This is a genomic window from Shewanella waksmanii, assembly GCF_043643685.1.
Taxonomy (GTDB): Bacteria; Pseudomonadota; Gammaproteobacteria; order Enterobacterales; family Shewanellaceae; genus Shewanella; species Shewanella waksmanii_A.
This window is the reverse complement of sequence record NZ_JBHZSN010000003.1, coordinates 173,014-230,684: the sequence shown is the minus strand read 5'-3', so window position 1 is coordinate 230,684 and position 57,671 is coordinate 173,014. Positions and strand designations below refer to the sequence as shown.

At 46.3% G+C, this 57,671-nt stretch carries 43 protein-coding genes (2 of these 43 only partly in view); 21 read left to right on the top strand and 22 right to left on the bottom strand.

Annotation, left to right across the window (positions count from 1 at the left end; all coding sequences use genetic code 11):
• Both ACHUFW_RS06065 and ACHUFW_RS06060 read left to right on the top strand, forming a co-directional pair.
• A protein-coding gene (locus tag ACHUFW_RS06065) for an ATP-binding protein (RefSeq protein WP_394201446.1) crosses the window boundary here: on the top strand, positions 1 to 1,078 show its 3' portion. 167 nt of this gene lie to the left of the window's left edge; 1,078 of the gene's 1,245 nt are visible here — the last part of the coding sequence; the start codon falls outside the window, past its left edge; its stop codon occupies positions 1,076 to 1,078.
• Positions 1,066 to 1,608 carry a response regulator transcription factor gene (locus ACHUFW_RS06060; protein ID WP_394201444.1) on the top strand — a complete coding sequence of 181 codons (543 nt, stop codon included), beginning with the start codon at positions 1,066 to 1,068 and terminating at the stop codon, positions 1,606 to 1,608. Before ACHUFW_RS06065 ends, ACHUFW_RS06060 begins: the two co-directional genes overlap by 13 nt.
• Before the next feature lie 294 nt (positions 1,609 to 1,902).
• On the opposite strand, the gene ACHUFW_RS06055 is transcribed toward ACHUFW_RS06060, so the two are convergent.
• Positions 1,903 to 3,048: a putative sulfate/molybdate transporter gene (locus tag ACHUFW_RS06055; protein ID WP_394201442.1), complete on the bottom strand. Its 1,146-nt coding sequence runs from the start codon at positions 3,046 to 3,048 to the stop codon at positions 1,903 to 1,905.
• A 294-nt stretch (positions 3,049 to 3,342) separates the two neighbouring features.
• A complete protein-coding gene (locus ACHUFW_RS06050; protein ID WP_394201441.1) occupies positions 3,343 to 4,062 on the bottom strand; it encodes an SDR family oxidoreductase in 720 nt (239 codons plus the stop codon).
• A 116-nt stretch (positions 4,063 to 4,178) separates the two neighbouring features.
• Here ACHUFW_RS06050 and ACHUFW_RS06045 point away from each other — a divergent pair, with 116 nt between their 5' ends.
• Together ACHUFW_RS06045 and traF are read left to right on the top strand one after the other, a co-directional pair.
• Positions 4,179 to 5,078 carry a LysR family transcriptional regulator gene (locus ACHUFW_RS06045; protein ID WP_394201439.1) on the top strand — a complete coding sequence of 300 codons (900 nt, stop codon included), beginning with the start codon at positions 4,179 to 4,181 and terminating at the stop codon, positions 5,076 to 5,078.
• Positions 5,079 to 5,233: 155 nt separating this feature from the next.
• Positions 5,234 to 6,370 carry a conjugal transfer protein TraF gene (traF, locus tag ACHUFW_RS06040; protein ID WP_394201437.1) on the top strand — a complete coding sequence of 379 codons (1,137 nt, stop codon included), beginning with the start codon at positions 5,234 to 5,236 and terminating at the stop codon, positions 6,368 to 6,370.
• Positions 6,371 to 6,425: 55 nt separating this feature from the next.
• On the opposite strand, the gene ACHUFW_RS06035 is transcribed toward traF, so the two are convergent.
• Positions 6,426 to 7,166 (bottom strand): sulfite exporter TauE/SafE family protein, encoded by a 741-nt coding sequence (locus tag ACHUFW_RS06035; RefSeq protein WP_394201716.1) that lies wholly within the window; start codon positions 7,164 to 7,166, stop codon positions 6,426 to 6,428.
• 72 nt (positions 7,167 to 7,238) lie between these two features.
• Positions 7,239 to 7,553: a met regulon transcriptional regulator MetJ gene (gene metJ / locus ACHUFW_RS06030; protein ID WP_028773715.1), complete on the bottom strand. Its 315-nt coding sequence runs from the start codon at positions 7,551 to 7,553 to the stop codon at positions 7,239 to 7,241.
• Between the two features lie 212 nt (positions 7,554 to 7,765).
• Between metJ and metB the strand changes: the two genes are divergently transcribed.
• The 5 genes from metB (at position 7,766) to ACHUFW_RS06005 (ending at position 13,678) form a co-directional block, all read left to right on the top strand.
• Positions 7,766 to 8,932, top strand: coding sequence for a cystathionine gamma-synthase (metB, locus tag ACHUFW_RS06025; RefSeq protein WP_394201435.1), 1,167 nt, complete (start codon positions 7,766 to 7,768; stop codon positions 8,930 to 8,932).
• A gap of 21 nt (positions 8,933 to 8,953) precedes the next feature.
• Entirely contained in the window at positions 8,954 to 11,347 is a 2,394-nt protein-coding gene (locus ACHUFW_RS06020) for a bifunctional aspartate kinase/homoserine dehydrogenase II (protein WP_394201433.1), read from the top strand.
• A gap of 213 nt (positions 11,348 to 11,560) precedes the next feature.
• A complete protein-coding gene (gene metF / locus ACHUFW_RS06015) occupies positions 11,561 to 12,448 on the top strand; it encodes a methylenetetrahydrofolate reductase (RefSeq protein ID WP_394201432.1) in 888 nt (295 codons plus the stop codon).
• A 230-nt stretch (positions 12,449 to 12,678) separates the two neighbouring features.
• The gene (locus ACHUFW_RS06010) at positions 12,679 to 12,888 is read left to right on the top strand and encodes a cysteine-rich CWC family protein (RefSeq protein ID WP_394201430.1); all 210 of its coding nucleotides are present in this window, start codon (positions 12,679 to 12,681) and stop codon (positions 12,886 to 12,888) included.
• A 349-nt stretch (positions 12,889 to 13,237) separates the two neighbouring features.
• A complete protein-coding gene (locus tag ACHUFW_RS06005; RefSeq protein ID WP_394201428.1) occupies positions 13,238 to 13,678 on the top strand; it encodes a lipoprotein in 441 nt (146 codons plus the stop codon).
• A gap of 129 nt (positions 13,679 to 13,807) precedes the next feature.
• Here the strand turns inward: ACHUFW_RS06005 and ACHUFW_RS06000 are convergent, their stop codons facing one another.
• Positions 13,808 to 14,206, bottom strand: a complete 399-nt coding sequence (locus tag ACHUFW_RS06000) for a hypothetical protein (RefSeq protein WP_394201426.1) — start codon at positions 14,204 to 14,206, stop codon at positions 13,808 to 13,810.
• Positions 14,207 to 14,373: 167 nt separating this feature from the next.
• Between ACHUFW_RS06000 and ACHUFW_RS05995 the strand changes: the two genes are divergently transcribed.
• Positions 14,374 to 15,516, top strand: coding sequence for an NAD(P)/FAD-dependent oxidoreductase (locus tag ACHUFW_RS05995; protein ID WP_394201425.1), 1,143 nt, complete (start codon positions 14,374 to 14,376; stop codon positions 15,514 to 15,516).
• On the opposite strand, the gene ACHUFW_RS05990 is transcribed toward ACHUFW_RS05995, so the two are convergent.
• The 3 genes from ACHUFW_RS05990 to ACHUFW_RS05980 all read right to left on the bottom strand — a co-directional run bounded on the left by ACHUFW_RS05990 (position 15,502) and on the right by ACHUFW_RS05980 (position 19,824).
• The gene (locus tag ACHUFW_RS05990) at positions 15,502 to 16,398 is read right to left on the bottom strand and encodes a hypothetical protein (RefSeq protein WP_394201424.1); all 897 of its coding nucleotides are present in this window, start codon (positions 16,396 to 16,398) and stop codon (positions 15,502 to 15,504) included. The two genes, ACHUFW_RS05995 and ACHUFW_RS05990, sit on opposite strands and share 15 nt — an antisense overlap.
• A gap of 313 nt (positions 16,399 to 16,711) precedes the next feature.
• Positions 16,712 to 18,505 (bottom strand): DEAD/DEAH box helicase, encoded by a 1,794-nt coding sequence (locus tag ACHUFW_RS05985; protein ID WP_394201423.1) that lies wholly within the window; start codon positions 18,503 to 18,505, stop codon positions 16,712 to 16,714.
• 242 nt (positions 18,506 to 18,747) lie between these two features.
• Positions 18,748 to 19,824, bottom strand: coding sequence for a M28 family peptidase (locus ACHUFW_RS05980; protein ID WP_394201421.1), 1,077 nt, complete (start codon positions 19,822 to 19,824; stop codon positions 18,748 to 18,750).
• 527 nt (positions 19,825 to 20,351) lie between these two features.
• On the opposite strand from ACHUFW_RS05980, the gene ACHUFW_RS05975 reads away from it, so the two are divergent.
• The 6 genes from ACHUFW_RS05975 (at position 20,352) to ACHUFW_RS05950 (ending at position 26,679) form a co-directional block, all read left to right on the top strand.
• The gene (locus tag ACHUFW_RS05975) at positions 20,352 to 21,554 is read left to right on the top strand and encodes a hypothetical protein (protein WP_394201419.1); all 1,203 of its coding nucleotides are present in this window, start codon (positions 20,352 to 20,354) and stop codon (positions 21,552 to 21,554) included.
• Entirely contained in the window at positions 21,551 to 22,402 is an 852-nt protein-coding gene (locus ACHUFW_RS05970) for a hypothetical protein (protein ID WP_394201418.1), read from the top strand. The genes ACHUFW_RS05975 and ACHUFW_RS05970 overlap by 4 nt, the downstream gene beginning before the upstream one ends.
• Before the next feature lie 1,112 nt (positions 22,403 to 23,514).
• Positions 23,515 to 24,492, top strand: a complete 978-nt coding sequence (locus tag ACHUFW_RS05965; protein WP_394201417.1) for a transposase — start codon at positions 23,515 to 23,517, stop codon at positions 24,490 to 24,492.
• 919 nt (positions 24,493 to 25,411) lie between these two features.
• Entirely contained in the window at positions 25,412 to 25,852 is a 441-nt protein-coding gene (locus ACHUFW_RS05960) for a hypothetical protein (protein WP_394201415.1), read from the top strand.
• A gap of 178 nt (positions 25,853 to 26,030) precedes the next feature.
• Entirely contained in the window at positions 26,031 to 26,315 is a 285-nt protein-coding gene (locus ACHUFW_RS05955) for a hypothetical protein (RefSeq protein ID WP_394201413.1), read from the top strand.
• 79 nt (positions 26,316 to 26,394) lie between these two features.
• The gene (locus ACHUFW_RS05950; RefSeq protein WP_394201411.1) at positions 26,395 to 26,679 is read left to right on the top strand and encodes a hypothetical protein; all 285 of its coding nucleotides are present in this window, start codon (positions 26,395 to 26,397) and stop codon (positions 26,677 to 26,679) included.
• Between the two features lie 853 nt (positions 26,680 to 27,532).
• On the opposite strand, the gene uvrA is transcribed toward ACHUFW_RS05950, so the two are convergent.
• Positions 27,533 to 30,358, bottom strand: coding sequence for an excinuclease ABC subunit UvrA (uvrA, locus tag ACHUFW_RS05945; protein ID WP_394201409.1), 2,826 nt, complete (start codon positions 30,356 to 30,358; stop codon positions 27,533 to 27,535).
• Positions 30,359 to 30,560: 202 nt separating this feature from the next.
• On the opposite strand from uvrA, the gene ACHUFW_RS05940 reads away from it, so the two are divergent.
• Both ACHUFW_RS05940 and ACHUFW_RS05935 read left to right on the top strand, forming a co-directional pair.
• Positions 30,561 to 31,928, top strand: a complete 1,368-nt coding sequence (locus ACHUFW_RS05940) for an MFS transporter (protein WP_394201408.1) — start codon at positions 30,561 to 30,563, stop codon at positions 31,926 to 31,928.
• Between the two features lie 64 nt (positions 31,929 to 31,992).
• The gene (locus ACHUFW_RS05935) at positions 31,993 to 32,685 is read left to right on the top strand and encodes a single-stranded DNA-binding protein (RefSeq protein WP_394201407.1); all 693 of its coding nucleotides are present in this window, start codon (positions 31,993 to 31,995) and stop codon (positions 32,683 to 32,685) included.
• Positions 32,686 to 32,738: 53 nt separating this feature from the next.
• Here ACHUFW_RS05935 and ACHUFW_RS05930 read toward each other — a convergent pair whose 3' ends face one another.
• The 3 genes from ACHUFW_RS05930 to ACHUFW_RS05920 form a co-directional block, all read right to left on the bottom strand.
• Entirely contained in the window at positions 32,739 to 33,995 is a 1,257-nt protein-coding gene (locus ACHUFW_RS05930; protein WP_394201405.1) for a BamA/TamA family outer membrane protein, read from the bottom strand.
• A gap of 269 nt (positions 33,996 to 34,264) precedes the next feature.
• A complete protein-coding gene (locus ACHUFW_RS05925; protein ID WP_394201403.1) occupies positions 34,265 to 35,626 on the bottom strand; it encodes a patatin-like phospholipase family protein in 1,362 nt (453 codons plus the stop codon).
• Between the two features lie 211 nt (positions 35,627 to 35,837).
• Entirely contained in the window at positions 35,838 to 36,794 is a 957-nt protein-coding gene (locus ACHUFW_RS05920; RefSeq protein WP_394201402.1) for a leucine-rich repeat domain-containing protein, read from the bottom strand.
• A gap of 374 nt (positions 36,795 to 37,168) precedes the next feature.
• Here ACHUFW_RS05920 and ACHUFW_RS05915 point away from each other — a divergent pair, with 374 nt between their 5' ends.
• Positions 37,169 to 39,028, top strand: coding sequence for a multiheme c-type cytochrome (locus ACHUFW_RS05915; protein ID WP_394201400.1), 1,860 nt, complete (start codon positions 37,169 to 37,171; stop codon positions 39,026 to 39,028).
• Between the two features lie 321 nt (positions 39,029 to 39,349).
• Here ACHUFW_RS05915 and ACHUFW_RS05910 read toward each other — a convergent pair whose 3' ends face one another.
• Together ACHUFW_RS05910 and ACHUFW_RS05905 are read right to left on the bottom strand one after the other, a co-directional pair.
• Positions 39,350 to 39,901, bottom strand: coding sequence for a DUF2059 domain-containing protein (locus tag ACHUFW_RS05910; RefSeq protein WP_394201399.1), 552 nt, complete (start codon positions 39,899 to 39,901; stop codon positions 39,350 to 39,352).
• 67 nt (positions 39,902 to 39,968) lie between these two features.
• A complete protein-coding gene (locus ACHUFW_RS05905) occupies positions 39,969 to 43,004 on the bottom strand; it encodes a M9 family metallopeptidase (RefSeq protein ID WP_394201398.1) in 3,036 nt (1,011 codons plus the stop codon).
• 383 nt (positions 43,005 to 43,387) lie between these two features.
• Between ACHUFW_RS05905 and ACHUFW_RS05900 the strand changes: the two genes are divergently transcribed.
• Entirely contained in the window at positions 43,388 to 44,395 is a 1,008-nt protein-coding gene (locus tag ACHUFW_RS05900; RefSeq protein ID WP_394201397.1) for an NAD(P)H-quinone oxidoreductase, read from the top strand.
• Between the two features lie 376 nt (positions 44,396 to 44,771).
• Entirely contained in the window at positions 44,772 to 45,191 is a 420-nt protein-coding gene (locus tag ACHUFW_RS05895) for a hypothetical protein (protein ID WP_394201396.1), read from the top strand.
• Between the two features lie 136 nt (positions 45,192 to 45,327).
• On the opposite strand, the gene ACHUFW_RS05890 is transcribed toward ACHUFW_RS05895, so the two are convergent.
• The 8 genes from ACHUFW_RS05890 to ACHUFW_RS05855 all read right to left on the bottom strand — a co-directional run.
• Positions 45,328 to 46,362, bottom strand: a complete 1,035-nt coding sequence (locus ACHUFW_RS05890) for an aldose epimerase family protein (RefSeq protein WP_394201395.1) — start codon at positions 46,360 to 46,362, stop codon at positions 45,328 to 45,330.
• 297 nt (positions 46,363 to 46,659) lie between these two features.
• Entirely contained in the window at positions 46,660 to 47,826 is a 1,167-nt protein-coding gene (galK, locus tag ACHUFW_RS05885) for a galactokinase (RefSeq protein WP_394201392.1), read from the bottom strand.
• 144 nt (positions 47,827 to 47,970) lie between these two features.
• Positions 47,971 to 49,008 (bottom strand): UDP-glucose--hexose-1-phosphate uridylyltransferase, encoded by a 1,038-nt coding sequence (locus ACHUFW_RS05880; RefSeq protein ID WP_394201390.1) that lies wholly within the window; start codon positions 49,006 to 49,008, stop codon positions 47,971 to 47,973.
• An 8-nt stretch (positions 49,009 to 49,016) separates the two neighbouring features.
• Positions 49,017 to 50,441 (bottom strand): solute:sodium symporter family transporter, encoded by a 1,425-nt coding sequence (locus ACHUFW_RS05875; protein WP_394201389.1) that lies wholly within the window; start codon positions 50,439 to 50,441, stop codon positions 49,017 to 49,019.
• A gap of 14 nt (positions 50,442 to 50,455) precedes the next feature.
• Positions 50,456 to 53,668, bottom strand: coding sequence for a glycoside hydrolase family 2 TIM barrel-domain containing protein (locus ACHUFW_RS05870; protein ID WP_394201387.1), 3,213 nt, complete (start codon positions 53,666 to 53,668; stop codon positions 50,456 to 50,458).
• Positions 53,669 to 53,693: 25 nt separating this feature from the next.
• Positions 53,694 to 54,653 carry a TolB family protein gene (locus ACHUFW_RS05865; protein ID WP_394201386.1) on the bottom strand — a complete coding sequence of 320 codons (960 nt, stop codon included), beginning with the start codon at positions 54,651 to 54,653 and terminating at the stop codon, positions 53,694 to 53,696.
• A gap of 114 nt (positions 54,654 to 54,767) precedes the next feature.
• Positions 54,768 to 56,405: a cation:proton antiporter domain-containing protein gene (locus ACHUFW_RS05860; RefSeq protein ID WP_394201385.1), complete on the bottom strand. Its 1,638-nt coding sequence runs from the start codon at positions 56,403 to 56,405 to the stop codon at positions 54,768 to 54,770.
• A 182-nt stretch (positions 56,406 to 56,587) separates the two neighbouring features.
• Positions 56,588 to 57,671, bottom strand: the 3' portion of a protein-coding gene (locus ACHUFW_RS05855) for a protein-disulfide reductase DsbD (RefSeq protein WP_394201384.1). It continues 716 nt past the right edge of the window; 1,084 of the gene's 1,800 nt are visible here — the last part of the coding sequence; its start codon lies off the right edge, out of view — the gene reads right to left on this strand; the stop codon is at positions 56,588 to 56,590.

The following is a 57,671-nucleotide window of genomic DNA, read 5'->3' as shown; positions in this document are numbered from 1 at the left end:
CGTAGTGATTTGGCATCGTGACAGGTTACTCAGTAGTGACAAGCGTTTATTTTTCGCCTTGGCGATTGATAGTTGTTTTTGGATCAGCTGGCTGTATTTCTCTGGTGGTGCCACCAATGCGTTTATTTCGCTGTTATTAATGCCCATTGCGATTTCAGCGATTCTATTACCTTATTGGGCTCCTTGGACTTTGGCTGCGATATCAACGCTTGCGTACTCGGTTATGGTGTTTTCTATTCCAGAATCGAGCATGCATCACCATGGTATGGACATGGGATCCCATTATTTGGGGATGTGGTTCAACTTTGTGATCTCCTCGCTAGTGTTGACGACGACAGTGGCATACATTGCTAAACGAATGCGCCGCCAAGATGCTGAGCTTGCTTACATGCGAGAAGCTCAGCTGCGACAAGAGAAGCTGCTGGCATTAGGTACGGCCTCAGCGCAAATGGCACATCAATTGGCGACTCCTTTAGCGAGTTTACGCCTGTTAATTGATGAGCTTAGTGATGACTTGCCCAAAGATGATCCTATGTTAGCTGATATGAATGCTGCCCTAGGTGTTTGTGAAAAGACCCTTGCTGATTTGCGTCAGGCAACCGAGTCTATTAGGCAAAGTGAGCCGCAACTCCAAGCGGTTGAAGCCTTGACTGAACAGTTGCGAGAGCAGGTTGCGTTATTGATGCCGCAGGTGCAATTGCAGTTAACGTCAGTGCCGCAATCCTTAGGCTTACAGTTGAGCAGTGATGCCAGCTTGTTACCAGCACTACTGTCATTAATTGAAAATGGTGCCCGTGCGAGTTTTGAAAAGCAGGGGCAATATCGGGTCGAAGTTGAATTGAGTCATGATGATTTAACCCAGCAACTTCTGGTCGTGGTCAAAGACTTTGGTGCGGGTATTCCTAAGGGCCTATTAAATCAACTCGGCCATAATATTGTCGAAAAGCCCAAGGGGATGGGGATTGCATTAATGCTCAGTCATTCTAGTTTTGAACGTCTTGGCGGGCGATTGTTATTGAGCAGTCATCAACAAGGTGGCACATTGGCACAAGTGGAGTTGCCGGTATGGGAAAATTGAGCCAAAAACTATTGATCATTGAGGATGATGTCGCCCTAGCCGGGGTGCTGGCACGGCGTATGGGCAAACATGGTTTTGAGTGTCAGTGTAGCCATGATGCGAGCCAAGGCTTGTTGTTGGCACGCCAATTTAAGCCTTCGCATATTTTGCTGGATATGAAACTCGCCCAAGATAATGGCTTAGCGATGATAGCACCACTGCGTCAGTTGTTGCCCGATGTGGTCATGGTGTTATTGACCGGATACGCCAGTATTGCCACAGCTGTTGAAGCTATCAGACTTGGGGCTGACAACTATTTAGCTAAGCCGGCCGATACGCAGACATTGCTCAATGCATTGAACGTGCGTCCCAATGAGCTAGCTGACGTTGAGCTAGATGATGCGCCATTGAGTCCAAAACGTTTAGAGTGGGAACATATTCAACAGGTGTTGACTGCCAATGGCGGTAATGTCTCTGCCACGGCTAGGCAATTAGGCATGCACCGCCGCACTTTGCAACGTAAATTGTTGAAAAAACCAGTTCATGAATAAGCTGGTTTATGACTAGGCCGGTTGATGACTAAGCCCGTTGATCAGTAGCGAAATACGATTAAAGTATGTGGCTTGAAAAGAATCCCCGAACGCTATCTTAGAGGAGAGTAGAACAATTCGGGGTGGGTAATTTGCAGTGGTGAAGTTCCCATAAATGTTAAAGATTTGGCTTGTGGCAGATTGTTGCAATCAAATATGGCGCTGGCAAAGAAAAAAACCGCAACTGCGACACCTTGTCGCAGTTGCGGTTTTGCATTTAGCCTCTAGATAAGGCATTAAATCTAAACGAGTGGGCTAAGATTTAAGATCTGAAATGGTGAGCCATTGGCGACGACCCATTTCTAGGACAACTCCCACAGCCAACCCAGCAGCCGTATTGACTAGCAAACACACAGCTGCTGTTGAAAAAATCACCAGAATACAGAATGGTCTGCCATCAATAAATCGTCGCGACCACGCAAGCTGGGAGCCTGCAATAGTGAGTAGGCTACCTAACACTGCAAGTGGGATAAGCGACAGCATGCCTGCGATGCCGGGTCCCCAAGCCAATGCAATCAATATGCAGCTACTGCCAAAAATGGCGGGTGCTATCCAAGTTCGCGCGCCGAAATGATGCTGTACAGCTAGGCCGCCAGCCCCATGGCACATAGCCGTGGCACCGAAGGGGGCCAGCAGTAAGTTTGCCCATCCAGACGTTTTAGCTAACTGTTTTGGTGCGAGTCGGTCACCATCTTCAGGGAACTTATCTTTTGCCATGGCCGAGGTGGCAATAACGGCATTGGTTAAGGTTAATGCCAGTTGAGGCAGTACAAGTAGCCCTGCTGCAGATGTCCATTCATCTAGTGTTGGCCAGCCAATGGTCCATTGGGTTTCAACTATTGGCGTAAAGCTGTCAGCGGCGCCAGTATGGTATTGCCACAACATTCCTGCGCCAAGTACAGCAGGCATAGCTAAGTAGCGTAGTGGTAAAAAACGGCTGAGAAAGATCACCGCTAGGGCGATGAGGCCGATGCTCCAAGTGTTACTCATCATTAGCCCGCCCATCCAGATGAGCTGCAAACCAATGGCAAGCTGGATCCCGATACTGACAGCCGGCGATAACTGTTTAGCCATCCAAGTAATGGCGCCAGAATAGGCGAGTACCAATAAAATAATGCCCATTAAGATGCCACTGGCTTGCAGCATACCAGGTGTTAAGCCTTGAGCAATCACTAAAGCCGCAATGACTTTCATTGGCTGGACAGGAATGGGGCGCCGATAATATATCGCAATAAATAGCGCAAACAGCCCAAAACCCATAAATATGCCTTGGGGCGAAAACTGATTTAATGCAATTAAGCTAAGAACTAAAGGTAGGAAGGTGCCGAGGTCTGCAAAAGCCCCGCTAAATTCACCACTTAAACGATCACAACGATTTAAAAAAGAGTACTTACATGTCATATAACTTGCCGTGGAAAAACAACAGCTAGATAACAGCAAGAAAGATGCCAGAATCAATACCTTACTGTTTCAAGGGGTATTGGCGCGAATTGTGGCTGTGACTGGGGGGCAGAGTGAGACAAGATGACGCACTTGCCCAACAAGGTGGGACAAGGAGTCTAATACCAATCGGCATAAAGATGTGATCACTTTCTTATGCCGATTAGTATAATATTGGCGATAGCTAATGCAGTGCTTATCTAAATTGTTTTCTAGACGAAGGCGGCGCCATAATGCTTGGCTTATACAACTGACTTAGGGTTGTTGGCGTGTTGCAGCTAAGACAATTTCACGAACACAAACATGTTGTGGCTGCTCGAAGGCAAACAGTGCAGCATCAGCAATGGTTTCTGGTGCGATAACGCCGCCCATTTCTTGCTTCCAATCCTCGTAACCTACTTTGATATCGTCATTGGTTGTATGGCTAAGCAGTTCTGTTTCTACAGCACCTGGTGCGATGGTGATCATACGTACATCATCCATGGCAACCTCTTCACGAATATTTTCTGTTAACGCATGCACGGCAAACTTAGTTGCACAGTAGGCTGCGTGGTTCGGGAAAGTTTTACGCCCAGCAATCGAGCTAACGTTAATAATGGTGCCGGTTTTACGTTGCTTCATATCCGCTAGCACGGCATGAATACCGTTTAGCACGCCCATGACGTTGATGTTGAGCATACGTGACCATTCAGCTGGATCTTGTTGGTCAGCTTGTCCAAGTAGCATAACGCCTGCGTTGTTGATTAGGCAGCCAACTGGGCCGAATTTTGCCACAGCTTGGGCAATCGCTTCGCTAATGGCCGCGCCATCGGTGACATCAACACTGATGGTCATGCAGTTATCTAATGCCAACGCTTGCATAGGTTCAAGGCGACGAGCAAGTAATAGTAATGGGTGGCCTTTTGCACTGAAGGCTTTTGCCATTGCTGCACCAATACCCGATGAAGCACCTGTAATTACGATTAATGGTTTCATTGTTGTCTCACTTGTTGACTGTATTTCAATGCAGACAAGATTATAGAAAAGATTATTGTTGATATATGGGGTTATAGGAATATGATTGTTTACACATGATTACAAATAGGTGTGTTATGGCGATTGAACTGTCGTTAATTCAAACGTTTTTAGTGATTGCTGATAGTGGTAGTTTTACTCAGGCCGCTGAGGTGCTCAATTGTTCCCGCTCTCATTTATCTAAGCAATTAAACAAGTTAGAGAAGAGTATGGGGGTCAGCTTAATTATGCGCACGACTCGTGCACAACGGCTGACTGAGCAGGGACAGTTGTTTTATCAAGAGTGTCGCCAAGCATTGAATATCATTGATGCAGCCTGTGCTCAGGCGATGGATATTACCAATACACCTAAAGGGCAAATCAAGATTAACTCGGTGGGGGGATTTATTGGCGAAGACATTGTTGCGCCTTTAGTGAGCGAATTTGTTAAGCGCTATCCAGATATTGAAGTCGAGCTCGACTTTAGCAGCCAGCGAGTGGATTTATTATTAGATCAGTTTGATTTTGTGTTTCGTATGGGGAGCTTGCCAGACTCGAATTTGATCGCAAGAAAACTGCTGACCCTTAACAATGAAACCTTGGCCTCTCCGGATTACCTAGCACAACGCGGTAGTTTGCAGCATCCGCGAGAGTTAAAACAGCATTATTGCATCACCGGCAGTATTGATCATTGGCACTATCAGCATAGAGATAATTCAGAGCTGCATGCGGAGGTGGCGATCTCCGGCGGTTTTAAGTGTAAAAATGGCCGAGCGATGATCGCCAGTGCACTAGCGGGCAACGGTATCGTAAGGCTGCCGACACTCTATTGCCCTGAGGAGCTGGCAAACCGGCGACTCGTGCCAGTATTTAGCGATTGGAAAGTCGCTGATACACCGGTTTACTTGGTCTATCACAAAGACCCGCACCGGGCATTACGCTTTAATATGTTTGCTAATTTTGTCGTTGAAGAGTTCAGTCATTACGTGAAAAACTAGTCAGATAAACTGCTGCTGATATTGGCTGCAACCTTAGAAAAATATTTTTGTTAAATGGTGAAAAATTTCTGCCGATTGGCGTTTGTTGAACTATCTTTAAGTTCGGTGCGTAGAAATAGCATCACACAACAAAAATAATATAAGGGCAGAATGAAATGAAACGACTTCATCTTTGTTTTGGCATGGCGTTTATCCTGACAACTTCAGCTAATTTGCAAGCTGAAGACAGCCCCTATATTAATCAACTATCGATTCAAGAAGCGAATCAAGAAGCGAATCAAACAGCCTATCAAAGACTGAGCCAAATCGCTGATGCAAATGCTACTTTTTCTGTGGTGGGCACCAACTGGTCTGTGGTGCTGATTCAAGATAATGCGTCTTACAGTTATCCTAGTGAAGCCTTGCAAAGCAGTCATGTTGGTCAGCAAAAAATACCCGCTTTTTACACCGCTGAGCAGTCGGTTAATTGGGCGCCCGCTAACTGGTCGCCGGTTGAGCGTGTTGCAAATGGCTATGCTGTAAATGACTATGTTGCAAAAGAGCGGGCTGCAAATGGCTATGTTGCAAAAGAGCGGCCTGCAAATGAACAGCTACCAATGGCGAGTTTTACTGGCAATCAAATCGGTATGGAACATGAGCACATGCTGCTAGAAACCCCGCCTATTGCCGAAGTTGAATCAATGGATTATGGCGTGTCGATGCTGATGCCGCTTTCGATTGTGGATATGCCGATCGCAGTGCAGATTAAACCCAAGTTGCAAACCTTTTATACCGCCCATATGGCCGACAATGTGCTGCTTCAACAAGGCAGTGAGCCACAACAGATGGCTACTGAGCAATCGGCAACTAACCTTGATATTGGCGTGGCGCTGCAGCCGTTACCCGGTTTAGTGTTAGGAGTAAGTGGCAGTAATTTAATTGCACAAGATATCGATGTGTATAGTCTCAATGGTGCTGGTAGTTATGATTTTCAGCTAACCCCAATATACAATGCCGCAGTGGCATACCAATGGCGCTCAATCAGTCTAATTTCTGATATCGAGTTGAATGCTAATCAGGGGTTTGAAGAGATTGAAGATAGTCAGTATGTCCGCTTTGCTGGTGCGTTAAAAGCAACTGATTGGTTGTCGGTGAGTTTAGGCTATAGTCATGATATCTTGGCCCATCAAGCCGATATTTATACCATAGGTACTGGCATGTCATTTGGCCCTAGCTTTAGTGTTGATTTTACGGGCTTAGTTGGCGGTGATGAGGCGCTAGGTGGGGTATTGAAAACCTCTTATCACTTTTAACACTCCCCTTTACCCCTTTACCTCTTTTCACTCATCACTGCATCAGTGTAGTGCTTTAGCTGCTGAGTTCAATGCTGGACTTTATGATCAGAATCAATGCGCTGACAAAACACAGTAGCAATGTCATGCTACGGGTTTTTTGTTTATCAATATGGCCAACAATTCTATTAGCAACTAAATAGCCGAGCATCACCGAGGGTAACAACAACACTGACACGCTTAAGTGCGCCCTGGTCAATAATCCTGTCACCGCTAAGATGGTTAATGCAATCATCGAGCTAAAAATGAAAAAGGCTGACAGCGCTGCGCGAAATTGCTTGGCATCTTTGCCTGCGAGCAAAATGGCCATTGGTGGACCGCCAATCGCCGCAATATTGCCAAACACTCCAGATAACACGCCAGCGGCAAATAGGCTTTGCTTATTAATGGCGAGATTGAATTTCATTACACTGAGCAAAACCGCCATCAAAACAATGGCTGCAATGGCTAGTCCGAGGATCGGTTGCGGGGCAAAAACCAGCAAAGCTGCGCCAAGAAAACCGCCAGGGATTCGACCTAATAGCGCGTATTGCAAACCATTAAACTCAAGGGAAGCACGTTCGCGCATCAGGGTAAGTAGTGAAATCGCAAACCCCATGACAATAACGGGTGCTGGCACTAACTGTGGGTCAACCAGATAAAGTAACGGCGAGGCCACTACAGCTAACCCAAATCCAATTAAGCTTTGGGTTAGTGCGCCGGCAAAAATGATCACAGAGGCCAAAATTAATGTGTGTGGATCGATAACGTCGAACATCATTTACCCCTATGAAAAACAAAGGGATCGCACAGCGATCCCCTACAACAACTTTAGGTCACGTCAGCGAGGTTATTCGAGTTCTTCCCACTCGATACCCATTTCATCCATTAAGCGCTTCACTTCAGCAGGCATGCTGTCAGGCTTATCTTTAGACAAGTCTTCATCGTTTGGTAATGGTTGGCCAGTGTATGCGTGCAAAAATGCTTCACATAGCAGCTCACTATTGGTGGCATGGCGAAGGTTATTAACTTGGCGGCGAGTACGTTCGTCAGTTAATACTTTTAGTACCTTTAGCGGAATTGAAACAGTGATTTTCTTTACCTGTTCATTTTTTTTGCCATGCTCGGCATAAGGGCTAATATAATCGCCATTCCATTCAGTCATCGACTCACCTGTAAATTCTCAAATTCGGGGCAGATTTTATACCCTTACAAAATACAGTCAAATTATTGCCTCTTATTTTTACTAATTGCAAATAGATTTCTACATGTTTGGACGTCTAAATGGCTAAAATTGGTTGACTGAGGGGAAGGGCTTAGGTACATTTAGACGTCCAGACATCCTTACGTGTCTATATTGATTTTTAGGAGTAGAGAATGACAGAGCGTAAATTGGCCACCGCAGCAGTTCGTCGAGGTATTGAATCTGATACTCAACACGGAGCCGTTGTTCCTCCTATTTATCTTTCTACTAACTACTCTTTTGATGGTCATAAAAATCCTCGTGACTTTGACTATAGCCGATCGGGTAACCCAACTCGCTGTATTTTAGGTGATGCAATAGCTGAACTAGAAAAGGGCGCCACGGGTGTGGTCACTTGCACTGGTATGGCGGCGATTACGTTAGTCACGAGTTTATTAGGCCCCGACGACTTGTTGGTTGTTCCTCACGATTGCTACGGCGGTAGCTACCGTTTGTTTACCAATCTTGCCAACAAAGGAGCATTTAAGCTGATTGTTGTCGATCAAACCGACGAGGCGGCTTTAGCTGAAGCGATTGCTAACAAGCCGAAAATGGTCTGGTTGGAAACGCCATCAAATCCACTTTTGCGTGTTGTTGATATTGAGAAAATCGCCCAGGCTAGCCACGACGTGGGTGCTCAAGTTGTTGTCGACAATACCTTCCTTTCCCCCATCTTACAGCAGCCACTATTGTTAGGTGCTGATATTGTGATTCATTCTACGACTAAATATATCAACGGCCACAGTGACGTTGTTGGTGGTGCCGTGGTTGCAAAAGATGCTGAGGTGGGTGAGTTATTACATTGGTGGTCCAATACCCTTGGATTAACCGGCTCAGCATTTGATAGTTATTTAACTTTGCGCGGTATTCGAACCCTTGCTGTGCGCATTCGTGAGCATCAAGCCAATGCAGAAAGAGTATTGGATGTGCTTACTCAGCACGGTGCAGTAGATAAAGTGTATTACCCAGGCCTTAAGGATCACCCAGGTCACGACATTGCCGCTAAACAGCAAGCAGGTTTCGGTGCCATGTTGAGTTTTGAATTAAAAGGTGGAGAAACACAACTTGTTGCCTTCCTAAATGCGTTAAACTACTTCTCAGTTGCTGAAAGTCTTGGTGGTGTGGAAAGTTTAGTTGCTGTTCCTGCCACCATGACCCATCGCGCTATGGATGCGCAGGCACGTGCTGAAGCAGGCGTGCACGATACCTTGATTCGTTTATCGGTAGGTATCGAAGATGGTGAAGATTTAGTAGCTGATATTCGTGCAGCGTTAGACGCCGCAGTCGCGGCTGGTTGTTAAGCAGGTTTTTAGGAGTAACTAATGACACGATGTCATTTACACAAATTTGGTGGTTCTAGCTTAGCTGATGCCGACTGCTATCGCCGTGTTGCCCATATCTTGCTGACCCACGGTCATAGTGATGACTTAATCGTGGTGTCCGCTGCTGGAAAAAGCACTAACTTCCTCTATAAGTTATTGGCGTTAAGAGAAAACGGTGAGTTGTGGCAAGAGGAGCTGCAGGTGCTAATGAGCTACCAGCAAAACCTGATTGAGCAACTGCTATCTAATGAACAAGCTCGCAGCTTACGTGAACGCCTATCGACTGATAAATCACAGTTGATTAGCCTGCTATCACTGGAGCAATTGACTGAATACCAAAGTAATCAAGTCGTGAGCTTTGGCGAGCGTTGGTCATCATGCCTGTTGGCTGCGTTGTTACGTGAGTCTGGTGTTGCCGCTGTTGATGTGGATGCCCGCACGCTATTAGTCGCCGATGAAGCCGCGGTACCGCAAATTCGTTTGCAAGAATCTAAACAAAAAGTTAAAGCTATGCTTGATAATCATCCTAGTCAACGCATTGTCATCACAGGCTTTATTTGTGCAAATGAATCTGGCGATACCTTGCTGCTTGGCCGTAATGGATCAGACTTTAGCGCGACCCTATTAGCGAGTCTTGCAGATATTGAAAGGGTGACCATTTGGACTGATGTTGAAGGAGTTTTCAACGCAGATCCTAATCGAATCAATGACGCCAAATTGTTAAAAAGCATGTCGTTAACCGAAGCTAACCGTCTGGCACACTTAGGCTCTCCGGTGTTACATAATCGGACCCTGCAGCCCCTATTTGATACGGATGTGAGCTTAGCGGTGCGATCCAGCTATGCGCCGCACACCGATTTTACCTTAATTGCGCCTAAAAGCTCTCAGGCCAGTGCCCCTGTTGTGACAAGTTTAGGCTCTGTTTCGCTATTGCAGCTCAGTGCTAATGCCCCGTTAGCGCAACTATTGGCTTGTTTTGCTGATGCGGGATTAACCCCTCTGGCGCATTGGCCATTGACGCAAAACCGTGTCGAACTCGCCTTTACTCACGAAAATGAAAAACAAGCATTGGCTATTTTAGAGTCCCATAGCAGCGAGTTAGGCTTGAGCGAGATTTCGGTACTACAAGATTTTGGTTTAGTGGCTTTAGTGAGCGCCGATGCCAACTTGTACCGACGCGGCTTTGCACGACTATTAAGCCGCGAAGCGCGACCATTATGTAATGATGGCCTTAGCTTAGTCACCTTAGTGCCTAAGTCGCAGGTGAATTTGTTGACCCAAAAAGTTCACCGTCGTTGTGCTGGCCCGAGAAAGCGCATTGGTGTGTTACTACTGGGTGTGGGCAACATCGGCGAGGCTTGGATCGATCTGTTTAAGCAAGCCAGACCCAATTTGAATAAAGAGTTAGAGGCAAGCGTTGAGCTGATTGGCCTACTCAGTTCTAAAAAAGCCCTACTCAGTGAAACCGACATTGACTTAGACAGTTGGCAACAAGCGTTTGAGCGTCAAGCTGAGCCTTGGCAATACAGCCAGTTGTTTGACAAGCTACAGAGTTTAGATTGCGATGAAATTATTGCCTTAGATATCAGCGCAAGCGCAGATTTAACTTTGCAATATCCGGCGTTTTTCTCTCGTGGTATTCATGTGGTGAGTGCCAATAAACTTGCAGGTTCTGGTCCGCTAGCTTTCTACCGCGAGTTAAAGCAGCAACTGGGTAATCGTCGTTTGTTCTGGCGCTACAATGCCAGCTGTGGTGCTGGTCTGCCGGTGCAACATGCGCTCAATGATCTACACAATAGCGGCGATCGCATTGAAGCCGTCGGCGGTATTTTCTCGGGTACCTTATGTTGGTTATTTGAGCATTTTGATGCCAGTAAGCCGTTTTCACAGTTGGTGCTAGAAGCGAAAGGTTTAGGCATTACAGAACCTGATCCTCGTGATGATCTATCTGGCCGAGATATGCAGCGCAAATTGTTGATATTGGCCCGAGAAATTGGCCATGAAATTGAGCTAGAAGACATTGAGTTAAACTCCTTGGTGCCGGCTGAGCTGGCCGATATCTCTACTGAGCAATTTATTGCACGCATCGGTGAAATTGATGCTGATATGCTGCAGCAGTTCCAAGCTGCCGCTGAGCAAGATAAAGTACTGCGTTATGTCGCGTCACTGGATATGGTTGACGGCGAGCTGAAAGCCGCAGTGGGTATTCAATGGGTCGATAGAGACCATGCTTATGCCAACCTGACACCAGGCGATAACGTGTTTGTGGTACGCAGCGCTTTCTATCAAGATAACCCGCTGATTATTCGCGGGCCGGGAGCGGGGCGCGAAGTGACCGCCGCGGCGGTGCAGTCAGATTTAGCGCAGATATGTCGCGACTTACTGCAAGAGTAAGTTAACCGTTAAAAGAGGATGCTTCGGCATCCTTTTTTTATGCCAACGGCTATTGCTATTTAAGGCTATTGCGCAGTTGTACTGTGTGATGAATAGTTAATTTATCAATCAGACGTTTTTGCACTTGACTTCAATCTCAGTTTCTCTAGTATATGGACATATAGACGTCCAAACGTCTGGATGTAATTAATTAGTAGGTTCGAGGAAGAAGAAATGGCTTTTCATCACGCACAACACGCAACATCGCTAAACCAGAGCTTATCTGAGCTTAATGGTGATATTAATGTGTCATTTGAATTTTTCCCGCCTGCCACTCCTGAAATGGAGACCTTACTGTGGAACTCTATCCGCCGCCTAGAGCCGCTTAATCCTAAGTTTGTGTCGGTTACCTATGGTGCCAACTCTGGGGTACGTGATAGAACCCACGGCGTGATTGAGCGTATTCAAAAAGAAACTGACTTAGTTGCCGCGCCGCATTTAACCTTAGTTGATGCCAGCGATGAAGAGTTAGTTGAACTGGCTAAGCACTATTGGAACTCAGGGATCCGCGATATTGTTGCCCTGCGTGGTGATTTACCTGAAGGTAGCCCTAAGCCGACCCGTTTTGCCAATGATTTAGTGCGCTTACTGCGCTCGGTGGCAGACTTTGATATCTCAGTAGCGGCGTATCCTGAAGTACACCCAGATGCAACCAATGCGCAAGCTGATTTGATCAACCTAAAGAAGAAGATTGATGCCGGTGCTAATCGCGCCATTACCCAATTCTTCTTTGATGTCGAGTCCTATTTACGCTTCCGCGATCGTTGTGTCGCCGCAGGCATAGATGTTGAAATTGTGCCAGGTATCCTGCCGGTGACTAACTTTAAGCAGTTAAAGCGATTTGCTGGAATGACCAATGTGTCTATCCCCGGTTGGTTACACAAGCAGTTTGAAGGTCTAGATGATGACCCTGCAACCCGTCAGCTAGTTGGTGCTAACGTGGCTATCGACATGGTGAAAGTACTATCTCGTGAAGGGGTGAAAGACTTCCACTTCTATACCTTAAACCGCGCAGAGTTAACTTACGCGATTTGTCACACATTAGGTGTGCGTCCCAAATAATCGCGAAGGCGTGTCGAGCTTTTACGGTTAGCGTGTCGATACCTATACCGATACCGATGCCAAATTAATCCATTACGCCCTGCAATATTGCGGGGCGTTTTGTTGTTTGGGTTATTTGCCCGGTTTAAGAGTGTCAGCTGCGCACACTGACTAGCGCTATAAGCCTGTGACAGTTTGCGTTATCTTATTCAGGTCAATTTAGTTGATGTCAATTTAGATAAGGATTGCAGATGCCTGTTACCACTTGCCCATTATGTCAGCAACACAATCAGTGTGCGATTGCCAATCAATTACCTGCGCAGCAATGTTGGTGCATGCAGCAGCCGTTTCCAGATAAGCAAGCCATTAGCGTCAATTTGCCTGCTAACCAATGTATCTGTCAGCAATGTGTACAGCAGCTGTTGTTAGAGCAACAACAAGGTATTAAGCGACTAGACTGAATCATTAACACTTATTAAGCCTAATTGTGTTTGCGCAATGCTCCGGTTGGTGTATACCAATCAGTATAAGAATTTGATCTGCTCAGCGCGATTTTTGGCAAACTAATTCAAGGCGAATAGCTGCAATAATGGTGATTCCCTTATAAAGCTATTCAACGCAGAAGTAGGTAGCCCAAAACGCGCCACAATGGCGAGTTTTAGCAATCCTGATGCTGTGTTAACGAGCTTGAGCGTAGAACACCTATGCTCTTCACTCGTTGCCTTGCTTCAGAACTGCTAAACTCTCGCTGAGCGACTAAATGTTTATAGTGATTGGTATTATGATTGATACACAATAAAAGGAAGGCAGATGAAAAAGTTATTATTAGCGACCGTTGCCATTGTCGCATTAGCTGGCTGTGAAGATGCCGCTAAAGCGATTGATGATGCCCAAGAAGCGGCCAATAAGGCTGTTGACAGTGTGCAGGAGAAAGTCGCCTCATTGGATCTTGAGCAGATTAACTTTGATGACTTTAATCTTGATCAATTTGGTGAAGCTGCTGACAGAGCCAAAGAATTAGTCGCTACGGTACAAGAAGCCTTGGAATCAGACTTCGCGAACCCACAAGCAGTGACTGAAGCTAAGGAGCATGTTGCCAACGCTTATCGTTGTTTAGTGGATGCTTCTTCTGAGTCAACTGCAGAGAAGGTGATTAATGAGCTGACCGCTTCAATCACTGATGAGCAGGCCAAGACATTTATCGAGCGCAGTGTAGAAAAGGCCGATGAAGTGAAAGAGTGCGTCATGTAATTTCGCTAACCCTTTAAAAAACCACCGCAAATTTGCGGTGGTTTTTTATTTAGTCAGGGGCTATTTATCTATCAAGCTTCATTGTTGCGCTATCTCAATGTACTAAGCTAGATGCAAACACAACATGCCCTAGGCAATATCTTGTGCCTTAGCAAGTTGGTACTTTAACCAAGTAATTGCCAGTGCATTGCCGGTTGGATGGGCGTTGAACAATCGCGTGTTAATCTTATCCACTTGGCGCACGGTATAAAATGCTGGTGGCAATGCGGCAGTGATAGGCGGGTGGCCAACGACGGCGGTGGCGACTAAGTTAGGCGATGAGGCCATACAAAGTTGCGCTTCATAGCTGTAGGTGTAGCGGTATCGTTTGTCGATGAGCAGACCATAAGGGCCGGTGAAGATATTCTCTAGGCAGGCATCAAACTCAGTGATCATATCCAGATCGATCTCCACCCCGTCATTGATGGTGACTGAAGCAATATTTTGATCGATTTTGTCAATTGTGCAGCCAAAGCTGAGCTGATACATAGGGCCTCCCTGCCTACCTGAAATAGGTAGTAATCCTTATTTTTCTCGTTATTTTGTATGATTGATAAGCACACTTTAGTATAAGACAGCTTTGGCATTGAGCAACTGTGTTAGCCTAAGTTGAAGATGAAATTTGATTAAGCTGCTGTTTAACTGATAAATAAAAAATGCAAAATCAGGATAATTACATAGAAACCTTAGTGGTGGGCGGTGGCGTTATCGGCTTGGCGATTGCGGCAGAGCTCGCCAAGCGCGGTCAACAAGTGGTGGTTGTTGAGCGCCAGTCCCAGTTTGGTATGGAGACCAGTAGCCGTAATAGTGAAGTGATCCATGCTGGCTTGTATTACCCCAGTGGCAGTGCGAAAGCCCAGCTATGTGTGAAAGGTAAAGCATTACTTTATCAATATTGCCAGCAACATCAGGTTGCCCATAAACAGCTTGGTAAGCTGGTCGTCGCCCAAGACGAAGCACAGATGCAGCAGTTGCACGCTTTGCAGCAAAAAGCCATTAACAATGATGTCATGGACACCGAAATACTGACCGCAAAACAACTGCATCAGTTAGAACCCGCAGTGAGTTGTTATGGGGCGCTGTGGTCGCCGTCAACGGGGATTATTGATAGTCATGGACTGATGACCAGTTTGCTCGGTAATCTAGAACTTCACGGCGGCCACTTAGTTACCCATACCGAGTTTATCGCGGCTGGCGCCATTGATGACGGCTATGAGGTTGAACTTTGCAGTGATGGCGAGACGTATCGAGTTTATTGTCGCCAGTTAATTAACTGCGCAGGCTTATTTGCCCAAGATGTGGCAAGCCGAATTGATGGTTTGAAAACTCAACATATCCCCAAGGCTTATTGGTGCCGCGGCCACTATTGTAGCTATCAAGGTCGTTCACCGTTTACGCACTTGGTTTATCCACTGCCGCCAGCTAGCGGCAGTGGCTTGGGGATTCATAGTACCCTTGATATGGCAGGCCAGCTTAAATTTGGCCCAGATACCCAATATATTGATGTGAGTAGTGCAGCGCAAATAGACTACGGACTGCCTGATAACCTGCAAGCGAAATTTGCTGCTGCAATTAAGGGCTATTTTCCCGAGCTTCAGCTGGATAAACTGCAGCCAGCATACAGTGGCATAAGGCCAAAGCTGCATGATGGTGCGGGTAATGGCAGTGATGATTTTGTCATTCAAGGGTCAAAGCTGCACGGTCTTAGTGGGGTGATCAATCTGTTTGGTATCGAATCACCCGGTTTAACCGCCTCGCTGGCTATAGCTGATCATGTGGCCGAGCTACTTGATCAGTGACAAGTTAGGCTTTTTGGCAATTAACCACTGTTTCACCGCACTCGCTTTAGCACTTGCTTTGCTAGCCAGCTGCTGGGTTAAATTGCTGACGGCAACATAGGTTTGGTGTTTGCGTAAAATCAACTTACGTCTTGTGGTGAGTTTGCCAGTTGGATTACGTAACAGCTGGCGGTAGTAGACGTTGAGCTGACGACGCTTTCTGGCGTGACGGTAAAATTGTTGCTGATCTAATTCATTGTGTAAGTAATCAAGTACCACGGAACTCAAACAGCCCATTTTCTTCAATACGCTAGGTACGCGGTGGCCGACACCGGGCAGGCGCAAGAACTGCTCAACATGATTAAATCTTAAATAATGTTGATAGTCAGCGGGGTACAGGGGATCGCAGATGACAGTTAGCGGAATGTCGCAGACAGCTGCATCATTGTTAGGACCTTGCCACTGAGGATGAGCACCATATTGCTGCACTTTAGGTTCTAGCGGAGCAAGCTCTGCTTTCATTGAGCTGATGGGCATCATCATTAACGCACGATCAAGTCCAAGTCGTTTAGCATGGATACCAATCGCAAAACAGCCACGACTAGATCCATAGGCAATGCGCTCTGGGAAGCCGATGAGTTGCTGGCCTAAAGCCGTTAATACATCAATGCAGTTTTGGCTCTGATAAAAGTTTTGTTTACCAATATGGGCGATGGCGACAACATTGAGTTTGCGAGACTTTAGGTAATCAAAACCCCACAAGGATTGTTGGTTGTTAACTAGGGTACTACCACTGTTACCTGGTGCAAAGCATAGCACTACCGGCTTACCGAGATCGTTAATGTGGTATTGATAACTGATATCACTATGTTGAACGCTTACATCTTGATGCAGTGTTAACATGACAAGTTTTCCTTGCTACCGGCGCTGGCGAAATTGCGGCCGCTATCCTAATGATTAAACTTGAATTGTTAAGCTTTGTTACAGTAAAAGCGTGATCTGGATCGCATAAAAACTTGGTAGGTTAACGCGTTGTTAATTGTTGTTTTTATTAATATTTTATTAATGTTCGCTTAAGGTTTGCTCAAGGTTGGTGATGTTGCTTAAATGATTTTATGCATATTTAGATGCATATTATTTCAGGGTTATCCCGCCGATTAAGCAAAAAAAAGGAGCCTAATGGCTCCTTTTTTAAAATGCTAATTACAATTGCCTGTTAGCCATTGTCTCTGTTGCTGTTACCTTTACGGTGAGAGCGCTTTTCACCACCAGGGCGGCGGTCACGACGATCACCTGATGGGCGACGGCGGCGTGGTGGGCGGCCATCATTTGAATTAGAGACATTCTCGGTGCCAGACGCTTCACGAATGTTGAGTGGACGGCCACAAACACGCACTTTCTTAAGGTGTTGTAGCACATCTTTTGGCATACCTTCAGGTAAGTCGATCGAGGTCATTTGGTCAAACAGTTGAATTTGACCTATGTAACGACTGTCGATATTGGCTTCATTGGCAATGGCACCAACAATGTTGCCCACACCTACGCCATTATCACGACCAACATCCAATACATAACGGCACATCTTAACGTCTGGATTGTCTTTTAGGGCTTCTGCTTTACCAATATCTGTTGGCGTAGTACGACGGTTGCGCTCGCGGTTACGATCATCACGGCTATCGCGCTGACGCTCTTGAATCGGCGGCAACTGCAGTGGACGCTCTTTTTGTACTTGTTGTAGCAACGCCGCAGCAAGAAGGTCGGTATCAATTTCAAGTTGCTGACACAGTTGTGCGACAGCGTCTTTCATGAAGTCCAAATCGGTATTAATGGTTTCAGCCACTTGCTCACCAAGACGAGATAAACGACGCTCAGTAACGGTTTCTGGACTTGGCACGTTCATTGGCGAAATACGGCTCTTCGTTGCACGCTCAATGGTGCGTAACATGCGCATTTCACGGTGCGTCACAAACAAGATTGCCATACCTGTACGACCAGCACGGCCAGTACGGCCAATACGGTGAACATAAGCTTCAGTGTCGTATGGAATGTCGTAGTTAATGACGTGTCCAATACGCTCAACATCAAGACCACGTGCAGCAACGTCAGTGGCAATAAGAATGTCTAGCTTGCCACGCTTTAGCTGTTCAACCGCGCGTTCACGGGCTTGTTGGTTCATATCACCATGTAGCGGAGATGAAGCATAGCCACGAGCTTCTAGCTTTTCTGCTAGCTCAACACAGCTGTTACGGGTACGTACGAAGATGATGATACCTTCAGTATTTTCAACTTCTAATACACGTACTAACGCTTCAAGCTTGTTGTGTTGTGAAACCTGAACAAAACGCTGCTCAATTGACTCAACCGTAGTATGGCTAGCAGCGATACTGATGTGAGTTGGGTTATCAAGGTACTTGTTAGCAACACGCTTAATTTGCTCTGGCATAGTAGCAGAGAACAAAGCAAGCTGACGCTCTTGTGGGGTGTGTTCTAGAATCCACTCGATATCGTCGATGAAACCCATTTTTAGCATTTCATCTGCTTCATCTAAAACAAGGGCTTGTAGTGTTTCTAACTTCAGTGTGCCACGGCGCATGTGATCCATAACACGACCCGGTGTACCGACAATAATTTGTGGTCCACGGCGCAGTGCATTTAATTGCTGGTGCATGCTTTGGCCACCATAAATAGGTAGCACGTGCAGGCCTTTCATAAACTTAGAGTAGCTACCAAACGCTTCTGCGACTTGCACGGCAAGTTCACGGGTAGGCGCTAGCACTAAGATTTGTGGCACATTTTTGCTTGGATCGATCGCATTGAGTAGCGGCAGAGCAAATGCACCGGTTTTACCGGTACCTGTCTGTGCTTGACCAAGAATATCTTTACCGGCCATTAATGGATCAATACTGGCTGATTGAATAGGGGTTGGCTTTTCGTAGCCTAGCTCATCAAGAGCACGCAACAAAGGCTCGGCAAGACCGAGTTCGCGGAAAGTTTTTTCACTGGATGACATGGGTTGTAGCCTTGTGGTATAACAAAGTGCGTTGACGCACTTACAGGTTCTATAGACAGAAAATCAACCCCGTGTCGACTTCCCGCACCGAAACTTATCAGTAAGCCCGCTAGTATAACAATAAACTTCAATATTTACCATCTTAAAAAGCAGGTACTGCTCGTAATTTGGACTAAGTATAAAATTTATTATTTATAATCAGTATTTTATCTATTTCAAATTTAATGCCAATTTGTTAGTTATTAGTTATTTTGTAAGAGATAACTATCAATAATTACCAGTTGATAGACAGATTCAGTAACAGCTGCCAGAAATGTGATATCTATCTTATCTGCGGTATCGGAAGCTTGATGATAGTCGCTATGGGTGGGCACGCCAAAGTATAACCAGGGCACGTTAGCTTGATGAAAAGGATAGTGATCGGATGCCCGTAACCAATCAATTTTTTCGATACTTCGCCCCGCGGGAGGTGAGCGGTGAGTTCGGATACATAAGTTTAGTGGCGCGCTGATTGTCTGCTTTATTGTGGTGTAATTATCGAAGTTGCGTCGCCCCTCTAAATAGATGGCATGGGGACGCCCGGGGCGACCAATCATATCAAGATTAATGGTTAGCTCGATATTATTGATGGCAATGGGGGAGCTGGGCTGGCTGAGCTGCTCGACCAAGGCATAGCTGCCAAACAAGCCAGGTTCTTCAGCATCGGTCGCCACAAACAGTACATTGATATCATCATCTTGGTTAGCGATATGATCTGCTAGCGCCAGCAGGGCGGTGACGCCCGAGGCGTTATCATCAGCGCCGTGGTAGATTTTGTTGCCCTTTTTACCTAAGTGATCGTAATGGGCCAAGATGATCCGCCAAGGGCGATTGTCTGTGCGGGCATAATGGGCAGCAATGATGTTAGTACCTACTTTAGTGCTGAAGTTGAGCTGGTACTCAAACGGATGGCTGAAACTGCCTTGCCAAGGGCTAAGTCCCGCCGCTTGAAAACGTTGGCTAATAAATTGCTGCGCTTGCAGCGACCCAGACGTCCCAGTTTTGCGCCCTTGCATGGTGGGTGAAGCAAGGTGTTCAATGTCTTTTTCAAGCTGCTTAGGTTGCGTCCATTGCAATGGAAATTCAGTCGGGCAGGGAGGGCGGCTGGCGCAGCCGAGCAGCGAATTCATGCTGCATATGAGCAGTGCGCCTAGTATCCATGGTCGATACCTGCAGATCCCCATTGCCACTATCTCCTTGTTATACCAAGTGGTTATACGCACTGTTATCACTTCAGTGTAGCGAGTAATTGGCAATAAGGGAAAACGTTTGGTGTTCATCTGCACGATGATTTGTTTAATTTTCGCCTCTCCCGGCGAGGGATTTGTTTGTCATCTGCCCGATGAGTTAGGGGCAGGTTTTCGCCTCCAGCGGGGTATGTGTAGATGCTTCTGCGACTCGCCGTGAACCCATCCATGGGGGCTCTGCCGTGACATCCATGTCACGGAAGGTCACAGCCGCATCTACACTGGATTTATTGTCTCTTCGATTTGAGTGTGATTTGGAAACAGAGGGATGGTTTAGTTTTTGCTTCCAGCGGGGATTTAGTTTTTATCTGCGTGATGAGAGGATATTGAATGCTCGCCGTCAGCGGGGTATGCGTAGATGCTTTTTCGGGACGCCTATTTGTTTTCAAGAGAGTCCATCCATGGCCGCTTAACGAAAACATCTGATGTGAAGGGATTCACCAATGCCGCGGTGACATTCCCCTTGGGAATTAGTTTGCTTAATAAGCCATTATTTGGAGCTATACCAGAAAAAGCGAATACACATTATCATGGTTTTTTCATTATCAAGGATGATAATTATGACCTGGACAAAACGCTGTGCACTCCCCTCAGCAAAACAACCGCAATCTCCCCATAGTCTAATGGGGCTCGACCAGCAAATGGCTTTAGAGCATGGTATTAAACTGCCTAATGACTTTAATACTCAAAAAGTAGAATTTAGTTACCAAGCCTTAGTGATGTTAAAAAGCCTCAATGACTATGACCAACGTCAGGTGATTAAGGAGATACAGTTTATTAGCTTGCACCCTAGCGCAGCTTCATCCATCAAACAAAGCCGCAATCCGTTTAGGCATATGCGCCGCACCGATATCCCGTTTCGCAACTATCATTATTTTATCGATTACAAATTAGCAAGTTCAGGGCAAATACAAATCAGCGATATTTTGTTTGATCAGCAGCTATACGGTGAAAAAGATCGCCATACCGATGAGCGTACTATGCTGTATCAGGTGCAAAGGATTGGTAGCGGCGCTAAATATGACGGTGCAAAATCAGAAGAAGAGATCACTAAACTCACTGCTGAGTGGGGAGGTGCAGCGCCTAAAACTCAAGTCCAAACCCCGCATGCTGCAGTCAACGGTATGCTCAATGAGCTAACTAAGGCGCAGTGGTTAATGGGTACCCATTTAGACACCGCCTACCAAAGTGACACCATTAAAGCCTATACCCTGTTTCATAACCCCAGTGATAAAGCGGTGCGAGACTTAATTGAGTGCGCGTTTGATAAAAAGCACAGTAACACCTCCCACAATGCCAAACATTTAGCGGCAGTACTAAAACAAAACCAGCAGCAAGGTAAAAAGGTTAAATGGGTGGCCCATAGTCAAGGGGCGATTATTTTCTTATCGGCGTTGCAGTATTACCGGATTAACTACCAAGGTGCACTCACTGGGCAGGAACTGGCGATTCACGGTAGCGGCGCCAATGTAGCAACATTAGCGCACACGGCTAAACAGTTAGGCTTAAAAACCCATCAAGCGCGCAATAATCCCTTTGATGCGGTGCCCAATATTGCTGGCAGAAACGATCTCTCCAAAAGTAGCTTTGCTCGCTCTATTAAGTTTGCCAGTGCATTATTGGCTAAACCGGGCGTGAGCCCACATACCTTGCCTTATTTAGGGATAAAAACCTATCATCAACAGTTGTTGATGTTAGGTGACCATAAGCGTGCTGCACAGGTAAAAAAGTATATTAATCAAACAGATCGGAGTCCTTCATGATGAAAAGGTTACTTAAAGCCCTATGGCAAGGCTTTTTGGGCGGCGCTGATTTCAATTATCAGGTGACTGAGCGGTTAATTTTAGAAGATAAACTGCTCACATTTACTATTCCTATCACGAATGTGGTTGCGAGGCAGGATCCCAAAGAGATCAACTATCCGTATCGTAACCGTGATTGGTTTGCTAAGCATCAAGAAACTCATACTCATGAGACTTATTTATCGCTGTATACGCGAATTTGGATGTACTTGCCAATTATTCCTATTTTACCTAGCTGTGAATACGGCATGTTGAGTACTGAGTTTCGAATCAAACAAACTCCAGAAGGGATCAATGCGCTGGATAATCAGGCGTTAGGGGACTGGCTTAGCCTTGAATATGATGAATATTATAATCACCCTGAAATTGGGGAAAAATTGCAGGGAAGGAATACTGAGTTACGCCAAGAAATGAGTAAACATACGACCTTATCTGATGAAGTGATGGCTGCACAGTTGGAAGGGTCAATTAATAATTGGGGTTTTCCTCCCATTCCCGATGCCAGCACTGTCAACATTAAGGGGGTTGAATGGGTGTTTCATCAATTAGTTAAACCGTATGAGTACAGTCGCACAGACATGTATTGTTTAGGGTTAGATGAAAAACACTTTTTAGTGGTGCGTTTTAATCACCGAGTGGATCGTTCAGATAAGTATAAAAAATGGCGCAAGGCGGCTAATAAAACCCAGCAACGGGTGATGGAGCAGGTGTCATTGACGGACTATGCGCTCCAAGCGTCAACACCGCAGTTAACTGATGACAAACAAGATGTGCTAGTTCGCACGATTGTGGAACAGGAAACCGCTTAATGGGATGGCTTAAAGCCCTATGGCAAGGAAACATATGCTATTTCTGGAAGCTTATTTGTTATCAATAGAGTCCATGTTTTCGATACCCTCAGCCGCATCCACACTGGATTAATTGTCTCTTCGATCTGGCAGTGATTGGGAAACAGAGGGATTGTTTAGTTTTCGCTTCCGACGGGGATGTGGTTTTCATCTACCCGATGAGGTGGGGTGAGGTTTTCGCCTGTTTGTCATTTGCCCGATGAGTTAGGGGCAGGTTTTCGCCTCCAGCGGGGTGTGTGCAGATGCTATTTCGGGACGCTTTTCGCCATCCATGGCCGCTTAACGAAAACATCCATGTTTTCGATACCCTCAGCCGCATCTACACTGGGTAATTTGTCTCTTCGAATTAACGTTATTGGTTCAAGCTGAGGACGGTTTTTCTTTGTAGCGTTGTGTAGATACTATTTCTGGGCGTCTATCTGTTTTCAAGAGAGTCCATTTATGGCGGGTTAATGACAGCATCTGATGTGAAGGGATTCACAAATGCCGCGGTGACATGGATGTCAAAGAGCAGCGATGTTTTCGATACCCTCAGCCGCATCTACACTGGATTAATTGTCTCTTCGATTTAAGTGTGATTGGGAATCAGAGAGTAAGGGGTAACTTGTTTTTGCCCCAAAGTGAGTCAGCCCTCCTCCTTGTCATAATGCAAACGTATTATATTTGCATTACTTGAATTTGTGGAAGGTGAGATGCGACCCCATTACTCACAAATGTCAAAACACTTACCTTTATAACACATTGTAACTACTTAATTTTTTCGGGGTGTCGACAAGGATTGTGCTGTGTAGTTTGTGGCTTTTCCGCTTGTGCGTAACGTACACATCGCCAGTGTATTTAGCTTCAAATTTTGGATTTTCTAGCAAGGTTTTTACGTACTCATCCAGGCGTTTTATTTTTCTATCTGTAGAGTTTCAACACTAAGATGGAAAACACATGGACAGCCATAGTTAATGGAAAACACATGGACAGCCATAGTTAATGGCGTAAATAAACACATGGACAGCCATAGTTAATGGCGTAAATGACAACCTCCGACTATGCTTGATTTGCGCATATAACAAGGAGGTTGCATGCCAAGGCCAAGACGAACCCTCATTAGTCTCGAAGACACATCCTATTATCACTGTTGTAGTCGCGTTGTAAGGCGCGCCTTCTTATGCGGTGACGATAAATACACCGGCAAGAATTATGACCACCGCCGTAGTTGGGTAGAAACTCAAATCTTGAAGCTCGCCGAAGTGTTTGCCATCGATGTTGCTGCCTACGCAGTGATGAGCAACCACCTGCATGTCGTGCTTTATATTGATGCTGAACAAGTTAACACTTGGTCAGATAGGGACGTCGTATTGCAATGGCATAAACTGTTTAAAGGAACAGGGTTAACACAGAAGTTCGCCAAAGGTGAAGTGATAGAAGAATACGCAGTTGCTCAGCTTAAACATCTGATAGCGACGTATCGCTCACGCCTTTGCGATATTAGCTGGTTTATGAGGTGTCTAAATGAGCCTATCGCAAGACAAGCTAATCTAGAAGATAACTGCACAGGACATTTCTGGGAAGGACGATTTAAATCACAAGCGCTGCTTGATGAAGCAGCTGTATTGGCCTGTATGGCCTATGTCGAACTTAATCCGATACGGGCTAAAATGGCGACCACACCTGAGCAATCGGACTTCACTAGTATCAAACTCAGAGTCAAAGCAGCGCTCACGGGAGAGCAACCTAAACGCCTTTTACGTTTCATTGGTAATGAACGTGCCAAGCAACCCAAAGGCATCGCTTTCTCACTGCAAGACTACCTTGTGCTGGTTGACGAAACAGGTAGGGTGATTCGAGATGATAAGCGTGGCGCGATTGATTCAAAGGCTTGTGACATACTGAGCCGACTAAACATCCCCTCAGCTAATTGGCTTAAAATCGTCACGGAATTTGGACAACTCTTTCATGGCCCTGTGGGGACATTGGAGGAGTTTAGCCATTACTGTGAACATCTAAACAAGCGAAGGCGACATTTCTCAAGTAGTTGCCAGTTTATGCCTGCCAACTAAGTCTCGGACCTCACATTAACCTTAATCCTCAGCCTTATTGGCAGAGTAAACAACCCTTGCGCTAAAAACAGCAATCAATGGCTTATTTCTTCATTTTGGCTAATTTCAAAAAGTTTGTTTGTATTGAGCACTGCATTTGAAGGTACAAATCTAGTTTGCCCTTGAGTAGTACGCAGTAGCTTTGCTATCTTCTTGATTAATAATGGCTGGCTAATCAATATCTACGGAAGGTCACAGCCGCATCTACACTGGATTAATTGTTTCTTCGATTTGAGTGTGATTGGAGAAACAGAGGGATGGTTTAGTTTTGCTTTCAGCGGGGATTCGTTTGTCATCTGCCCGATGAGGCGGGATTGGGGACTTCGCCTTTCCCGACGGGGATTTGTTTGTCATCTACCCGATGAGTTGGGGTTAGAGTTTCGCTTCCAGCGGGGAATGTATAGATGCTTCTGCGACTCGCCGTGAACCCATCCATGGGGGCTCTGCGACCACGTCCTGTGGTCGAAGGTCGCAGCCGCATCTACACTGGATTAATTGTCTCTTCGAATTAACGTTATTGGTTCAAGCTGAGGACGGTTTTTCTTTGTAGCGTTGTGTAGATACTATTTCTGGGCGTCTATCTGTTTTCAAGAGAGTCCATTTATGGCGGGTTAATGACAGCATCTGATGTGAAGGGATTCACAAATGCCGCGGTGACATGGATGTCAAAGAGCAGCGATGTTTTCGATACCCTCAGCCGCATTTGCAAAGGGGGGATTGTACTTTTTTCAGCCAGAGCAAATTTATTTGTGCTTAAACTAGCGAGTTAATTGCTTTACATCAATAAGTTACGTTGATAGCTTCGATATAAGTAGTTAAAAAAAACAGGGCGTTATCCGAAAAGCTGGATAATAAGCTGTTTTAAGTTAGAGGAAAACAGATGAAGTTTTTTACCATTTTTAGTTTGTTTGCGTTGATGCTATCCCTAAATAGTTATGCTAAACCTGATTCTGCTGAGCAGTTTTATGCGGTGAACCAAGATTATGCAAAGTGCTTGGATGTAACATTAGGCAATTTTGAATCTGATACTCAAGCTCAAAAAGCAATGTCTAAGTTTTATAGCGCTATTACAGATAATACGGATAAACTTATAGCGTTGCAGCTTCAAGCTAATGACGAAACGATGCTGCTTTTTTTAGAAATGTTGCAAGACCGTAAAATTTTATTAGGCTATATGGTCGCAATAATGTCCGAACCAGACAAAGCATTTGAAGCAGAGAAGGAGCGGCTAAAAAAGACATATGACTTCGATTGGAAGATAGTTCATCAAGAGCTGTGGAGTTTGAATGGATGTAATGCTATTTACAGCTCATTTGATTAAACGTATAACAAACGACTATGGCGTGATAGTGTTCAAAGTTCTGTGGGGAACACATTATTGCAGGAGTTACATTGGGAACTCGCACTTGATTTAATGTTCGTGATCAGAGGCTCAGAATTGGTTTTTCATTTAATGGTACTACATACATCTCATTTTGATTCTAGAAAGGAGTACGAAAATGGATGAGTGGACATTTGAGTTTGATGATTACGAATACAAAATCAATCCTCGTTCAATCGAGTTTGTTGGAGAGCTTAACGGTGAGTGGTACGTATTTCGTGTATTAGCTAGTACATTGAACGACTATTTTGAAACCGATGATGATCGAGAATCTACAATAGATAACTATCTAGAAAATATGGACAACATACATAGTGCCGCAGTAAATGTTGCCTCTGAAAATGCTCCAAACGAAGAATCACCTCATTACTATGTTGAAAAAGAATACCTAGAAGGCTTTTAGTAACGTTAGTATGAATTAAGCTTACGTCCTTCGTGAGCTGTAAACATAATAAGCTGTTATGCGGATAAAGGAACTATGTATGTCCAGAGATAGATTTGAAGCTGCTGTTCGTGCAGCAGTCAGAGAATGTTATGAAATAGGTTACGCTCCAACTCGTTTTGAACAAATGATAAGTGTGGATCACCCCGTAGAGGTTGCGAGAAAATTTGTTGTATCAGGCGATTTTCAATATGGATTTAGAGAATTACTTAACATGGGAAGAAATGACCTGACTATTGAGAGCATAATGTTGCAGCCAGCTTTCTCTGATTTATTTACACAACAGGAATTGGATGCTGCAACTTGGCGGTTAGCAAACGGTTAAAATCCGCATAACAAGGGTTTTCAAGTCGGACTCGTAACAGCTTGCTTGGTTCCACTTCGCTTCACATTTTAGCAAGCGCCGCTAAAAACGGCGTTACTGCATACCTGATTGCCATACTTTCCCTAATCGCAGTCGTTGCTTTCAAAGTTTAAGCTCTAACTCATTTCTGTCCAAAAGTTTGTCAGCGTATGTAGTTAGTTCGAAGCCTAAATTAATTTAACAACTAAAATATCAATACGAAGAGGTAAATTACACCAGTGTGAACGCGCGTTGACTCTCGGTGACAGGACGTCACCGTGAAGCCTACATGGAAGTATTCACGGCGAGTCATAAGTGTGTTCGCACATTCCTCGCCGGGTAGGCGAAACACTCCCCTGTGATTCATCGGGTGGATGACTACAAATCCCCGCTTGAGGCAAAACCCCACTTTCAGTCATCAGGTTGATGACAACCAAACAAGGCGAAAACCTGTTGGCCCTGTGGATAAGCCCATTAAGTCACTATTTTGACTGCTGAATGAATTACCGTTACTTCGAAGAGACAAATGACCCAGTGCAGATGCGGCTGAGGGTATCGAAAACATGGATGTTTTCGTTAAGCGGCCATGGATGGCGCAAAGCGTCCCGATATAGCATCTGCACATCCCTCGCCGGGCAGGCGAAACACTCCCCGTGACTCATCGGGAGGATGACTACAAATCCTCGCTGGAGGCGAAAACTACCTTGCTACTCATTGGGTAGATGACAGCCAAACACTATATTGAAGATGAGAAAGCGATAACCCTATGCCGCAACCATAGACAACAGTTTGCGGCACAGAACTCGATGCGTGGGATCAGCTGATCCCAGCCACCTTAAGCTAGCAAAGGTTTCAAAAACCTCGCTGTATGCGAAGTCGGATGCTCAGCCACTTGCTCAGGGGTACCTGTAACCAAAATAGTACCACCACCTGAGCCACCTTCTGGGCCTAAGTCGACAATCCAGTCTGCGGTTTTAATCACATCTAGGTTATGTTCGATAACCACCACAGTATTGCCGTGGGCTTTGAGGCGGTGCAGTACATCAAGCAGTAGTTGAATATCAGCAAAATGCAGGCCGGTTGTCGGCTCATCTAAGATATATAAGGTTTTGCCTGTGTCTCGTTTTGACAGCTCTTTGGCCAATTTGACCCGCTGGGCTTCACCGCCGGATAAGGTGGTGGCGCTTTGGCCAAGGCCAATATAGGACAAGCCAACTTCCATCAGCATTTGCAGTTTGCGGGCAATGGCAGGTACCGCATCGAAGAACGCTCGCGCTTCTTCAACGGTCATCTCTAGCACTTCATGGATGTTTTTGCCTTTGTATTTCACCTCGAGCGTTTCGCGGTTATAGCGCTTGCTCTTACAGCTATCACAAGGCACATACACATCTGGTAAGAAGTGCATTTCTACTTTAATTAAACCATCACCCTGACAAGCCTCGCAGCGGCCGCCTTTGACGTTGAACGAGAAGCGTCCTGGTTTGTAACCACGGGCACGGGACTCTTGGGTGGCTGCAAATAGTTCACGAATTGGGGTGAAGATGCCAGTATAAGTTGCTGGATTTGAGCGAGGCGTGCGGCCAATTGGGCTTTGGTCAATATCCACCACCTTGTCACAGTGATCCATGCCCTTAACCTCTTTGTAAGGGGCGGGCTCATCGACTGTTGCGCCGTTTAATTGGCGATGGGCGATTTTGTAGAAGGTGTCATTGATAAGCGTCGACTTACCTGAGCCTGATACGCCAGTGACGCAGGTAAACAGGCCAACAGGGATCTGCAAATCGACATCTTTAAGGTTATTGCCTGAAGCGCCAAATAGTTCGATGAGCTTATCGCCATCGTACTGAGCTGGGCTTTCATGGATTTCAATTTGCTTTTTGCCAGAAATATACTGACCTGTGATGGACTCTTTGCATTGAGTGATGGCTTTTAATGGGCCGTCACAAATCACTTCACCACCGTGAACACCTGCGCCAGGGCCAATATCGATAATATGATCAGCCATGCGGATGGCGTCTTCATCGTGTTCAACCACAATCACGGTATTACCTAGGTCACGCAAGTGGATAAGGGTGTTTAATAGCCGTTCGTTATCACGCTGATGCAGTCCAATTGAGGGTTCATCTAACACGTACATTACGCCTACAAGGCCAGCACCAATTTGACTGGCAAGTCGGATACGTTGGGCCTCACCACCCGATAAGGTATCGGCTGAGCGAGATAGGCTTAAATAATTCAGGCCGACATTAACCAAGAAGCCTAAGCGGTCGCGCACCTCTTTGAGGATCTTTTCAGCAATTTGCGCCCGCTGTCCGCTCAATGAAAGCTTGTCAAAATAGTCCATGGCTTCGCCAATCGACCATTCCGTTAACGTAGGTAAGTTGAGCCCTTCAATAAATACGTTACGGGCTTCTTCACGTAAACGCGAACCGCCACAACTATTACATGATTGGGTGTTGATGTATTTGGCTAGTTCTTCACGTACCGCATTGGATTCGGTTTCCCGATAACGTCGGTCCATGTTATTTAAAATGCCTTCAAATGGATGCTTGCGCACCACTACATCACCGCGATCATTGATGTATTTGAATGAAATACTCTCTTTGCCTGAGCCATGCAAAATGATTTTTTGTACTTTGGTCGTTAGCTGTTTAAATGGCGTTTCCACATCAAAATCATAATGCTCTGCCAGCGAGCTGAGCATTTGGAAATAATAAAAATTACGTCGATCCCAACCGCGTATGGCTCCGCCAGCTAATGATAATTCGTCATTGGTAATGACGCGCGCGGCATCAAAAAACTGCTGTACCCCAAGACCATCACAGGTTTGGCAGGCACCGGCCGGGTTGTTGAATGAGAAAATTCTTGGCTCAAGTTCGGCCATGGAGTAGCCACAATGTGGGCAAGCAAAGTTGGCTGAAAACAGCAGTTCTTCATCTTCACCTTTTTCCATGGGAGCGACACTGGCGATACCGCCTGACAACTCCAACGCCGTTTCAAAGGATTCAGCTAGACGTTGGCTTAAGTCATCGCGCACTTTAAAGCGATCAACCACCACTTCAATGGTATGTTTAACGTGCAGTTCAAGCTCTGGGGGATCGGTTAAGTCACACACTTCACCATCAATTCGGGCACGAATAAACCCTTGTGCGGCCAGGTTATCTAACAGCTTAACGTGCTCACCTTTACGGTCTTTAACCACAGGTGCTAGCAGCATTTGTCGGCTGCCTTCGGGCAGGGTTAATACCTTGTCGACCATTTGGCTAACGGTTTGTGCCGCCAAAGGTTGATGATGGGTTGGACAGCGTGGTTCGCCGACACGGGCAAACAACAGACGCAGATAATCGTAGATTTCGGTAATGGTACCGACGGTAGAACGCGGATTATGGGAAGTGGACTTTTGTTCAATGGAGATAGCCGGGCTTAAGCCTTCGATATGGTCAACATCGGGCTTTTCCATCAAACTTAAAAATTGACGCGCATAGGCTGATAGCGACTCCACATAGCGGCGCTGACCTTCAGCATACAAAGTATCAAATGCTAATGAGGATTTACCAGAACCCGATAGCCCAGTGATGACAATGAGTTTGTCTCTGGGTATGGTTAAATTGATATTTTTCAGGTTGTGGGTTCGTGCGCCACGTACTTCAATGGTATCCATCTACTTCGCCAATCCTACCGAAAACAAAAGAGCGTAATTATCGCACAAAACCCTATTCAGATCCTATCTAAACGTGATCAAAATCATGCGCGACAGTGAGCTATTTCGTATAGATGCATTACAGATGGATTTTCTTTTGAGCTGGTTAAATGCTTCGTGATAACATGCGCCACTTATTTATGTATTCAGATCAGGGCGGGAAATGGCTAATAACGGACTTTCGAAGACTGAGAAAAAAGTCGCCTTTTCGTTAGCCAGTGTATTTGGTTTACGCATGATGGGCTTGTTTATGATCATGCCTGTCTTTGCACTTTACGGTCAGCACTTACAAGGCTTTTCGCCTTTGTGGGTGGGTATTGCTATTGGTGCTTACGGCTTAACTCAAGCACTGTTACAAATTCCAATGGGCATTTTGTCCGATAAATACGGCCGTAAGCCGATTATTATGGCGGGGCTGTTGTTGTTTGCTATCGGTAGTGTGGTTGCTGCGATGGCAGACACCATATACGGCGTAGTGGCCGGGCGGGCGATGCAGGGAATGGGTGCCATTGCCGCCGCGGTACTGGCATTAGCGGCAGACCTAACCCGTGATGAGCAGCGAACCAAAGTCATGGCGATTATCGGCATGTGTATTGGGTTCTCGTTTGCACTTTCGCTGCTGGTTGGCCCGATCGTGGCACAGCAACTGGGGTTATCTGGCTTGTTTGCCATGACCGCAGGCTTGGCGTTACTGGGTATGGTGATTGTGCAGTTGATGGTGCCAACACCCATCAGCCAAGCCCCCAAGGGGGATACGGTGGCAACACCGGCTAAATTGAAAGCCATGTTGTTTGACCCGCAGCTGTTTCGTCTCGATGCCGGTATTTTCATTTTGCACTTAGTATTAACGGCAGTCTTTGTGGCCTTGCCGTTAGATTTAGTCGATGCGGGTCTCGCCAAAGAAAAGCATTGGATGTTGTACTTCCCCGCCTTTATGGGGGCGTTTTTCTTGATGGTGCCGCTGATTATCATCGGTGTGAAAAAGAAAAATACCAAGGCCACTTTCCAAGTTGCCTTGATGATTATGATGCTAGCATTGGCGGCGATGGCACTGTACGCCAACAACTTGCTGGTACTGAGTATCGCAGTGGTATTATTCTTTACGGGCTTTAACTACCTCGAAGCTTCATTGCCGAGTTTGATTGCTAAATTTTGCCCGGTTGGCGACAAAGGCTCTGCCATGGGGGTTTATTCGACCAGTCAATTTTTAGGGGCGTTTTGTGGCGGTTTATTAGGTGGCGGTGCCTACCAATTGCTGGGTGCAGCCGGGGTATTTGCAGTGGCATTTGTACTGATGGCACTATGGCTTGTATTGACAATTGGAATGAAAAATCCCGTTTTGTTAAAGAGTTATACGCTAGAGGCCGTGGTTGAAGGTAAAGCACAAGCTCAGGCCATGGCGACCGAACTGTCGAAGCTAAAAGGCGTTGCTGAAGCCATCGTGGTATTAGAAGAAAAAGTGGCTTATTTAAAAGTTGATGAGCATTTCGATTTGAGAGAAGCGCGAGCTGTGTTAGGCTCTGTCAATTAACTCGTGTTGTGGTGTCGCATGAGTATGTATATTAGATTTTGTAAGAATATCGCAGGAGATTTCAATGGCCAGTCGTGGTGTCAATAAGGTAATTTTGGTCGGTAACTTAGGGAAAGACCCTGAAGTACGCTACATGCCAAATGGCAATGCCGTAGCCAACTTTACAGTGGCTACCAGTGAGACTTGGAAAGACCAACAAGGTCAACAACAAGAGCGCACAGAGTGGCATAACATTGTTATGTATCGTCGTTTAGCAGAAGTGGCTGGCGAATACTTGAAGAAAGGCTCAAAGGTTTACCTAGAAGGTAAATTGCAGACGAGCAAGTGGCAAGATCAGCAAACTGGACAAGACCGTTACAAAACAGAAATCAACGCCAGTGAAATGCAGATGCTAGATAGCCGAGGCCAAGGTGGTCAGCAAGGTGGCGGTGGTTACGGCCAACAGCAGCAAGGTGGTTATAACGCGCCACAACAGCAGCAACAACGTCCAGCTCCACAGCAAAGCGCACCGCAACAAAATGCTGCGCCACAGCAAGGTGGATATGGTCAGCAGCAACAAGCTGCTCCAGCACAGCAGCCACAAGGTGGTTACGGTCAGCAACAACAAGCTGCACCTGCAGCGCAACCTGCTTATGCGCCTAAACCACAAAATGCGCCGCAGCAACGTCCTGCGCCACAACCTCAACAACAGGCTGCGCCGCAGCAAAACTTTACCCCAGATTTAGACGACGGCTGGGATGATGATATCCCGTTCTAAGTCGAAGTTAGCATAATGAAAAAACCGCTCAATGAGCGGTTTTTTTATGTGAATTAAAAAGGCTGGTTGACGGTAAAGCGGAAAATTGAATCGTCTTTGCTAAAGCCAAAATCAGCTCGGGCAATAATGTTCTCAATAAATACCCTAATACCGACACCGGCGCTCCACTTCATGTTGTTGTGCAGTGCGCTAAAATCGAGCTTGTCACTGACGTTGCCAAGCTCTGCAAAGACGGCAGTTTGCCACCACGGAAAATCATAACGACTCAACACTGGCACACGACTTTGTGGTTGCCATTTGGGGATCATTCTAAGCTCTGCACCATAAAACAGTGCACTGCGATCATGCATATAGTTGTCACCATAACCGCGCATTCTATCGGGGCCACCTAGCACAGATTGGGCAAACCAGTCGGGCTGACGATGGGCTTTATCGTTCTGCCATGTGGGGGTATCAGAGAGGTATCCGGTTAACGACAGTGTTTGTTGTTGGTTGATGCGATTACTGCCCAGATCGAAATAGTGGCTGTGCTGGACTTCCCAGCGGGTGTAACTGGCTCGTTCGCTGCCGCCCCAATCTCTTAGTACTTTAGCGTAGCTGTGATAACCGCGGCTAGGCGAGGGGGTGTAGTCCCGTGCGTCTTGATCTAGCGTGACGCTAATGCCATAGGTTTCACCTGCCACATTGGCAACTTTATCTGAGCGGAACTCACGACTTTTGTAGAAGGGTTCAACCTCTAATACCCTTGTTACAGGCTGCGCTTGCAAGCCAGTCATCGAATTTACTGATTCCGCAGGTGTTTGATTGAGCAAATAGCGAAACGTCATTTGCCAGTCGCGCTGCAAGTAAGATGCGTCGCTGGGCACATCAATAGGTTCATCAGGTTGCTCACCTAAGTACATTTCGGTATCGGTAAAGTCCGCTTGCAGGGCTGAGATATCGAATGTCCAACGCGCTGATAATGCGTAGTTGAAGTAGCCTAAATAGCTGATGTAGCTGTCATTGACTGAATATGCACCAAAGCCGACCGCTTGAGCTTGCGCTTGACCAAGGCCGGTTACGGCGACCACGGAGCCTGCTAATAGCCCTGTGCTTTCCATTGCGCCAACAATAGGAATGATCACGGTTTCTTGCGCTTGCTCAGTGTCATGACTTGCATGAATAACCAACTCGGCCTCGTCAGCGTGGACATAGACAACTGAACCGAGTAGCGCAGCCGTAGCAAGCATTAGACGCTTAACGACCTTAGCTTGAGAAGTGGCTTCTTCAGATTGTGCTTTAGCTAAGTTAGGTTGCGAAAATGGCTTCATGTTGTTGGCTCACAGCTAGTTGGTTAACAGATACGGCGTTATCTGTAGCGATGTGAGAATGATAGAGTTTTGCTGCTGAGGAACAATGAATAAGAGCTATTCAATTTTGCATTTGCTAATGTAAGATTGATGGTAAGGTATTGATTTTAAATGGCGTAAAAGGTTGGTTGGTATATGTGATAGACCTAAGGCACAGATAGTAAACAGGCAAGCGCTTAACTCATCCAGAAGTCGCCAATAAATACCGGTATGGTTAAGCGCTGCAAAGATCAGTCGTTTTTAAGGGTGTTTAAACACGTTGCAATTTGCGCCGATAACCCCGTGTCGACAGTTTCCCAGTTAAACTGGCTGATATTGGTGTTGTTAACCTGCAAGCTCTCTGTCGTGAGCTTGCCATTGGCTGTTTGCAGTTTGCCATAATCGGGTGTGCGATTGCTCCAATGTTGACCATTGAGACCTTGGGCGTAGCCATAGCAATAAATATGTTGCATATACTGCTGATCAAAAGGCGCGCTAGCGGGGGCTGATGGCACTTTACCGTCCATGTATGACAAGTTAAATGATGAGTTAGTTAACTGACTTTGTTGATATATTTGTGCGATATTACTTCTGCCTTGATATTTGATCATGGTGGCAATAGAACGTCCCATGATGTCAGTAATCGATAGCTTGGTTGGATGCCAATTAGCAGCGATGCGAGAGTTACTAATAAGCCAAATATGGTTTTTTGCACGGGGTTGATTTTGGTGGCCAAGTTGGCTGAGGTTGTGGTTTTCAAGCTGTTCGAACGCTTCAATATCCATATCCTCAGGCATGAAGAATACTTGAGCTACCACGCCACCATCCACATGCATTTCATCAAATGGTTCACCATCAACTAAGGTTGGGATGAGCACAGGCTCGAATATGCCTGGGATTGAGGCAGAAGCTAAAATGACATTTTCAAACAGCTGCTCAGCTTCCGCTGTTTCATGCATGGCGATGGCACCCATATTCCAAATCACAGGTCTTTGCTCATCAAGGTTGGTGGTTTTTACTAGAAAGGTTCTACCGCGTAAGTGTTGTTGTTTCACTTTATCAAGCAGTGGCCGATTAATCTCGCTTCTGACTCTAGCTTCAAAAGCGGCGGTATTAAGCAGTGAAGAGCTGGAAAACAGCTGCCAAATATAGCGGCTCTCGTACAGGTCTTTATCTGATAGCTGAGTGTAAAAGCTGGTTAGTTTATCGTCGTGATCTGGGCCTAAAAATGCATATAAGCCTATGATTGCTCCGGTACTTATTCCGGTGACGAGTCGGTATTCAGGTCTTGTTTTACTGTGGGTTAAGCCGTTGAGTAATCCAGCGCCATATGCACCGTTGGCGCCACCGCCTGAGATAGTGAGGTGGTGTTGGTCTTTAAGCTTGTTGTGCTCATCGACCAGCAGCGAAATATCAAAAGTATCCTGACGTTGGGCTTCATTGTTGGTGTGCTGCTCAATGGTAAATGGCACATCCCCCCAATGGCGTATCGTCGGGTCGTTGAGCAAATGAGTGATGGAGTCAGGTTGAGAAGGCGCGACAATCCGATCGGGTTGGCTACTACAGGCGATCAGTAAAAGTGAAAGTAGGCACGCGCATATTGTTTTTGTCATTGGTGGCCATCTCAGATTGGTTGAAGCAGAAACACTGCTTGATATTACTTGATTGTAAGCTTAGTTGATTGTAAGCCAGTTAATTGAATGTAAACAAGTTTGGTTGTTGCGCCGCAAGTGCTAAATCGAATAATGCGCAGATGGGACAAGGTATGAGAGATAAATTAAAGGCCACCTGTAAGGCGGCCTTTAGTCATCGCTTTTGGCTCAGTTATTCGCTGACTTGGGTGCTGTCATCAAACTCGTAATCACTGAGACTGTCATTTTGACTAATGTCTACGGCTTTGATTGGATTACCTGTCGCCCAGAGCTTACGCAGTTTTGGATTGTGGCTGACATCGAGGCTGCTAATTTGATTGTCAGTGATATACAGCTTACTAAGCTTAGGGCTTAGGCTGACATCGATTTTTGTCAATTGGTTGTACATCAATCCTAGGCTAGAGATCTTGTTGTTAGCTGGCAGGGTTAGCGCTGATAGCTGATTGCTGTCTAGGCCGATTTGAACCAACGCCTTATTGGCACTGAAATCCATTTTGGTTAGTTGGTTTTCTTTAGCCCATAAATAACGCAGCGCTGGAGTATGGCTAAGGTCAAGCTGGCTAAGCTGATTGCCCACGACGCTAAGATTAGTCAACTTCGGTGTCGCACTGACATCGATCTCAGTCAGTTGATTGAAAGAGACATCTAGCTCTTCAAGCATGGGAGTATGGCTCAAATCAATTTGCTTGAGTTTTGCTGAAATCACCGCCAAATCTTTTAGTTTGCCGCTATGACTTAAGTCAATCTCGGTTAGCGATTTAGTCTCTAGCCTTAACACTTCAAGGTTAGGGGTATGGCTTAGATCAATTTCGGCGAGCTTTTTACTGTCTAGCGACAGGCTTTTTAGCTTGGGATTATGGCTTAAATTGACCTTGGTGATTTCATTGCCTGCAAAGGTGGCACTTTCTAATGCGGGGAAGTATTTAAGATCTTCTAGGCTTTGCATGGGGAGGTGACGGCAGTTTAGCTTTCTTGTCACGCTAGGGTCTGTTACCCGATGCACTTGGACACATTGTTTAAAATTGGCGTCGGCAAAGTTAATGCTTTCTACCTCCGTGATAGGTGTCGCATGAACTAGGCTTGTGGAAAATACAGCCAATAATGAAGCAATAATCGTTTTATTATTCATTAGCTTAAGTCTCTCTCCTTGATAAAGGCCGCATCTTAGCTTGTTGCTTGGATAAATTGCAAGTCATTATATTTAAAGCATTTTCTTTACCTGTTATGCTTCGATAGAGACATGTTGCTGTTAGTTTAACTAACTGTGACAGTGGTTTGTCATCGATTGCTTAATTACTTGTTATTAATGATTGATTTAATAAAAAATTTCAGCAAATTTAACTATTTTTTTAATTTGTTATCTCTTACGCATTTCCACCAATAACCTCGGGTGTAGATCACATTTGCCTAACCAAATTTTTACATACCTCTATTTAGGTAACAAAATGTAATAGACATAAAAATAATAAGGTTATTGGCACTGTGAAGGTGCAGGAGATGAAGATGATGAATAGTAAACACTTTATCATCGCTATACCGGTTATTTTAGGCATAGGGATGTCAAATGCGATTGCAGCTTGGGATGAAAATACCGGCTGCTTAAGTTGCCATGAAGGCATAGAACAATTTTCCGATATCGACATGATGGCGGATTTAAGCTGTGTGGATTGTCATAATGGTCAAGGTGAGGCGACCACACTTGAGGCGGGGCATAAGGATATGTGGGCAAATCCCACTGACTTGCGTGTGGTAGCAAATACCTGCGGAGAGTGCCACAGTGAAGAAGTTGAAAATGCCAAAACGTCTATCCATGCCACCATGTCAGGGATGATTTCTGGCACACGTTACAACTTTGGCAGTCAAACACGCGATGCAATTCATGCAACCTATGATGTAAAAGCACTTAAAACAGGTCGTGAAGGCACAGTGGCAGAGCTCACTCAGCTACCAAGCTATGATCCCAACCTCCCTGAATCTGATAGTAATTCTCCTGGCGATGACTATTTAAGAAATCAATGTTTGCGTTGCCATTTATGGAGTGATGGCCATCAGCGTGATGGCGACTATCGCGCATCGGGCTGCGCAGCATGTCATGTTGAGTACAGTAATGCTGCGACCTATGAAGGTGGCGATAAAGCGATAGACAAAACTCAAAAAGACCGTCCAAGAAAGCACCAGATGACACGTGCCCCTTCGGTGGAGCAATGTCAGCATTGTCATAATCGCGGTGGCCGCACTGGGGTGAGCTACATGGGGATGATGGAGTCCGATGGTTATGGCACGCCCTATAAAGAAGATGGTAGCAAGCAAGGCAAGTTACATGGTAAGCACTACAACTTCTTACAAGCCGATTTGCACTATGATGCTGGCATGAGCTGTATTGATTGCCACACAAAAGATGAGATGCACGGCGATGGCTATCTTTATACTAAAAAGGAGTTTGCGGTAGAAGTGCGCTGCGAAACCTGTCATGGCACCACTAAAGAAGCGGCCACATTAAAAACGGCTCGTGGTAACCCGATGACTAACCTATCACGTTCAGGAAATAGCGTCACGTTAACCACTAAAATTGATGGCAAACAGCTTAATGTGCCGCAGTTAAATGGGGCGAAATTATCGCCTGAAGGTGAAGTGGCCATGGTGAAGATTGCCAGTCACATGGAGAAAATGGAATGCTCTACTTGTCATGCTGCATGGGCACCACAATGTTATGGTTGCCATGCAAAACAAGATATTAGCAAGCCAAACGGCGATTGGCTAAGTGGCTCTCACAGCGATATGTCGCAATTGGGTAAGAAAGCTAATTTAGATAAACAAGCCTTTAGCTGGAACGAGTCGCGCTCTTATGTGCGCTGGGAAAACCCCGCACTTGGTATTAATCATCGCGGCAAGGTTTCGACTTTTGTACCGGGTTGCCAAGTGTTCTTAACCCAGGTTAATGGTGATAAGGCGATAGTAGCCAATAAAACCTATGTCACTAAAGATGGCACCAGTGGCTTGTCCCATAACCCAATTCAACCTCATACAATGAGTAAGCGTTCGCGTACTTGTGAGGAGTGCCATACTAATCCAAAAGTCCTTGGTTTAGGCTCGGGTCAGTATGATATCCAGCGAAACTTCCCTGATGGTCAGGCACCGGTTGATTTTGAGTTAGAACGGTTTGTTGATGAGCAAGGCAATCAATTGCAATCGACTTCTCATGAGGGAGCAAGGCCATTTAATAAAGCGGAAATGCAGCGAATTCAACGGGTAGGAACCTGTTTGGCCTGTCATGGTAGTGATGAGATAGGTGCCACAGGTCAAGCCCCAGATGATGTGACCCATATGAAATTGATCCAGAAAATGGCCGAACAAGCCAATTAGGCGCTAATACCAACCGGCATAAAGATGTGATCGCTCAGCGAGAGTTTAGCGCTTTTGAGACAAGGCAACGAATGAAGGGCATAGTTACTCTACGTTCAAGTTCGTTTACACAGTATCAGAAGCGCTAAAACTCGCCCTTTGGGAGCTTTTTTGGCTGCCTATTTCTTCGTTGAATAACTTCCTAATAGAACCACTATTACTTCAGTTATTCGTCTCGAACTAGTTTGCCCAAAATAGCTCTGAGTAGATCACTTTCTTATGCCGATTGGTATAAATAAGCTCAAGACAAAAACACCGCAGTCGATGCGGTGTTTTTTTACATTAATGGCTATGGGTGGAGACAGATTGAGTCACGCCAGCTTCGGTGGCGAGTTGTGTTGCTATCTGGCTGAATTGTTGGTTAATTTGCTGCATCTCATTTTGCACAATATTACTGGCTTGTCTAAGGGTACTTGGCATGTGTTTTAGGTATTTTTTGCCAGTGTCGGTTTGGTAAAAAGCAGTTAATTCCTTTAACTCTTGTTCGGTATAAGTTTGCAGGTATAGCTCAATAAAAGCCGGTTCAATCTTCGCCCAGTTAAGTTGCTGCTTGGCTAAGGCGAATGCTTTGTCACGGTATTGGGTTTCTAACTCTCTGTGCTCGCGGGTTAAGGCAATGTCCTTAATCATGTGGGCGTAACTGGCTTTGAGTTGATAGAGGGCTTGTTCAATCACATCTTGGGCGTAGGTCGCTTTAAGTAGAGCTTGCGCTGCTTGCTGGTGGCTATTAGCGGCCTCGCTGAGTTGCTGGGCATTCAAGCGTGGGCTTGCCACTGCGATGGTGCTCATTAGGCTGAACATCACCAACATAAGTAAAATGGGCCTGGTAAACATTAACGCTCCTTAGGTATCCATAACTAGATAAACGCACTGGTGCGTAGAGCACCAGTGCGTTTTGGGCTTACTTCAAGCTCGCTTTAATCGCGACACCGTTACTGTTGCCTTCATCAATGGTGGTAATGTAATACCAACCTGATTGTGGATTGGAGACAGTAAAGCTCTCGCTGGTGCTATTGGCAGTAACCGACGCTTGCTCGTAGCTGGTAGCGTTTGGCCAACTGCGGCCGCCATACAAACTGATATCACCATTACCGTGCCCTGTTGAGACCGTTAACTCAGTGCTACCTTCATCAATCCACAATGAGAAGTAGTTGGTGCCTGAATCTGAACAGGCTGCTACACCAGCAGTTAGGCGACCACCACTTTGCGCGCCTTGAGAGAGACACACATTGTCGACATCGCTGACAGGTGGTGTGGTTGGATTGCCATTGCCGTTAATACTGACCGACAAGGTGACGCCGCTGTATTCAGTTTCAGTGTCAATGGCGATATAGCGCCAGCCGCGATTGGCAACAACTTGCAGTGACTCTTCATTACCTGCACTCACTGAGCTGGCTTGAGCATTGCCACTGTCAGCCCAAGTATCAGCGTTATAGTAGATATTGGCATCGCCGCTACCACCTGATGTGCTGATGGTTAACGTGGTATTATCCTCTTCGATGTAAACATAGAAGCTACCACGGCCGCCGCTAATACATTCATCACTGCCTAAGGTTAATTGACCATAAGTGATGGTTGCTGCACCGCAGTCAGGAGTTGGGGTTCCACCGCCATTGTCTCCACCACCGTTATCGCCACCGCCATTATCTCCGCCGCCATTGTCACCGCCTTGGGCTGGATCGGGGTCAGCAACGACTTCAGTGGTGCTAACGAGTAGGTCTACGCCACCAAATTCACCTGAAAGGGTGAGGTAGTGCCAGTATTGATCTGGGTTAAGTTGGACCTTGATGACTTCGTGGTTACCGTTACCGATGCCATAGCCTTCGTTACTTTCACCGCTTGCCCAGCCTTGGGAGCTAAAGTAGATATCTGCATCACCCCAACCATCGCCGACTTTAATCCATAGCTCCTGAGCGCTACGGTCGACATTGGCAAAGGCAAAGCTTGCACGACCAGCTTGTGAGTCGATACATTCCATGGGTTGATCAATGACAAGGCTTGCATCAGGGTTATAACGATAGGCTTCGCTGGTGACGGTACAAGGAGCATAGTCAGTACTGATGGTGGAAACTGGACCTGCCCAGTTGCCTTCGCTACCACTTGCCATGGCCTCTGCATCAGATGGACCTCGGTCGACGATGCCATTATCAGCCGTGCTTAGACCACTGGTTAGCCAGCCGCGCCACTCATTGTCATAACGGGTGCCAATATTGTCGATAAAGGCTTGGTATTCAGCATATTGGTCGTTACGCAAGTAGGCTAAGATCTGGTCGACATCAGACTTATGATTTTCAAACATAAATCGAACTGCTAGGTAGCCCCAACGGTAGATGCGGTCTTGGCCAGAATCATAGGTATTTTTAAAGATGGTCGACAGATCAAACTCTTGGGTTTCCCCTAACTCAATTGCTCGGGTATTTGCATCGCGATAGGAGATATATTCCGCTAGGCCTTCAATCCACCAAATGGTGTTGGCAGAGATGCTGCGGCTAAAATCGCCTTGCAGGTTATAGCGACCATCAAGGTAGTGAACGTATTCGTGTTGCAAGTTCCATACATGGAAATCAGGGACACGCCATTCAGCTTCATAGGCAATGAAGCGGGCTTGGTTTTTCAGTCCAGCTGGTGAGCCTTCCAAATACATACCGCCGTTGTTGGTTGCAATACCGAAGAAAGTGCCGGCGTAAGATTGATAGTCGCTTGAGCTATTAAATACCACTAACTCTAGGGCTTCGTTATTGTCATTGGCCACTGGCGTGTTGGCGGTCGACAACTTGCTGTGGAAGTAAACTTCCTGGTCACCAAGCACATCACAGGCCCATTTGGCCTGGTCTTGATACATTTGCTGCGCACGGATGGTTAAGGTATTCGAACACTGCCAATTAAATGCTAATGTTTCCGCTTCTAGCTGTGCCTTAAAGCCACAAATGTCGTAGTAGTTACAGTTGGCGCGATCATAGTAGTCTGCCATGCTAGCAGCCGCCATCCACACAACTTTTGAGCTATCGTTTTTACTTGAGCTGTCTAGTACGGCTTTAACTAAATTGGTTACCCGTGCTTTCATCTCTGGGATGTAGTACAGGCGAGACATTTCTCGTACAGCATTGGTGAGGACATACTCTGCATCCGTTCCGACTAGGTGACGATTTGCGAGTTGGAAGTTATTCAACGAGTCGAGAATGGATTGATCGGTGGCAAAAAGCGCCTTGAGTTCATCATCCCACTGAGCTCTAAATAGGGTGGTGAAAATCGCATTAGCTGCGGCATTCATGCCCCAGTTTACTTCCCAGTCCGCGTTGTATTCACTGAGGACGCGTTTAGTGACGTAGTTAAAATGTGCCCCTAAATGCGCTGAATCTATCCAAATCAAGGCTTCTTTTAACACCCCTGAATTTTCAGTTGATGCAGTCCAGATATTGGCATTGTTAAACAGGTTAGTTAGTGCGGTTTTAAAGTCATTGATGGCCGCCGTTGAATAGGGTGCTACATCATCCGGACTGTAAAATTGCACATAAAGTGCTGCACGGATGTAGTAGATGATGGATTCGATACCTGTGGTATCTGTGCCGGTGTAATTGAGGGCGCGATCACGTACTGCTGCGGCAGCCATGCGAATATTTGACTCACTAAACAATGCCGTCGCGTCAGCGCCTTTTACATTGTATAGCGGGCTTACACATTGTGGATCTGATTGCGCCAGCTTATCGATTAGCGGCCAACCATTTAAACCGACAAAATTCTCACAGTCGGCAGCCGCTTGTGGACCAACATGACCGATAGGGCCAGCAGCGGCCATCGGTATAGCCTGTGGTTGCTGGCTGCCCAATGCTGGCAGTGGTTGTTTTACTGCCGTCGCATTGGCAGCTAACTGTGTATTTGCATGTGCGCCTAAGCTTGTTGCTAAGCCTAAGGCGATGACCAGGGTATTAAGTTTCATGGGGTCTCCATTACTTGTTGATTGCAGAATTTTTCTGCGTATTTATTTGTCTGCTTTGCAGATCTTTTTTGGTTTTCTAGTAGATGAAGTGACCACGCTGACTTCTAGACCACACACTTCAGTTAGTTAACATTAATGCAACAATATAGTCACTAAAATAAAATATACAATATAAAATTGATCAAATTCACAGCAGTTTTATGACGGAAAGTTATAAATTGGCTAAATTTCAATCCGTTACGAGTCCAACTTTTTTGACTTTGCTGATTGGCTTAGAAATCGAAAATGTCGTTACTGGGCAGTTGCCGCTAATGCAGCACCATTGACTGACTAAGATTGAGCAGTACACTCAACTTATTCGATGAGTAAATACAGGGATTAGCATGCCTCAGTTTGCGCCACTTAATGACTTTCAAGCCATTCAATTTGACAATCCTGGTGAGGCAGATGTGCTTTACCTTGGCTGCACTAGCCTACCCGATCCCCAACCGGGTGAGGTGGTCATTAAAGTACATTATGCCGGTGTTAATGGTCCCGATGTTGCTCAGCGTAAAGGCCTTTATCCACCCCCAAAAGGTGCGAGTGCGATTTTGGGACTGGAAGTGGCAGGAGAAGTGGTTGCTTGTGGTGATGGGGTTGAGCAGTGGCACCTTGGGCAGCAAGTATGTGCTTTGGTGCCCGGCGGAGGCTACAGTGAATATGTACTAACCCAAGCCAGCCATTGTTTACCAATCCCAGATGGGTGCTCTTTAGCGCAGGCTGCAGCATTACCTGAAACCTTTTTCACGGTTTGGAGTAATGTGTTTATGCAAGGCAAGTTAAGCCAAGGGCAAAGCTTGCTAATTCATGGTGGTTCCGGTGGTATTGGTTCAACAGCAATATTGCTAGCCAAACAATTTGGGGCAAGGGTGTTAACGACATCCTCGACGCAGCAGAAAATGGACTATTGCCGGCAGTTAGGGGCTGACTTTAGTTTTAATTATCATGATTCTGATCTTATTGATCAGGTGTTAGACGCCACTGCTGGCCGTGGCGTCGATATGATATTAGATATGGCGGGCGGCGACTTTATCAATCTTAACCTGAAGATGCTGGCATTAGATGGCAAGCTGATCTCCATTGCCTTGCAACGTGGCGCAAAAGCGCAGGTGGATCTATTTCGGATCATGGCTAAAAGAATCACTTGGTACGGCTCGACATTAAGGCCGCAAAGTAACCAAGCAAAAGCTCGCATCGCCGCGCAATTAAATGAGCATGTTTGGCCACTACTCAATCAACAGATGTCATTGCTCCCCGTGGATAAAGTGTTTTCGTTGACACAAGCTGCAGATGCCCACCGAATGATGGAGTCCGGTGAGCATCACGGCAAGCTGGTGCTGAAGTTGATATAAGCTGTGCGCTTATTGAATCAGTGGATGGTGTAAGCGCAGTGAGTGATGGCGTTGTCATCATTTTGCCATCTCGCTGACATAAGTATGTCAATAATTTTGGCCAGTATCCTGTAAAACCGAGTGAGCTGTAGAATATTTTTCGCAAATAAAACTTGAATAAATGACTCTTTCGGCTAAATTTCGATACAAGTGGTTTAAGCCTGTTCAAACAGCAGTAAATTGCATAAATGTTAAGCGTTTTACGCTTGATTTTTTAAATCATTTAATCAAAAGTAGGCGATATTGATGAGTAACATCAGTTGCTTAATTAATATGCTTACTTTATTAGCGAACTTATTTATTTCAGGTATGTGTTGATTTGAGGGTATTGGCATATATGTATAACACATCACAAGATCCAGTTTGGTTCGGTGAGCTACGTACTCCACGTGGCAACACCATTCTCGTTCATGACAAGCAGTTTCCTGAGGCCAGTCAGGGGCGTGTCTATTTTTACAATACGACGCGGGATGCCATCATTGAGTATGCTGAAGATATCGTTTCGGCGAATTTGCATGATCTCGATGACGCGCAGTTAAAAGCGGCTCAAGCTGAATATGGCTCGGCATGGCAAGCAGCTCGCGACGAATTTATGCAAAAGCATGACGGCTGGGTGGAAGCCACGCAATCGAAACCGGCGCCTAAGAAAGCAAAACCCGTTGATGAACCTGTCGATGATGACAGTGATGATGCGGAGCTTGAAGTCGATAGTATGGATGACGACTTTGAAGACAGCTGGTCGAGTGACGACGATTAACATCTAGCGTTAGCTGCGGCAGATTTAGCAACAAAAAAGCACTACTAAATTTAATTTATGTAGTGCTTTTTTGTTAGCCGATCCCGATTTAAGCGAACGGGGCGTTCGCGCTGCGGCAATGGATTGGCAACTAGCGCTAAAAGGTATCAAATTGGTAGCGACTGATATGGTGATAACACTCATTAGGTGCGATCCAAGGGTTACCTGGTAATTGCGGTTGATTTGGTGCATCGGGCAGTTGCTGCGGCTCCAAACAGACACCCTGATGGTTTTGTAGCAGCTTGCCCTTTCGACCTGGGGTATCGGCTAAAAAGTTGGCGCCGTAGAGTTGTACACTAGGCTGATTAGTATAGAGCGTTAGACTTCGTCCTTGGCTAGCATCACTCAATACGGCGGTCTTTTGCAGTTCATCACCGCTGTTATCGAATAAATAGCAGTGATCGAAGCCGTTAGTGCTGGCAAGTTCATCGGATGATTGCCCTGTTGCCAATGATTGTGGCTGGCGCAGGTCGAGCACAGATCCTGCAACATCAATCACCCCTTCAGGGATCCCCTGACTATTTAAGTTAAGGCACTTATCCGTTAGCACTTGGATTTGATGATCTTGGTTACTGGTTTGCCCAAGTCCTCCCAGATTAAAATAACTGTGCTGGGTCAAGCTAATAGGGCAGGCTTTATCGGTAGCGGCAAATATTTCCACATAGAGATTATTGCCCACTAAACGGTAGTCTAGCTGTACATTGCAGTTTCCTGGAAAGCCCATGTCACCATCGGGACTCATAAGGCTTAGCCTGACGCCATCGGGCAATGCGCCCATATGCCAGTTTTTACGGTTAAAGCCTTGTTCGCCACCGTGTAAGCAATTGTTTTGGTGATTATTGCTTAGGGAGTATGTTTGCCCTTGGTATTGGGTTTGAGCCCCTGCGATACGGTTAGCATAGCGACCCGCAATGGCGCCTAGGTGGGCTTGTTGATTTAAATAGTCTTCAGCTGTGTCACACCCAAGTACCACGTTACCGCGTTCATCATCTTTATTAGGCACCCATAACGATCGAATAATGCCCCCTAGGCTGATCACTTCCATCGCGATGGTGCCATTGTCGATATATATCCGTTCTATCTGGCCACCACGAGGATCTTGCCATGGGGTTAATGGGCGAACTCTTATCATGTTTTCAATCCTTAAAAGAGGCCAGTTGGCGATTGATGATGTCCATTTTTCTGCCAGCACCTTTAGCGTGATGAGCTAAAACTCTCCCTTTGGGAGCTTTTTTGGCTGCCTACTTCTTCGTTGAATAACTTCCCAATAGAACCACTATTACTTAAGTTATTCGCCTCGAACTAGTTTGCCAAAAATAGCTCTGAGGAGTAGGTCACTTTCTTATGCCGATTGATATGGCAGTTCAGTGCCCAATAGTGTCACATCTATTTGATTAATCAGGATGAATACGTATGCGTATTGGCCTTTTTAATACAAATCTTCATCTAGTCGGGTTGCGCCATCACTTGCTGAGCATAGGTAGACAGTTGCTTCTAAGCCGGTTGCCTTGGCGTAATTTGCTTCCACGGTTTCGACCACGGCATCGGTGAGGGCATGGTCAACTAAGGCCACCACACAACCGCCAAAGCCACCACCGGTCATCCGCACGCCACCTTGATTGCCAATGACTTTATCGATCATTTCAACGAGTTGATCGATAGCGGGGACGGTGATTTCAAAATCATCTCGCATCGACTGATGTGATTGCGCCATTAATTCGCTGAGTCTGGCGATATCATTGCTTGCTAACGCTTGGCTTGCTTGTTGGGTGCGACGATTTTCTGTGAGCACATGACGGGCACGTTTGTAAGCTGTTTCATCTAGCTGGGCCTTGGCTGCTTCAAGTTGGCCTAGGCTCACGTGGCGTAAGCTTTCTACGCCAAAATGGTTGGCGACCGCTTCACACTGCTCGCGGCGTAAATTGTATTCTGACTCCACTAAGCCGCGCTGCACATTTGAATTAATAATAATCAGGCTCAAGCTTTCAGGGATCGGCACAGGTTCGCTGTCGAGATCTTCGCAATCAATCAGTAGTGCATGATCTTGTTCACCAAGGGCGCTGATCATTTGATCCATAATGCCGCAAGCACAACCCACATATTGGTTCTCACCGCGTTGTGCCATTTGCGCAACGGCCAGGGGAGAAAGGCGTAATTGGCTGCAATCATTCACCGCGGTGCCAAAGGCGATCTCAAGTGCTGCAGAGGAGGATAGTCCAGCGCCAAGTGGGACGTTACCCACCACGGCTAAATCTAGCCCTTTTGCGGGTAACCCTGAAGTGGCTAATGCTGATGTGAATCCTTTAAGGTAGTTTATCCAGCTGCCTTGTTCTTCTGGTTGGCCTTCTTGACCAAATTGCCAGGTTTTAATGTCGCCGCTAAAGGCATCTGATACTGCTCTAAAGGTATCATCTTCGCGGCGCTTTACCGCAATAATGGTGTGAAAGTTAATCGCAGCAGGCAATACAAAGCCGTCGTTATAATCGGTATGTTCACCGATCAAGTTCACTCTACCCGGTGCCAGATAGAGATCGTCAGCTGTAGTGCCAAAAGTTTGCACAAAAAGTTTATTCGCGCGCTGTGCGGGATTAGACATGCTCAAAAGCTTCTCTTAAAAATGCCTTATTAGGCCAGTAATTTACGTGACGGTACTTGATGACCGTTTACCTACCATTGCGATTAACAATGACAATTAAATTTATATCATGACTTTGTCTAAGCTGTAACCCGGTTTTTATGTCTATGTCATTAAATAGTGTTCTATGGGCTGCTCAGCGAGTCGTTTGGCTGCTTGCTCAGGTGTCATGTCACGCTGCGGTTCGGCCAGCATTTCATAGCCGACCATAAACTTCTTCACGCTGGCACTGCGAAGTAGTGGTGGATAGAAATGACCATGGAGTTGCCACTCTGGATGATCTTGACCGTCAAACGGTGCCCCGTGCCAGCCCATGGAGTAGGGGAAGCTGGTTTGAAATAAGTTGTCGTATCGGCAGGTCAGTGACTGCAGTATCGCAGCTAATGAGTGGCGCTGCTGCACCGTGAGTTGGTGTAAATGAGCTACTCGAAATCGGGGTAGTAGTAGGGTTTCAAACGGCCAGCTTGCCCACCAAGGTACTAATGCCACCCAATGTGGATTGACATCAATCAGCCGCTGCTGATGTTGTAGCTCTTTTTCTACATAGTCGAGTAATAGTGGATATGCATGTTTATCAAAGTAGCGCTGTTGATTGTTGCCCTCTTTTATCGCTTCGTTGGGAAGGGTATCCGCGGCCCAAATTTGTCCGTGGGGGTGGGGATTTGAGCACCCCATGGCAGCGCCCTTGTTTTCAAATACTTGCACCCATGGATACCGCTGCCCAAGCTCGGCAACTTGCTCACACCAGGTATTGATCACTGCAAGCATTTGTTGCGGCGCTAGCAATGGCAAGGTTTTACTGTGATCAGGGCTAAAGCATACGACGCGGCTGGTACCGCTGACAGATTGGATGCCAAATAGCGGGTCTAGCTCATGGTGAGCTGGGGTGTGGTTTTGTAAGGCCGCAAAGTCATTGGTAAACACAAAAGGCTGTTGGTAGTTTGGGTTTACCTCGCCGTTGATACGCTGATTACCCGGGCACAAAAAGCACTGGTTGTCATAGGGCTGCATTGCCTGCAGTGCGCTAGGTTCCTGTTGTCCTTGCCATGGGCGCTTAGCTCGATGTGGCGACACTAATACCCAGCTATCGGTTAGTGGGTTATAGCGGCGATGGCTGTGCTCATTACAATCAAACTGATTCATGCTTTGGTTCATGACTTTATGGCAGATAGTGGCGATGACTGAGTGGGTTTAAACAGCAAACGATTCAGTGTTAGGGTGACTAAAATGGTAGCCAGCAAGGTGATCGCCATAAGATGAATGAAGTGTAGTGGCGTCCAAACAAAGGTAAATAGCGCATATAAGCCCACCCCAAATACCAGTCCGCTTTTAATCGCCCCAGCACTGACATTTTTAAATACTAATGCGCAAATAAATGCGGCGAGAACCGGCATTGAATACAAGCCATTAAGTTGCTGCAGCAAAGCGATAATGCTTTCAGATTGGGCGAACAATGGCACCAAAGCGACGGCGATACAGGTAAAAGCCAGTGCCACGCGCGTGCCTATCTTGCGCACATCGGCATTGGCATTGATGTAGTTTTGGTGGATATCACAGGTATATAACGCAGCCGCTGAGTTGAGACAGGAATTAAAGGAGCTCAATACGGCCCCAGCCATTACCGCAGCAAAGGCACCTGACAACCAAGGGGGCAGCAGATCACCGACTAATTGACCATAAGCCACATCGCCGACATCACCATAGAGTTTGAAAGCAACAATCCCCGGCAAAACCACAATCACAGGGATGATCAGTTTTAACACCACCGCAGCGTATAGGCCTTTTTGCGCTTCAGCCACTGACTTTGCTGCGAGTGCTCGCTGGGTGATCACCATATTGGTGCCCCAGTAAAAGATCTGAATAAATATCATCCCGGTGAGTAAGGTTGTCCAAGGAATGCTGGATTGGGCATCACCGATTAAGGTGATGCGATCAATCGGCAGGCCGGATAGATCCCAGTTGATCGCATTCATTGCTAATCCCGAGACAACAACTCCCATGACTAACAAGCCGATACCGTTCAAGCTATCAGAGATGGCGATGGCTCTTAATCCGCCGAAAATAGCGTAGATTGCCCCAACCACCGCAAAGATGGTCGCCAACGCTGTGATGGATATTTGCCATTGGAACATTGACTTCATAAACAGTGAGCCGGTGTATAGCACCACAGGCAATAGGATAAAAGCATACCCAAGCATGAACAGCACCGACACCATGGCACGAATGCCTTTATCTTGGTACTTACGTTCGAGCAGTTCAGTGGTGGTGGTGCAATTGTAGCGGTAATAGATTGGGATGAGCCATTTGGCGAGAATAATCAGCCCGATTGCTGCGGCGATTTCCCACCAGGCGACTAATAAAGCTTGGGCACCGTTCATGCCGACGATCTGCTCGGCACTGATGTTTGTCATCATCAACGAGCCAGCAACCACCACCCATGACAAGCCTCCGCCTGCCAGGAAATAGTCTTTACTGTCATTGGGATCACGGCTGATTCGGCGACACTTTAAATAGGTGATTAGGGCCACTAAAGCGGTCAAACCGAAAAAAATGGCCAGTTGGATATGTTGTTGCATGACGTTTCGCTTCCTTATTCGGCCGACTGTCTAGCTTGTTGACGGATAGATTGCTTGGGATCTATCGGCATAATGCTAAATTCAAATTGCATCGGCTCAGCTTTAATACGGTAGGGTTCATGCACTGGGCGCCCCCATGAGGTATCGCCGCCCACGCCCATTTGTTTGTGGTCAATATTCCATGTGACAAACTCTCGGTAAGGAATTTCTGCGCCATGGTTAGTGGTCACAGGCACCAGTCCCGATGCGGATGCTTGCGCATCGTTGGGGCGAAAATCAATATCGCTGAGGGCAAACGGCCACACGCTGGTTTGCAGTGGCTGGTTAGCCACGGCTAACAGACCTTGCTGGTTAATATCACGCACCGCAACGTAGCGAACTTCAGTGCGCTGACCGGTTTCTTGTGGGCGCGCATAACGATGGAATCCATCTTCAACAGCGTAGTGATATAGACCGATTGGGTTAGCGCTGGCTCTGTCGATATAGCTTTCATCAGGGCCTCGGCCAAAGTAACTGATAAAGCGCTGTGAAAATGGCAAGCGAGTGATAAAACCAAATTTAGGCAAGTCGGGTAGGGCTTGCTCGCCGGGGACAAATTCACTGGATATATTGAGTGCGCCAGTCTGGGTGAGCTGATAGCGATTGGTGATGCTAAAGCCAAGCTTAGGGTGGACATGCTTTGTTGTTAGTTTACCATCTTGGCTTTGTATCGATTCGAGGACTAATTGCTCGCCCGCATCTTGCCAAACGCCAGCCCACTTAGGCATGTCATTGCCAAGGTCATTGTCGGTTGGTGCTCGCCAGAACTGATTCACTAGCGGCGCAACTAATTGCGGGTGGTTTTGGTGGATGATTTGGCTGAGCCAGCCACTGTCCATGGCAATTAGATATTGAGTATCACCCTTGCTCAGCACATAGTGATTTGACTGCTTGTCTTGGGTGATTGCTGCGTTGAGTAGTGGCGCGGTTTTTACCTTAGCTGACTGTAGCTCAAATTGCTCAAAGGCAACCACATGCCCAGTGGCGATTAAGTCGCTGGGTTTGGTGTGCTTAACCTCAAGTAACAGATGATAATCATATTGAGGCAGCCAAGCTGGACTGAGCAAGTCAATGGTGTGTTCAGCACTATCGCCCGGTTTGATGCTTGGCATATCAAGCTGGTGGCTGGCGATGGTTTCACCGTCACGCTGTAATTGCCAATGAAGTTGTAGCCCTTGGGTGTTGATAAAGTCGTAGCGATTTTTCAGGTTAACTCTGACTTGGCGGTGTTTAGCATTTGTCTGCGTTAATTCTGCGCCAGAGAGTTTGATCGGTTGGTAGACCTTTTTCACTTGTGCCAAATGTGGGTGAGGCTGCCTGTCTGGATCCACTAACCCATTGTTTAAGAAGTTGCCATCGGTAGGCATGTCGGCGTGATAATCCTTGCCGTAGGCCCAGTATCGTTGTCCGCGCTGGTTAATGAAGGCTAATGATTGGTCCACCCAATCCCAGATAAAGCCACCTTGTAGTTGTGGGTGCGCATCAATGACGTCCCAGTAATCTTGTAAGTTGCCAACCGAGTTACCCATGGCGTGGGCGTATTCGATCATGATAAGCGGGCGGTCGCGCGGCTCGCTGGCGTAGGCTTTGAGCTTGTCTATTGACGGGTACATAGGGGCGACAATATCAGTGTACGCGGCGCTGCCTGCTGGCTCGTATTGCACCGGTCGGCTAGGGTCTCGTTGTTTCATCCATTGATACAGCTGAGCAAATAATTTGCCGTGCCCAGCCTCATTACCCATAGACCAAATGATAATCGAAGGATGGTTTTTATCCCGCTCCATCATCCGTTTTACCCGCGCTAAATGAGCCGGGTACCAGCTCATCTCGTTACCAATTTGGGTCGATTCATTGACTGCTAACGGATGAGATTCAATATTGGCTTCGTCTATCACATACAGGCCGTAGCGGTCGGTTAAGCTTAACCAATAGGGATCGTTTGGATAATGACTAGAACGTACCGCATTGATGTTATGCTGTTTCATTAGCGCAATATCTTTATGCATACTGGCTCGACTCACCACATGACCGTTATCTGGGTCAGTTTCGTGACGATCGACCCCGCGAATCGTAATGGCTTTGCCGTTGACCAACAGCTGGCCTTGGCTGATACGAATGTCACGAAAGCCAATATTGACTGGGCTGATTTGCAGCAGCTTGTTCTGGTTGTCATGCAGGCTGACAAACAACCGATATAACCAAGGGGTTTCGGCGCTCCAGAGCTGTGGGTCGGCTAAGTTGTCGGTAAATTTAACCACTTCATCAGTATTTGCAGCAAGGGGTTGCTTCGCCTGTTTAACCAGTTTTCCCTGGGGATCAAATAGTTGATAACTAACTTGTGTGGTGTGTTGACCTGGATTGTTGACCCTAAATTCAAAATTAAGCGCGGCGTTATTTCGCTTGGGGCTTAACTGGTATTTGGCGTCAATATCAGCAATGTGTGTCATGGGTCGTGCGTAGAGGTAGACGTCACGTTCAATACCACTGACCCGCAGCATATCTTGGCTTTCTAAGTAGCTGGCATCACTCCAGCGAATAATTTGCATGGCCAACAGGTTGTCACCGGCTTTCAAATAAGGCGTTAAATCAAATTCAGCAGGTGTTTTGGCGCCTTGGCTGTAACCTACCTCTTGGCCATTTAGGGCCACGGTTAATGCTGAACGAGCTGCCCCTACATGCAAAATGACCTGTTGTCCTTGCCAGTGGGGAGGCAAAGTGAAGGTTTTCCGGTAACTGCCCGTCGGGTTGTATTGAGTGGGAGCATTGGGCCATTGCGTGGTAAATGGGTAACGCTCATCTAAGTAAATGGCTTGACCATAGCCTTGGGTTTCCCAGTTTCCTGGTACTTGGATCTGCTGCCAGTTAGCCGAATCTAGCTCAGCTACGGTAAGGTTTGTTGATGCATAGTTCTTAGGCGCGTTACTGGGATTTTGGGCAAAGTGGAATTGCCAGCTGCCATTAAGATCAAGATAACGGTCACTGTGCAGCGGCTGATTTTCCATGGCCATCAGTTGATTACCATAGGCAAAGAGGCTGGCTCTTGGCGGCAGTTTATTGATTTCAAAAACTTGATGATCTTGCCAGCGATCTTGTGCCTGTGCGAGATGGGGAGTTAACAGCGCCAATAACAGTAATAATGGCGTGATTAGTTGCTCAAAGTGCGAGGGCTTAGCTGGTAAACGAGTCATAATTATTATTGTTGATGGTTATTTTTTATTGTTGATGATTGGTCGCGTGTCGGTGCCATACCACAGTGAGATATTGCCCGTTAGGCGAGATACTGAGTCTCGACGGCGTATGGTGCTTAGCCGTCGGTGGCGTGAGCTGGGCCAGAGTTTGCCATTGAGATAACGGCATGCCTTGATACTGAGCTACCCTTAACTCATTGTTATACATGTTAAATAGCCAACCATTTTGCGACCAAGCGTAGTCTTCACTGCCACCGGTTAGGGCGATAATGTCTTGATGGCTTTGCTTAAGCGGATCAAATGCCTTGATCACCCAATCGCCATCGGTCTGTTTATGTAGGTAGCTAAATTGTTGCCCATTAGGCATGGCATGGATGCTTCGACCTGCATTGCTGACTACAAAGTGACGTTCATCGGCTTGTTCATTGGTGGGTTCAAAATACAAACTGTAGGCGTATCGAGCCCATATTAAGGTGCCCAGCTTTGGATTGTGAGCATAGTAGCCGGCAGGAATAAATGAATTAATCAGTCTTGTTTCTGCTTGGTTTGGACCTTGTTGCCAGACGCTTTGATGGGGAATGCCTTGCTCTACCACGTAGGTCAGCTGGTCTTGGTTCCACTGGGGAGAAAACTCACCGCGATTTGCTGTATCGGTTAACTGCGTATGTTTGCCTGTGGCGATTTCATACTGGTAGATATCGGTAAAACCGTCACTATTGCCTCGATTTGAGGCAAACACCACTGCCTGACTGTCTGGGCTAAAGCTGGCTTGATTGTCATAGCCCGCACGTTGGGTGATAGCGGTTGGTTCTTGGCTAACCTCCCAGTTAGGTTGGTCTGCTGTCGGCGCGGTGAGTGAGTAAAGGTAGATGTCATAGCCATCTGCTTGGGCGTGACTCAGCGGCAATATTAACGCCACAGCGATGGTGACTAATCTGCTGAGTAGCGAGTTTAGGCTAGCGACTTGTCGCGAGAGTAATGACACCTAATTGACCTTATTGATGAGTACGTAGATGGCATTAGGTTATCGCATTGTTTGAATAATGTATACAATTTGATTGGCAACAATAAAACCCAGCATGGCTGCTGGGTTTTTCGTTTAGGCTTTGGCTGTTTGCTCTTCTTCCTCTGGTGTGCTGATGTCGGCATCGTGCTGTTCACCGGTTTTCAGCTCTTGAATCACATGATCGACAAAACCGGCACCGGCGGCTTCATAGAGGTTAAATACGCTATCAACCCCAGCAGATTTCAAAGAACTTGCATCTTCACTGTACTGAACAATGGCACTTATCTTACCTTGATAATTCAGGCGCTGTAGTTGCTCTACAGCAAACTGATTACCAATGTGGTGAGGCATGGCAAGTAGCACTAATTCGAGGTTAGGTGCGTGTTCAAGTTTTTCCCAAAAGTCGGTATCAGAGGCGTCACCTTGCACAACATTGCGGTTATTTTCCTTATGAAAATCGACCAGCTCCTGTTTATGCTCAACCCCTAAGATCTCGCCACCAAACTTGGCAGCCAATTCATCGTAAGCCCCACTACCAATACGGCCCATACCAAGGATCAAGAATCTTGGGTTACCAACGCGAATCGGCCTGTCTTCCATATGTAATGGATGACGTTCTAGCTTTTGCAGGCGGTTTTGCTGACGTTGATAAAGCTTATTGGCAATATTGTTCAGTGGCGCGGCAAATAAGAAACTAATACTCAGTGCCACCGCAAGAATCACCATCCACTGCGGCGGTAGCCAACCTTTAGAAGTCGCGACCGCGGCGACAATGAGTCCAAATTCACTGTAGTTACCTAAGGAGAAAGAGCTCATTAACGCGGTGCGCGAACGCAAGCGGAAAAAGGTTAGCAAGTATAGGAAAAGCAGTACTTTAACTGGGATAGCAAACACCAATAAGGTCGCTAATCCAATATCTGAGAAGGTGGGGAGTCCATTTAACCCGACAGTGAGGAAGAAGGCCACCAGGAACAGTTCTTTAAAGTAAAATAATGACTTAGCCAATTCCGATGATTTAGGATGACCAGCGAGCAAGATACCGATAACCAAGGCGCCTAAATCTGGCTTTAATCCCACTAATTCAAATAGCCAAGCGCCCATGACCAGTGCCATCACCAAACCAAATAACACCAGTAGCTCGCCATGGCCGACTTTATCAAATGCGCGATAGATAAGCGGTTTAGCCAGCGGTAATAACAATAAGCCTAGTGCCCAAATGGTAGGGAAATCACCTTTTGAGATGGTGAGGAAGGCAACGGCAAAGATATCTTGCATAATCAAGATACCAATGGCGACGCGGCCATAGAGTGATTGCATATCACCTTTATCTTCGAGGATTTTAACGGCGAAGATGGTACTGGAGAAACTCAGCGCAAATGCCAGTAATGCTAGCTGCTCTATCTCCATGCCACTGAGCTGCTCAAGGCCGATTAAGCCGAGCAGTTTTAGTAGTGGAATGAAAAACAGCATGGACCCCATTAAGTGCAGGCTTGAGCCCGCTAATACTTCCGCTTTAAACAAGCTTTTAAGGTCAAGTTTAAGCCCGATAGCAAACAGTAATAAGGTGACCCCAAGTTCCGCTAACTGCTCTAGTAACGGTAAGCTAGATTCATCTATTCCAAATAGAAACAGTGCAAAGCCTGCAACTAAATAGCCGATCAGTGGTGGCAGTCCTACTCTGCTCACCAACATACCGCAAGCTAAGGTAATAAGAAGAATCGCGGGTTCCATGTCGCTCCTGAATTTTAGGTAGGGGTAAATACCTATTATTGTATAAGATTTCTGTTAACTTTAAATGAAATTTAATCAAGAAACTTGTATCAAAATGGTGTTTTTTGCGCTAGGGAAGCCGTGATTTAGTCATAAACCGAAAAAGCCTCCGCAAGGGAGGCTTTTTATTGCTGTTGCCGTGCTTAATCGATTAACAGATCAAGATGGTCAGCAAAGGCTTTAGGACGCATAAATCCGGTCACTCTAAGTTCATCACGGACTTCACCTTGGGCATCAAACATCAATAGTGTTGGTAAGCCGAGCACGTCATAGTGCTCTAATAGCTCAATGTCGATGTCGTCGTTACGGGTGACGTCAGCTTGCAAAAACACTAGCTTAGCGAGGCGCTCTTGCACTTCTGGCGCTTTAAAAGTGATGTTCTCAAACTCTTTACACGCGACACACCAGTCAGCGTAAAGATCGAGCATCACCGGCTTGCCTTGAGCCGTTGCCGCTGCAATCTCTTGCTCAAGATCTGCAAGGGATTTTATCTTCTTGTGGGTGATGTGTGTGCTAGTTTGCGCTTGCTTAGCCACTGGGGTTTCGTAGCCTAGCGATGCCATGACAGCTTGGAAACCGTAAGAGAAGCTAGCCAACAGCAATAACAATAAACTGACTGAACGAACCGTTTGTTTCCAGTTAAACTCTGTCAGCTTGTTTTGGTGCATTAGGTAGCCCGCAAGGCTGATGCCCCAAAGAGACCACAGCACATCAGAAACAGTATCTGGCCAAATACGACCAATCATCACCACTGAAACGGCGATAAGTAGGAAACCAAATACGGTCTTGATGACATCCATCCAGGCGCCAGCACGAGGCAGTAATTTACCTCCCGATGAGCCAATAATTAATAACGGTAGCCCCATGCCCATGCTGAGTACATACAGTGCCAAGAAGCCTTGTAATAAATCACCGGTTTGAGCCACATACACTAACGCACCTGATAGCGGCGCGGTGGTACAAGGTGAAGCGACTAAGCCAGAGATGACGCCCATTAGGAACACACCCGCGACATCGCCACCTTTTTGGCTGTTAGAGACATTGTTGAGCTTTTCTTGCCAGCGAGATGGCAGCTTAATCTCATACAAGCCAAACATCGACAAGCTCAGTAGCAAGAATAAGACGGCTAAGAAAATCAATACAGCAGGGTGTTGCAATGCCGCTTGATATTTCATGCCTGCCGAGGCGACGATAAGTCCAAGCAGCGAGTAGGTAATCGCCATACCT

Coding starts and splice junctions, on each gene's coding strand:
- ACHUFW_RS05965 (WP_394201417.1), top strand. CDS start 23,515: ATGCCAAGGCCAAGACGAACCCTCATTAGTCTCGAAGACACATCCTAT.
- ACHUFW_RS05895 (WP_394201396.1), top strand. CDS start 44,772: ATGTATAACACATCACAAGATCCAGTTTGGTTCGGTGAGCTACGTACT.
- ACHUFW_RS05910 (WP_394201399.1), bottom strand. CDS start 39,901: ATGTTTACCAGGCCCATTTTACTTATGTTGGTGATGTTCAGCCTAATG.
- ACHUFW_RS06020 (WP_394201433.1), top strand. CDS start 8,954: ATGACACGATGTCATTTACACAAATTTGGTGGTTCTAGCTTAGCTGAT.
- metB (WP_394201435.1), top strand. CDS start 7,766: ATGACAGAGCGTAAATTGGCCACCGCAGCAGTTCGTCGAGGTATTGAA.
- ACHUFW_RS05920 (WP_394201402.1), bottom strand. CDS start 36,794: ATGAATAATAAAACGATTATTGCTTCATTATTGGCTGTATTTTCCACA.
- ACHUFW_RS05860 (WP_394201385.1), bottom strand. CDS start 56,405: ATGGAACCCGCGATTCTTCTTATTACCTTAGCTTGCGGTATGTTGGTG.
- ACHUFW_RS05880 (WP_394201390.1), bottom strand. CDS start 49,008: ATGAATCAGTTTGATTGTAATGAGCACAGCCATCGCCGCTATAACCCA.
- ACHUFW_RS06010 (WP_394201430.1), top strand. CDS start 12,679: ATGCCTGTTACCACTTGCCCATTATGTCAGCAACACAATCAGTGTGCG.
- ACHUFW_RS06035 (WP_394201716.1), bottom strand. CDS start 7,166: ATGTTCGACGTTATCGATCCACACACATTAATTTTGGCCTCTGTGATC.
- ACHUFW_RS05935 (WP_394201407.1), top strand. CDS start 31,993: ATGGCCAGTCGTGGTGTCAATAAGGTAATTTTGGTCGGTAACTTAGGG.
- ACHUFW_RS06000 (WP_394201426.1), bottom strand. CDS start 14,206: ATGTATCAGCTCAGCTTTGGCTGCACAATTGACAAAATCGATCAAAAT.
- ACHUFW_RS05870 (WP_394201387.1), bottom strand. CDS start 53,668: ATGACTCGTTTACCAGCTAAGCCCTCGCACTTTGAGCAACTAATCACG.
- ACHUFW_RS05915 (WP_394201400.1), top strand. CDS start 37,169: ATGATGAATAGTAAACACTTTATCATCGCTATACCGGTTATTTTAGGC.
- ACHUFW_RS05950 (WP_394201411.1), top strand. CDS start 26,395: ATGTCCAGAGATAGATTTGAAGCTGCTGTTCGTGCAGCAGTCAGAGAA.
- ACHUFW_RS05995 (WP_394201425.1), top strand. CDS start 14,374: ATGCAAAATCAGGATAATTACATAGAAACCTTAGTGGTGGGCGGTGGC.
- metF (WP_394201432.1), top strand. CDS start 11,561: ATGGCTTTTCATCACGCACAACACGCAACATCGCTAAACCAGAGCTTA.
- ACHUFW_RS05925 (WP_394201403.1), bottom strand. CDS start 35,626: ATGACAAAAACAATATGCGCGTGCCTACTTTCACTTTTACTGATCGCC.
- ACHUFW_RS05955 (WP_394201413.1), top strand. CDS start 26,031: ATGGATGAGTGGACATTTGAGTTTGATGATTACGAATACAAAATCAAT.
- ACHUFW_RS05940 (WP_394201408.1), top strand. CDS start 30,561: ATGGCTAATAACGGACTTTCGAAGACTGAGAAAAAAGTCGCCTTTTCG.
- ACHUFW_RS05905 (WP_394201398.1), bottom strand. CDS start 43,004: ATGAAACTTAATACCCTGGTCATCGCCTTAGGCTTAGCAACAAGCTTA.
- ACHUFW_RS05985 (WP_394201423.1), bottom strand. CDS start 18,505: ATGTCATCCAGTGAAAAAACTTTCCGCGAACTCGGTCTTGCCGAGCCT.
- ACHUFW_RS06050 (WP_394201441.1), bottom strand. CDS start 4,062: ATGAAACCATTAATCGTAATTACAGGTGCTTCATCGGGTATTGGTGCA.
- ACHUFW_RS05980 (WP_394201421.1), bottom strand. CDS start 19,824: ATGAACACCAAACGTTTTCCCTTATTGCCAATTACTCGCTACACTGAA.
- ACHUFW_RS05890 (WP_394201395.1), bottom strand. CDS start 46,362: ATGATAAGAGTTCGCCCATTAACCCCATGGCAAGATCCTCGTGGTGGC.
- traF (WP_394201437.1), top strand. CDS start 5,234: ATGAAACGACTTCATCTTTGTTTTGGCATGGCGTTTATCCTGACAACT.
- ACHUFW_RS05960 (WP_394201415.1), top strand. CDS start 25,412: ATGAAGTTTTTTACCATTTTTAGTTTGTTTGCGTTGATGCTATCCCTA.
- ACHUFW_RS06005 (WP_394201428.1), top strand. CDS start 13,238: ATGAAAAAGTTATTATTAGCGACCGTTGCCATTGTCGCATTAGCTGGC.
- galK (WP_394201392.1), bottom strand. CDS start 47,826: ATGTCTAATCCCGCACAGCGCGCGAATAAACTTTTTGTGCAAACTTTT.
- ACHUFW_RS05875 (WP_394201389.1), bottom strand. CDS start 50,441: ATGCAACAACATATCCAACTGGCCATTTTTTTCGGTTTGACCGCTTTA.
- ACHUFW_RS05970 (WP_394201418.1), top strand. CDS start 21,551: ATGATGAAAAGGTTACTTAAAGCCCTATGGCAAGGCTTTTTGGGCGGC.
- uvrA (WP_394201409.1), bottom strand. CDS start 30,358: ATGGATACCATTGAAGTACGTGGCGCACGAACCCACAACCTGAAAAAT.
- ACHUFW_RS05900 (WP_394201397.1), top strand. CDS start 43,388: ATGCCTCAGTTTGCGCCACTTAATGACTTTCAAGCCATTCAATTTGAC.
- ACHUFW_RS05930 (WP_394201405.1), bottom strand. CDS start 33,995: ATGAAGCCATTTTCGCAACCTAACTTAGCTAAAGCACAATCTGAAGAA.
- ACHUFW_RS06055 (WP_394201442.1), bottom strand. CDS start 3,048: ATGACATGTAAGTACTCTTTTTTAAATCGTTGTGATCGTTTAAGTGGT.
- ACHUFW_RS06060 (WP_394201444.1), top strand. CDS start 1,066: ATGGGAAAATTGAGCCAAAAACTATTGATCATTGAGGATGATGTCGCC.
- ACHUFW_RS05975 (WP_394201419.1), top strand. CDS start 20,352: ATGACCTGGACAAAACGCTGTGCACTCCCCTCAGCAAAACAACCGCAA.
- metJ (WP_028773715.1), bottom strand. CDS start 7,553: ATGACTGAATGGAATGGCGATTATATTAGCCCTTATGCCGAGCATGGC.
- ACHUFW_RS05990 (WP_394201424.1), bottom strand. CDS start 16,398: ATGTTAACACTGCATCAAGATGTAAGCGTTCAACATAGTGATATCAGT.
- ACHUFW_RS06045 (WP_394201439.1), top strand. CDS start 4,179: ATGGCGATTGAACTGTCGTTAATTCAAACGTTTTTAGTGATTGCTGAT.